The sequence below is a fragment of the Streptomyces sp. NPDC101165 genome, from assembly GCF_044768135.1.
In the GTDB taxonomy this organism is placed as follows: domain Bacteria; phylum Actinomycetota; class Actinomycetes; order Streptomycetales; family Streptomycetaceae; genus Streptomyces.
In genome coordinates this window covers 371,783-428,110 of record NZ_JBIWPG010000007.1, presented here as the reverse complement: position 1 = coordinate 428,110, position 56,328 = coordinate 371,783, and the positions used below count along the sequence as shown (strand labels likewise).

The 56,328-nt window shown below is 70.5% G+C and carries 49 protein-coding genes and 1 pseudogene (2 of these 50 only partly in view); 31 read left to right on the top strand and 19 right to left on the bottom strand.

What is annotated here, in order from left to right:
- On the top strand, positions 1–2,089 hold the 3' portion of the coding sequence (locus tag ACIRVH_RS17930; RefSeq protein ID WP_403953871.1) for a glycoside hydrolase family 65 protein. Its footprint begins 308 nt before the window's first position; only the last 2,089 of its 2,397 coding nucleotides appear in the window; the start codon falls outside the window, past its left edge; the stop codon is at positions 2,087–2,089.
- A 232-nt stretch (positions 2,090–2,321) separates the two neighbouring features.
- Here ACIRVH_RS17930 and ACIRVH_RS17925 read toward each other — a convergent pair whose 3' ends face one another.
- Complete coding sequence (locus ACIRVH_RS17925; RefSeq protein ID WP_403953868.1) at positions 2,322–3,452, bottom strand: saccharopine dehydrogenase NADP-binding domain-containing protein; 1,131 nt, start codon at positions 3,450–3,452, stop codon at positions 2,322–2,324.
- Positions 3,453–3,493: 41 nt separating this feature from the next.
- Between ACIRVH_RS17925 and ACIRVH_RS17920 the strand changes: the two genes are divergently transcribed.
- Together ACIRVH_RS17920 and ACIRVH_RS17915 are read left to right on the top strand one after the other, a co-directional pair.
- The gene (locus ACIRVH_RS17920) at positions 3,494–3,937 is read left to right on the top strand and encodes a hypothetical protein (RefSeq protein WP_403953865.1); all 444 of its coding nucleotides are present in this window, start codon (positions 3,494–3,496) and stop codon (positions 3,935–3,937) included.
- Between the two features lie 126 nt (positions 3,938–4,063).
- Complete coding sequence (locus tag ACIRVH_RS17915) at positions 4,064–4,564, top strand: hypothetical protein (protein WP_403953862.1); 501 nt, start codon at positions 4,064–4,066, stop codon at positions 4,562–4,564.
- A 41-nt stretch (positions 4,565–4,605) separates the two neighbouring features.
- Here the strand turns inward: ACIRVH_RS17915 and ACIRVH_RS17910 are convergent, their stop codons facing one another.
- The 5 genes from ACIRVH_RS17910 to ACIRVH_RS17890 all read right to left on the bottom strand — a co-directional run bounded on the left by ACIRVH_RS17910 (position 4,606) and on the right by ACIRVH_RS17890 (position 13,388).
- Positions 4,606–6,792 carry a bifunctional serine/threonine-protein kinase/ABC transporter substrate-binding protein gene (locus ACIRVH_RS17910; protein WP_403953861.1) on the bottom strand — a complete coding sequence of 729 codons (2,187 nt, stop codon included), beginning with the start codon at positions 6,790–6,792 and terminating at the stop codon, positions 4,606–4,608.
- A 10-nt stretch (positions 6,793–6,802) separates the two neighbouring features.
- Positions 6,803–9,046 (bottom strand): bifunctional serine/threonine-protein kinase/ABC transporter substrate-binding protein, encoded by a 2,244-nt coding sequence (locus ACIRVH_RS17905; RefSeq protein ID WP_403953859.1) that lies wholly within the window; start codon positions 9,044–9,046, stop codon positions 6,803–6,805.
- A complete protein-coding gene (locus ACIRVH_RS17900; protein ID WP_403953857.1) occupies positions 9,046–9,828 on the bottom strand; it encodes a hypothetical protein in 783 nt (260 codons plus the stop codon). The genes ACIRVH_RS17905 and ACIRVH_RS17900 overlap by 1 nt, the downstream gene beginning before the upstream one ends.
- A 436-nt stretch (positions 9,829–10,264) precedes the next feature.
- Positions 10,265–10,501, bottom strand: coding sequence for a hypothetical protein (locus ACIRVH_RS17895; RefSeq protein WP_403953855.1), 237 nt, complete (start codon positions 10,499–10,501; stop codon positions 10,265–10,267).
- Positions 10,502–10,511: 10 nt separating this feature from the next.
- Complete coding sequence (locus ACIRVH_RS17890) at positions 10,512–13,388, bottom strand: helix-turn-helix transcriptional regulator (RefSeq protein WP_403953852.1); 2,877 nt, start codon at positions 13,386–13,388, stop codon at positions 10,512–10,514.
- Positions 13,389–13,627: 239 nt separating this feature from the next.
- Here ACIRVH_RS17890 and ACIRVH_RS17885 point away from each other — a divergent pair, with 239 nt between their 5' ends.
- Positions 13,628–14,287, top strand: coding sequence for a TetR/AcrR family transcriptional regulator (locus ACIRVH_RS17885; protein ID WP_403953850.1), 660 nt, complete (start codon positions 13,628–13,630; stop codon positions 14,285–14,287).
- Positions 14,288–14,494: 207 nt separating this feature from the next.
- Here ACIRVH_RS17885 and ACIRVH_RS17880 read toward each other — a convergent pair whose 3' ends face one another.
- The 4 genes from ACIRVH_RS17880 to ACIRVH_RS17865 all read right to left on the bottom strand — a co-directional run bounded on the left by ACIRVH_RS17880 (position 14,495) and on the right by ACIRVH_RS17865 (position 19,824).
- The gene (locus ACIRVH_RS17880; protein WP_403953847.1) at positions 14,495–16,240 is read right to left on the bottom strand and encodes a carboxylesterase/lipase family protein; all 1,746 of its coding nucleotides are present in this window, start codon (positions 16,238–16,240) and stop codon (positions 14,495–14,497) included.
- Between the two features lie 32 nt (positions 16,241–16,272).
- Positions 16,273–17,535 carry a choice-of-anchor Q domain-containing protein gene (locus ACIRVH_RS17875; RefSeq protein ID WP_403953845.1) on the bottom strand — a complete coding sequence of 421 codons (1,263 nt, stop codon included), beginning with the start codon at positions 17,533–17,535 and terminating at the stop codon, positions 16,273–16,275.
- Positions 17,536–18,126: 591 nt separating this feature from the next.
- Positions 18,127–18,948 carry a hypothetical protein gene (locus ACIRVH_RS17870; protein WP_403953843.1) on the bottom strand — a complete coding sequence of 274 codons (822 nt, stop codon included), beginning with the start codon at positions 18,946–18,948 and terminating at the stop codon, positions 18,127–18,129.
- Positions 18,949–18,999: 51 nt separating this feature from the next.
- A complete protein-coding gene (locus tag ACIRVH_RS17865; protein WP_403953967.1) occupies positions 19,000–19,824 on the bottom strand; it encodes an alpha/beta fold hydrolase in 825 nt (274 codons plus the stop codon).
- A gap of 339 nt (positions 19,825–20,163) precedes the next feature.
- Between ACIRVH_RS17865 and ACIRVH_RS17860 the strand changes: the two genes are divergently transcribed.
- The 8 genes from ACIRVH_RS17860 to ACIRVH_RS17825 all read left to right on the top strand — a co-directional run bounded on the left by ACIRVH_RS17860 (position 20,164) and on the right by ACIRVH_RS17825 (position 28,234).
- On the top strand, positions 20,164–21,363 hold the full coding sequence (locus ACIRVH_RS17860) for an acetyl-CoA C-acyltransferase (protein WP_403953841.1): 1,200 nt from the start codon (positions 20,164–20,166) through the stop codon (positions 21,361–21,363).
- 63 nt (positions 21,364–21,426) lie between these two features.
- Positions 21,427–22,053 carry an HAD family hydrolase gene (locus tag ACIRVH_RS17855; RefSeq protein ID WP_403953839.1) on the top strand — a complete coding sequence of 209 codons (627 nt, stop codon included), beginning with the start codon at positions 21,427–21,429 and terminating at the stop codon, positions 22,051–22,053.
- Between the two features lie 77 nt (positions 22,054–22,130).
- Positions 22,131–23,684, top strand: coding sequence for an AMP-binding protein (locus ACIRVH_RS17850; RefSeq protein WP_403953836.1), 1,554 nt, complete (start codon positions 22,131–22,133; stop codon positions 23,682–23,684).
- A gap of 32 nt (positions 23,685–23,716) precedes the next feature.
- Entirely contained in the window at positions 23,717–24,409 is a 693-nt protein-coding gene (locus tag ACIRVH_RS17845) for a TetR/AcrR family transcriptional regulator (RefSeq protein WP_403953833.1), read from the top strand.
- A gap of 197 nt (positions 24,410–24,606) precedes the next feature.
- Positions 24,607–25,425, top strand: a complete 819-nt coding sequence (locus ACIRVH_RS17840; protein ID WP_403953831.1) for an SDR family oxidoreductase — start codon at positions 24,607–24,609, stop codon at positions 25,423–25,425.
- On the top strand, positions 25,422–26,243 hold the full coding sequence (locus ACIRVH_RS17835) for an enoyl-CoA hydratase-related protein (RefSeq protein WP_403953828.1): 822 nt from the start codon (positions 25,422–25,424) through the stop codon (positions 26,241–26,243). Before ACIRVH_RS17840 ends, ACIRVH_RS17835 begins: the two co-directional genes overlap by 4 nt.
- Complete coding sequence (locus tag ACIRVH_RS17830) at positions 26,230–27,453, top strand: acyl-CoA dehydrogenase family protein (protein WP_403953825.1); 1,224 nt, start codon at positions 26,230–26,232, stop codon at positions 27,451–27,453. Before ACIRVH_RS17835 ends, ACIRVH_RS17830 begins: the two co-directional genes overlap by 14 nt.
- A 1-nt stretch (position 27,454) precedes the next feature.
- Positions 27,455–28,234, top strand: coding sequence for an SDR family oxidoreductase (locus tag ACIRVH_RS17825; RefSeq protein WP_403953823.1), 780 nt, complete (start codon positions 27,455–27,457; stop codon positions 28,232–28,234).
- A gap of 212 nt (positions 28,235–28,446) precedes the next feature.
- Here the strand turns inward: ACIRVH_RS17825 and ACIRVH_RS17820 are convergent, their stop codons facing one another.
- Complete coding sequence (locus ACIRVH_RS17820) at positions 28,447–29,112, bottom strand: TetR/AcrR family transcriptional regulator (protein WP_403953821.1); 666 nt, start codon at positions 29,110–29,112, stop codon at positions 28,447–28,449.
- Entirely contained in the window at positions 29,109–30,404 is a 1,296-nt protein-coding gene (locus tag ACIRVH_RS17815) for a PucR family transcriptional regulator (protein WP_403953819.1), read from the bottom strand. The genes ACIRVH_RS17820 and ACIRVH_RS17815 overlap by 4 nt, the downstream gene beginning before the upstream one ends.
- 188 nt (positions 30,405–30,592) lie before the next feature.
- On the opposite strand from ACIRVH_RS17815, the gene ACIRVH_RS17810 reads away from it, so the two are divergent.
- Genes ACIRVH_RS17810 through ACIRVH_RS17790 form a run of 5 tightly spaced genes read left to right on the top strand, consistent with a single transcriptional unit; the run spans position 30,593 to position 35,475 of the window.
- Positions 30,593–31,351 carry an ABC transporter ATP-binding protein gene (locus ACIRVH_RS17810; protein ID WP_403953817.1) on the top strand — a complete coding sequence of 253 codons (759 nt, stop codon included), beginning with the start codon at positions 30,593–30,595 and terminating at the stop codon, positions 31,349–31,351.
- A complete protein-coding gene (locus ACIRVH_RS17805; RefSeq protein WP_403953814.1) occupies positions 31,348–32,154 on the top strand; it encodes an ABC transporter ATP-binding protein in 807 nt (268 codons plus the stop codon). The genes ACIRVH_RS17810 and ACIRVH_RS17805 overlap by 4 nt, the downstream gene beginning before the upstream one ends.
- 5 nt (positions 32,155–32,159) lie before the next feature.
- Positions 32,160–33,041: a branched-chain amino acid ABC transporter permease gene (locus tag ACIRVH_RS17800; RefSeq protein WP_403953811.1), complete on the top strand. Its 882-nt coding sequence runs from the start codon at positions 32,160–32,162 to the stop codon at positions 33,039–33,041.
- A complete protein-coding gene (locus tag ACIRVH_RS17795; RefSeq protein ID WP_403953809.1) occupies positions 33,038–34,192 on the top strand; it encodes a branched-chain amino acid ABC transporter permease in 1,155 nt (384 codons plus the stop codon). The genes ACIRVH_RS17800 and ACIRVH_RS17795 overlap by 4 nt, the downstream gene beginning before the upstream one ends.
- Positions 34,193–34,197: 5 nt before the next feature.
- Complete coding sequence (locus tag ACIRVH_RS17790) at positions 34,198–35,475, top strand: ABC transporter substrate-binding protein (RefSeq protein ID WP_403953808.1); 1,278 nt, start codon at positions 34,198–34,200, stop codon at positions 35,473–35,475.
- 85 nt (positions 35,476–35,560) lie between these two features.
- Here ACIRVH_RS17790 and ACIRVH_RS17785 read toward each other — a convergent pair whose 3' ends face one another.
- Positions 35,561–36,370: an SDR family NAD(P)-dependent oxidoreductase gene (locus ACIRVH_RS17785; protein ID WP_403953806.1), complete on the bottom strand. Its 810-nt coding sequence runs from the start codon at positions 36,368–36,370 to the stop codon at positions 35,561–35,563.
- Positions 36,363–37,022, bottom strand: coding sequence for a carboxymuconolactone decarboxylase family protein (locus ACIRVH_RS17780; RefSeq protein ID WP_403953804.1), 660 nt, complete (start codon positions 37,020–37,022; stop codon positions 36,363–36,365). Before ACIRVH_RS17780 ends, ACIRVH_RS17785 begins: the two co-directional genes overlap by 8 nt.
- 225 nt (positions 37,023–37,247) lie before the next feature.
- Here ACIRVH_RS17780 and ACIRVH_RS17775 point away from each other — a divergent pair, with 225 nt between their 5' ends.
- Positions 37,248–38,471 carry a PucR family transcriptional regulator gene (locus ACIRVH_RS17775; protein ID WP_403953802.1) on the top strand — a complete coding sequence of 408 codons (1,224 nt, stop codon included), beginning with the start codon at positions 37,248–37,250 and terminating at the stop codon, positions 38,469–38,471.
- Positions 38,472–38,540: 69 nt separating this feature from the next.
- Positions 38,541–40,961 carry a SpoIIE family protein phosphatase gene (locus tag ACIRVH_RS17770; RefSeq protein ID WP_403953799.1) on the top strand — a complete coding sequence of 807 codons (2,421 nt, stop codon included), beginning with the start codon at positions 38,541–38,543 and terminating at the stop codon, positions 40,959–40,961.
- A gap of 58 nt (positions 40,962–41,019) precedes the next feature.
- Here the strand turns inward: ACIRVH_RS17770 and ACIRVH_RS17765 are convergent, their stop codons facing one another.
- Both ACIRVH_RS17765 and ACIRVH_RS17760 read right to left on the bottom strand, forming a co-directional pair.
- Positions 41,020–42,636 (bottom strand): cation acetate symporter, encoded by a 1,617-nt coding sequence (locus ACIRVH_RS17765; protein WP_403953796.1) that lies wholly within the window; start codon positions 42,634–42,636, stop codon positions 41,020–41,022.
- A complete protein-coding gene (locus tag ACIRVH_RS17760) occupies positions 42,633–43,139 on the bottom strand; it encodes a DUF485 domain-containing protein (RefSeq protein ID WP_403953793.1) in 507 nt (168 codons plus the stop codon). Before ACIRVH_RS17760 ends, ACIRVH_RS17765 begins: the two co-directional genes overlap by 4 nt.
- A 242-nt stretch (positions 43,140–43,381) precedes the next feature.
- Here ACIRVH_RS17760 and ACIRVH_RS17755 point away from each other — a divergent pair, with 242 nt between their 5' ends.
- Positions 43,382–44,389 (top strand): NADP-dependent oxidoreductase, encoded by a 1,008-nt coding sequence (locus ACIRVH_RS17755; RefSeq protein WP_403953790.1) that lies wholly within the window; start codon positions 43,382–43,384, stop codon positions 44,387–44,389.
- Positions 44,386–45,189, top strand: a complete 804-nt coding sequence (locus tag ACIRVH_RS17750; RefSeq protein WP_403953788.1) for an SDR family NAD(P)-dependent oxidoreductase — start codon at positions 44,386–44,388, stop codon at positions 45,187–45,189. The genes ACIRVH_RS17755 and ACIRVH_RS17750 overlap by 4 nt, the downstream gene beginning before the upstream one ends.
- 102 nt (positions 45,190–45,291) lie before the next feature.
- On the opposite strand, the gene ACIRVH_RS17745 is transcribed toward ACIRVH_RS17750, so the two are convergent.
- Entirely contained in the window at positions 45,292–45,729 is a 438-nt protein-coding gene (locus ACIRVH_RS17745) for a MarR family winged helix-turn-helix transcriptional regulator (protein WP_403953785.1), read from the bottom strand.
- Positions 45,730–45,860: 131 nt separating this feature from the next.
- Here ACIRVH_RS17745 and ACIRVH_RS17740 point away from each other — a divergent pair, with 131 nt between their 5' ends.
- The 4 genes from ACIRVH_RS17740 to ACIRVH_RS17725 all read left to right on the top strand — a co-directional run bounded on the left by ACIRVH_RS17740 (position 45,861) and on the right by ACIRVH_RS17725 (position 49,655).
- A complete protein-coding gene (locus ACIRVH_RS17740) occupies positions 45,861–47,369 on the top strand; it encodes an MFS transporter (protein WP_403953783.1) in 1,509 nt (502 codons plus the stop codon).
- A 141-nt stretch (positions 47,370–47,510) separates the two neighbouring features.
- Positions 47,511–48,308: a maleylpyruvate isomerase family mycothiol-dependent enzyme gene (locus tag ACIRVH_RS17735; RefSeq protein ID WP_403953781.1), complete on the top strand. Its 798-nt coding sequence runs from the start codon at positions 47,511–47,513 to the stop codon at positions 48,306–48,308.
- A gap of 246 nt (positions 48,309–48,554) precedes the next feature.
- Entirely contained in the window at positions 48,555–49,103 is a 549-nt protein-coding gene (locus ACIRVH_RS17730; RefSeq protein ID WP_403953778.1) for a CGNR zinc finger domain-containing protein, read from the top strand.
- Positions 49,104–49,175: 72 nt separating this feature from the next.
- Positions 49,176–49,655: a hypothetical protein gene (locus tag ACIRVH_RS17725; RefSeq protein WP_403953776.1), complete on the top strand. Its 480-nt coding sequence runs from the start codon at positions 49,176–49,178 to the stop codon at positions 49,653–49,655.
- A 31-nt stretch (positions 49,656–49,686) separates the two neighbouring features.
- Here the strand turns inward: ACIRVH_RS17725 and ACIRVH_RS17720 are convergent, their stop codons facing one another.
- On the bottom strand, positions 49,687–50,727 hold the full coding sequence (locus ACIRVH_RS17720; RefSeq protein ID WP_403953775.1) for an alpha/beta fold hydrolase: 1,041 nt from the start codon (positions 50,725–50,727) through the stop codon (positions 49,687–49,689).
- A 126-nt stretch (positions 50,728–50,853) separates the two neighbouring features.
- Here ACIRVH_RS17720 and ACIRVH_RS17715 point away from each other — a divergent pair, with 126 nt between their 5' ends.
- A complete protein-coding gene (locus ACIRVH_RS17715) occupies positions 50,854–51,147 on the top strand; it encodes a hypothetical protein (RefSeq protein WP_403953773.1) in 294 nt (97 codons plus the stop codon).
- On the opposite strand, the pseudogene ACIRVH_RS17710 reads toward ACIRVH_RS17715, so the two are convergent.
- Positions 51,114–51,683: pseudogene (locus ACIRVH_RS17710) on the bottom strand (ATP-binding cassette domain-containing protein); the annotation flags it as partial. The gene ACIRVH_RS17715 and the pseudogene ACIRVH_RS17710 overlap by 34 nt on opposite strands.
- A gap of 272 nt (positions 51,684–51,955) precedes the next feature.
- On the opposite strand from ACIRVH_RS17710, the gene ACIRVH_RS17705 reads away from it, so the two are divergent.
- The 5 genes from ACIRVH_RS17705 to ACIRVH_RS17685 form a co-directional block, all read left to right on the top strand.
- The gene (locus ACIRVH_RS17705; protein WP_403953770.1) at positions 51,956–53,533 is read left to right on the top strand and encodes a tannase/feruloyl esterase family alpha/beta hydrolase; all 1,578 of its coding nucleotides are present in this window, start codon (positions 51,956–51,958) and stop codon (positions 53,531–53,533) included.
- A gap of 77 nt (positions 53,534–53,610) precedes the next feature.
- On the top strand, positions 53,611–54,057 hold the full coding sequence (locus ACIRVH_RS17700) for an organic hydroperoxide resistance protein (protein ID WP_403953768.1): 447 nt from the start codon (positions 53,611–53,613) through the stop codon (positions 54,055–54,057).
- A gap of 65 nt (positions 54,058–54,122) precedes the next feature.
- Positions 54,123–54,968, top strand: a complete 846-nt coding sequence (locus ACIRVH_RS17695; protein ID WP_403953765.1) for an alpha/beta fold hydrolase — start codon at positions 54,123–54,125, stop codon at positions 54,966–54,968.
- Between the two features lie 212 nt (positions 54,969–55,180).
- On the top strand, positions 55,181–56,266 hold the full coding sequence (locus ACIRVH_RS17690; RefSeq protein ID WP_403953762.1) for an S-(hydroxymethyl)mycothiol dehydrogenase: 1,086 nt from the start codon (positions 55,181–55,183) through the stop codon (positions 56,264–56,266).
- Positions 56,263–56,328, top strand: the 5' end (the start) of a protein-coding gene (locus tag ACIRVH_RS17685; RefSeq protein WP_403953761.1) for an MBL fold metallo-hydrolase. 570 nt of this gene lie beyond the right edge of the window; the window shows 66 of its 636 coding nt (coding positions 1–66); its start codon is at positions 56,263–56,265; the stop codon falls past the right edge of the window. The genes ACIRVH_RS17690 and ACIRVH_RS17685 overlap by 4 nt, the downstream gene beginning before the upstream one ends.

Here is a 56,328-nt window from a genome sequence, read left to right as displayed (position 1 = left end):
CTACGGCCGGCTGGTGGCGCACGAACGGGTTCTGGACTTCCGGTCCGGCGTGCTCAGCCGCACGGCCCGGTGGACATCGCCCGGCGGCCGCACGGTCCGGATCACGTCACAGCGGCTCGTGTCCTTCACCCAACGCGCGGTGGCCGCCATCGTGTACGAGGTCGAGCCGATCGACGGACCGACCACGGTGGCCGTGCAGTCCGAGCTGGTCGCCAACGAACAACTGCCCGGCCTGAAGGGCGACCCGCGCGTGGCCGCGGCGATCGAGTCCCCGCTGAACGCCGAGGAGCACTTCGCGCAGGACACCCGCCTGCGGCTCGTGCACTGCACCAGCCGCAGCGTACTGCGGGTGGCAGCAGCGGCCGACCATCTCATCGAGGGGCCCGAGAGCACTCGTTGGACGGCGCAGAGCGAGCCTGATGTCAGCCGGCTGACGGTGACCGCGGACCTGGTGCCCGGGCAGCCGCTGCGGCTGGTCAAGTTCGTGGCCTACGGCTGGTCGGGGGAGCGTTCGCTGCCGGCCGTGCACGACCAGGTGGACGGAGCCGTGGCGGCCGCGGTCAGCACGGGGTGGGACGGGCTGGTCGCCGCGCAACGGGCGTACCTGGACCGCTTCTGGGCCGGCGCGGACGTCGAGGTCGAGGGCGACGCGCAGATCCAGCAGGCGGTGCGGTTCGCTCTCTTCCACGTGCTCCAGGCGGCGGCCCGCGGTGAGAACCGGGCCATTCCCGCGAAAGGCCTGACCGGAACCGGGTACGACGGGCACTCCTTCTGGGACACCGAGTCCTACGTGCTGCCGGTCCTGACGTTCACCGCGCCGGAGACCGTCGCGTCGGCACTGAGATGGCGGCACCAGATGCTGCCGGCGGCCCGGGAACGCGCGAGCCAGCTGGGCCTTACGGGAGCGGCGTTTCCCTGGCGGACGATCGACGGCGGCGAAAGCTCCGCCTACTGGCCGGCCGGTACGGCTGCCTTCCACATCAACGCCGACATCGCCCTGGCCGCCGTCCGGTACGTCATGGTGACGGGGGACGAGGACTTCGAGCGCGGTGAGGGGTTCGACCTCCTCGTGGACACCGCTCGACTGTGGCGCTCCCTCGGACACCACGACCCGGAAGGCGTGTTCCACATCGACGGGGTCACCGGACCCGACGAGTACAGCGCCATCGCCCGCGACAACCTGTACACCAACCTGCTGGCCCGGCAGAACCTGCTGGCCGCCGCAGAAGCGGCCGCGCGTCATCCCGACCGGGCCGCGGAACTCGGTGTCGACGACGAGGAGACCGCCGTGTGGCGGGACGCCGCGGCGCGTATGGCCATGCCGTACAACGAGTCCCTCGGCGTGCACGAACAGTCCGCCGGGTTCACGAGTTTCCAGCGCTGGGACTTCGAGGCGACCCCGCCCGAGAACTACCCGCTGCTGCTGCACTACCCCTACTTCGACCTGTATCGCAAGCAGGTCGTGAAGCAGGCCGATGTGGTGCTGGCGATGCTGGAGTGCCCCCACCTCTTCTCCGCCGAGCAGAAGGCGCGCAACTTCGCCTACTACGACGCGCTCACCGTCCGCGACTCGTCCCTGTCGGCGTGCTGCCAGGCGGTGCTGGCCGCCGAGACCGGGCACCTGCGGCTGGCCTACGCCTACCTCGCCGAGGCCGCGCTGATGGACCTGGACGATCTGGAGCACAACACCCGTGACGGGCTGCACATCGCGTCCCTCGCCGGGACGTGGATCGCCCTGGTCGTCGGTTTCGGCGGCTTGCGCCGGTACATCGGCGAGGAAGGCAAGCCGGACCAGCTGGCGTTCGCGCCGCGCTTGCCGGAAGCGCTGTCCAGGGTGGCGTTCACGGTGCTGGTACGCGGACGCAGGCTGAAGGTGGACATCGGCCCGGCCCATGCGCGATACCGGCTGGTGGAGGGTGATCCGCTGCTTCTGCTGCATCACGGGGAACCGCTGACCGTGACCACCGACGCCCCGGTGGACCGGCCGATGCCCTCGGCACCTGTGCGCCCCGAGCCGCAGCAGCCGGCCGGCCGCCATCCGGTGGGCCTGCTCGCAGCGGAGGAGCACCAAGCGGACCCACCGGACTGAGGTTCTGTCTGCACGCCACGCCGACCGATCCGCTGCCGACCGCGTCGCGGTCGGAGGTCACCTGGCACCACGCGGCGATTCGCCTGCCCGGAGCTGAGCGTGCGGTCCAAGGAACTGGCGCCCGCCCATGGGGAAAACTCCTGGTCCTGGCATTGCTGGCGACGATTGCCGATCGAGTGGACAGCCCAAGCACCACGCATAGGGAGACAGGAAGTGGCAGCCTGACGGCTTGTCACTCCTCCCAGGGGCGCCAGCCGTCCTCGTCGTCACTCCTCCACAGGTCGATCCCGCGGTCGCGCAGCGCGGCACGCAGCTCCTGCGGTGCCAGCCAGGAATGGAGCGGGACGAGGCCGGCGGTGCGGAGTCGGTCTGCCAGCAGGTGGTCGACGGCGATGCCGGCGAGCAGTGAGGGAATGCGACCGCCGTCCTGCCGGGCCGTCATCCCCAACCGGCGGGTGACCGGCCGCCCATCGCGCTCCCCGCTCACGGTGACCGTGAAGCCGCCTGCCTCGTCGCCGACCCGTCCGACGAGCCACGACGCCGCGCGCACCAGCGGCGTCCAGTGCCGGGTGGCGCGGGGCCGCCCGGTGCGGGCCCGCAGAGTGGCGAAGAGCCCCAAGGCCCGGTTGACCGCGGTGAATTCGGTACCGGCCTTGAAAGCGATCGTGCGGGCACCGCACAGTTCGGCCAGGACATCCAGGTCGGCCATCTCGTACACCTGGTGGACCAGCCGTCTGCCGACCGGCGGCGGGAACACTGTCCACTCGGGCTCGGACCAGCCGTGCACCACGGTGGGTACGCCCTCGCGAGGAGCGGTGAACGGGAGCCCGGCGCCATGCATCATCGCCTCGAACATCGCCGGGCCGCGGTGCCGCCGGGTGTCGGGAGCGGCACAGCACAGGACGCCGTCGACACGGTCCATCCCGTGTGCGAGGTCGTGGACGATCAGCGCCTGGAGGCCCGGCACGACGGACGCCCCGGTGAGGACGGGAGCCGTCGCCGAGCGGGCCACCGCCGCTGCCGCGTGTAGAAAGGCGCGGTCCTCGCAGATGTCGACGTACGGAACCCCGGCGGTCACCGCCGCCCGCAGCGGTCCGAGCGGGTGGGTGCCGGCGCCGTCGAGGGCCTGGAACGGGCCCGCGCAGTGCACGAGCGCGACCGCGTCACCCAGGAGGTCGCCCAGCCGCTTCGGATCGTCGCGGTCGCCGGCGACCCAGGAGACCCGTTCGGACGCGAAGGGGGGATGCGGCGGTCTGCGGGAGACGACGGTGACGCGAACGTCGGGCCGGCGCAGCAGATCGGCGACGACGTACCGGCCGTAGAAGCCGCTGCCCCCGACCACGACGATGTTCGATTCCCCCATGCGGTGGCATGCTACCGGCACGTGGACACGACAATAGGGCCGTGTTCACCTCACGTGAGACTTCGCCCGTTACCCGTGAGCGGCTGCACCGACGGGTCTTCGCGGCGGCCGGCGTCTACAACATCGTCTGGGGCTGCTACGCGGCCGTCGACCCGCAATGGCTGTTCCGCGTAGCCGACATGCCCCCGCAGAACCACCCCCAGATCTTCATGTCGCTGGGCATGGTGCTCGGCCTGTACGGGCTGCTCTATCTGGACGTGGCCCTCCGCCCCGCCGAGGGCTTCGCCGTCGCGGCGGTCGGCCTGGCCGGCAAGGTCCTCGGCCCGCTCGGCTGGCTGTGGCTGGCCCTCACCGGCGAGTGGCCCCTGGCCTCCGGCGTCATTCTCGTCACCAACGATCTGATCTGGTGGGTCCCCTTCGCGCTGTACCTCCACGACTGCCTGCCGCAGTGGCGGGCCCGGTACCTGGTCGCAGGGCGGCGGTAGCCCTTCGTCAGCAGAACTTCCCAGTGGCGTCACAGGGTTGTTCCGGGCGGTGCGATCGCGGCGGTACGCCGCCGCGTCGGCCGGAGAATCGAAGGAGAACCGGACCAGGGGGAAGGGGCGGGAGCCGTGGCCGCAGAGGTGTCGGGGACCTTCGAGTACAGGATCACGCACATCGTCAGCCAGGAGGTCGGTCACCATCACACGCGGACGATCGGCCTCACCAACGACGAGGCGGGTCGGCTGGAGCGCTTCGAGCAGAACAGGAACGAGACCCACGCGACCTGCGACCACTGCGGCGCTCGACTCCTGGTGGCTCTCCCCTCGTTCGCCGAAGTGCGCAGTGAGCGCCGCAGGCACCGGTGGTGGTTGAAGGTGTGCGCTCTGGCGACGGTCCTCAGCGGCTACGGCTTCGTCCACGTGGTCCGCACCGCCACGAGCACGGGATACGGGCCTTACATCGCCTTCGTCGTGACCGTGGCCGCGACGCTCTTCTTCGCGTACCGCACGCTGATCAGCGGATTGCTCTCGCGCACCAACGGAGGGCCTGACGTCACTCGCGTCGACTCCCGCGATCGCAGAAACGTTCGGCACGGCTGGACCTACGTGACAGCGGCCGAGGATGCGTGACGCGGCCGGGCGGTCCGGTCGGCTCGCGTCCCCGCACCTGCTCAGGCCGTGACGTCCTCGTACTGGCCGAGAAAGCGGAAGCGGCCGCCGGACGCCTGGAAGAGGTACAGCGCCTTCACGGTGTAGCCGGCGCTCGACGACGTGTAGTGCAGCCTCTTGGTGATCCCGCGGTAGTCCGTGTCGCGCAGCCGTCGCACGATCGTGCCGCGTGCCGCGCGGGACGCGCCCGGCGTCGTCATCGCGCGCCCCAGGAACAGCGCCGCGTCGTAGGCCTCGGCGGAGTACCAGGGCGGAGCGGTGCCGAATCGTTCGCGGTAGGCGGTGACGAAGGGCTTCGCGGCCGTCACCCGCGTCGGATCGAGGAAGGGGGCGGCGAAGACCCATCCCTCGGCCGCGTCACCGGCCGCGGTGAGGAAGCGGGGGTCCAGAGCGCGCTCGGTGGCCAGTCGCGCACCCGCGTAGCCGGCGCCGCGCAGCGCGACCGCCAGTTTCGCGGCACGCGCAGGCCCGCCGGCGAACACCACCGCGTCCGCTTTCGCGTCGGTCACCGACTCGGCGAGGGCACGGAAGTCGTGGGCGGTGTCGTCCTCGGCGGCGAGGGTACGCCGGGTCGTCGCGTGCCGCACGGAGCGCATGGCATCACCGACCGACGCGCAGATGTTCCAGCTGAAGTCTCCCTCGACCGCGTCGTCGATCAACAGCGTCCTGCGGGCCCGGGCGGTGCGGACGAGGTACGCGACCAGGGGCGCCGCCAGGTCGCGGTCGGGAGGCCGGGTGGCCGCGTACGTCCGGTACTTGAAGGACGACACCCCTTCGAGCCCGACCGATACGGAGACCAGGGGCAGCAGAGCCTTCTGGTATTCGGCGAGGACGGCCTCGGCACAGGCGTCGGTGGTCGGCCCGATCACCGCGCGGACCCGGCCGTCGGCCGCGAGCTGCCGCGCGAGCCGTCGCGCCCGGGTCGGGCTGCCGGCGTCGTCGTGCACCTGGAGCGCGAGGTCGAAGCCGCGGCCGGTACGGGAGTTGAGACGGTCGACGGCGAGCCGGACACCGTCCTCCTGGGCGAGCCCTGCCGTCTTCTGTCCGCCCGTCAGATCGGCGTGCAGCGCGACCACCATCTGCGGAAGCCGGGAGCCGCCACTCCGCGCCGATGCGCGACCGGGGCGGTCCGCCGTCCACCAGGCCGCCGTCGCGCCCGCCGCCAGGACCCCGGCCGCCGAGCCCAGCACCAGGAAGCGGCGTCGGGTGACGCTCTTCGAAGGCTCCTCCGAGCCGGGCACGGTGTCGATGCCGGGCGGAGCACCGGACACCTCGGTCGCCTCGACGGCGGGCAGGGCGAGAGCGGCGGTCGAACGGCGCGCGATCAGCCGGGTGGACGATTCGGGCAACCAGCCCCCGCCCTCCCGGTCCGGGCCGTGCGGCTCCGTCCCGTCCAGGGCTCGCCGGATGTCGGCCACGGGGGGCCGGGATCCCGGCTCCTTGGCCAGGCAGTTCCGCAGCAGCGGCAGCAGCGGCGCCGGTACGCCGTCCAGGTCAGGTTCGTCGTGGACCGTACGCACCAGCGCCTCGGCCGCGGAGCCCCGGCCGAAGGGGCGTTCGCCCGTCGCGGCGAATGCCAGCAAGCAGCCGAGCGAAAAGACGTCGCTGGCCGGACCGATCTCCCTGCCCCGGCCCTGGGCCTGTTCGGGGGAGAGGAACCCGGGGGAGCCGACCACCATCCCACTGGCGGTGAGCGCGGTGTCCTCCGGCGTCCGGGCGATTCCGAAGTCGATCACCCGCGGTCCGTCGACCGCGAGCAGCACATTGCCCGGCTTGACGTCCCGGTGCACCAGACCCGCCCCGTGCACGGCCTCCAGCGCCTCGGCGAGGCGGGCCCCCAGGAACCGCACCGAGCGGTACGGCAGCGGCCCGCACTCCTCGACCGCCTCCGCCAGCGAGGGGCCCGGCACGAACGCCGTGGCGAGCCACGGCGACTCCGCGTCCGGGTCCGCGTCGAGCAGCGGCACGACCCAGGGGCTGGCGACCCGGCCCGCCGTCTCCACCTCACGGCGGAAACGGGCCCGGAAGCCCGGATCGTCCGCATGCGCGGCGCGGATGACCTTCAACGCGGCCAGTGAGCCCGATCCGGAGCGCGCCAGGTACACCACGCCCATGCCGCCCGCGCCCAGCCGGCGCAGCAGCCGGTAGCCCGCGATCCCGGCCGGGTCGGCGCCGCGCAACGGCTCCATCAGCGTCCCATCAGGTGGACACCTGGAACGGTGCCGCGCCCTGGTACCGGAACCGGCCGCCGTCGACCTTCCACAGGTAGACGCCGCGGCCGTCGATGACCAGTGCCCCGGTCTTCTTGTCGAAGGCGAGGTTCTTCGTGATCCCCTTGTACGAGGCCGCGCGCAGCGCCGTCGTCAGGTTCTGCCGGGTCACGCGCCCGGCGGAGAGCGATCGCAGAGCCTGCACGATCATCCGGGCCACGTCGTACGCCTCGACGGCATACCGTTCCGGCTCGGCGTCGAAACGCCTGCGGTACGCGGCCGCGAACGTCTTGGCCTCGGGTGCCACGGATGCGTCCATGACGGGGGCGACGATCACCCAGCCGTCGGCCGCGTCCCCGGCGGCGGACAGGAACCGGGTGTCGAGCACTCCCTGGGCGGCGGCTCGCGCGCCCGCGAAGTGACGATGCGTCAGTTCGTGGGCCAGCAGCGCGGCGCGGTCGTGGTATCCGGCGAAGACCACGGAGTCCGCGCCGCCGTCGAGCAGGGCGTCGAGCGTCGGTCCGAAGTCCCTGCGCAACGCGCTGACCACCTTGGGGACGACCGGCTGCCGGTCCTGGTGAAGCATGCGGCACAGCGAGCTGCTGATCTCCCATGCGTACGCGTCCGCCGCCCGGTCGTCGACGATTCCGATCGTGCGCGACTTCGCGCTGCCGTGCAGATAGGCGCGGAGATAGAACGGCAGGATCGTGTCCGTCACGCGGGCGTGGAGGAACGACCGGCTGCCCGTCACGCCGAGCACGGTGGCGCCGGGTGACACCGCGATGAGGGGCAACGACCCGGCGTCGTACGTCGTCAGCGAGGCCAGGGCGGTCTCGTCCGTGGTGGGACCGATCACGGCCAGCACGGAACGGTCGGCGACCAGTCGCTTGGCCACCACCGGGGCCCTGGCCGGAACCCCGCCGTCGTCCACCGTCCGCACGGCGAGCGTGAACGGCCTGTCGTCACGGGAGTTGAACTCGTCGACCGCGAGCCGCAGTCCCCGCTCCTGAGCCCGGCCCACCGCCTTGTGGTCACCGCTCAGATCGGCGTGCAGTCCGATCGTGTGCACGGGCCCGTTCGCCGTCGGGGCGGCGGTGGAGCCGCTCCCCTTGCCGCCGCCGGAGAGCGCGGCCCAGGCGGCCAGACCGCCTCCGGCCGCGACGGTCACCGCGCCCCCGGTGAGGACGAGGAGACGGCGTCTGCCGACGGCACGTCCTGATGGCCGTTCGTCCGCGTCGTCCGCCGCGGTGGTGTCGGCGGACTCGGAGGCGACCTCGGTGTCATCGACGGCGGGCAGCCCGAGCCCTGCGGCCGACCGTTCGGCGATCAGCCGGATCAACGGCTCGGGCAACCAGTCCTCGTCACCGGGTTCCCGGTCCCGCTGCGCCGAAGGCCGTACCGCTCGGAGGACCTCCCGCGGGTCGACGGGCTCGGCGGCCGCAAGAGCCAGCGACAACGCCTCGGCGGTGGGCCGCTGCCGCGGGTCCTTCTCCAGACAGCCGCGCACCACTTCGGCGAGCTCCTGCGGAACACCCTCCAGATCGGGGGCGTCGTGCACCGTTCGGTACAGCAGCGCGTCGAGGGAGCCGGTACCGAAGGGAGGTCGGCCGGTGGCCGCGTGGGTCAGCACGCAGCCCAGCGAGAAGATGTCGCCGGCCGGGCCCACTTCCTGCCCGCCCTGGGCTTGTTCCGGTGCCAGGAAGCCGGGGGTGCCGACCACGACACCGGTCGACGTGAGCGCGGTGTCCTGCGGATCGCGGGCCACACCGAAGTCGATCAGCCGGGGGCCGTCGAGCGCCAGCAGCACATTGCCCGGCTTGACGTCCCGGTGCACGAGACCGACCGTGTGGAGCTCCCGCAGCGCTTCGGCGAGCCGGGAACCCAGCACCCGCAGGCTCCGCACGGGCAGTGGCCCCTGTACGGCGACGGCCTCTCCCAGCGAGGGCCCCGGCACGAAGACGGTGGCCAGCCAGGGCTCCGCCGCCTCGGGGTCCGCGTCAACCAGGGACGCCACCCAAGGGCTGGTCATCCTGCCGGCCGTCTCCGCCTCCCGCCGGAACCGCTCCCGGAATCCGGCGTCCTCGGCGTACTCGGCCTGGATCACCTTCAGCGCGACCAGCGAACCGCCGGCCGAGCGGGCCAGGTACACCACACCCATGCCCCCCGCGCCGAGCCGCCCGAGCAGCCGATGGCCCGCCAGTCTGGACGGGTCCGAGGTACGCAGCGGCTCCATCACTTTCCCTTCAACCGCTGCTGGACGCGCCCCAGCATCTGACCCAGGGCCGTGCTGCCCAGTTTCTGGAGTTCTTCCGGGGTGTGGCCCTGCCCGCCCGTCACGGAGACGGCCGCGACGACCGTGCCCAGCCGGGCGACCATCCACAGATACGGCTGGGCTTTGCCGCCCTTCCCGAGGTACTGACCGCTCTCCAGCACCGAGTCGTCGGCGTAGTCCTGCTCTCGGGAGCCGAAGGGGGTGCCGAGGGAGTTCAGACCCGTGATCCGCTCGTCGGCCCGTGGCCGTTGCTCCGGGCAGCGCAGGACTTCCTCCAGGGTGGTGCTCAGCTGTTCGTCGGCGCCGAGAGCGAAGGAGTGCGCGGTGGCCGCGGCCGTCACCCTGACGGCACCTTTGCCTGCGCCGGCGGGCAGCCGGCTGTAGCGGGACAGGCTGGCCAGAACACCTCGGGGGAGCTTCTCTCGCTCCCAGCGGCAGTTGTCGTCCAGCACGGCCCAGGTGCCCGGGGTGCTCGCGGCCGGGTTCTGTGCGACGAAGCCCCGGCCCCAGTCGCCCGGAGTGAACACCACCGAGTCCACCAGGTCCTGTCCGTCCTTCGAGGTCCTGGGGACGAGGTCGGCGTCGGGTGTGAAGGCGGGGGTGGCGGAAGAGCCGCCCGACGGGGGCGCCGCAGCTTCCGGCGAGGCAGTGTGCGCCGGTGACCCGGTCCGCCGGGAGGAACCGCCGTCCGCCCCCTGTGTCGAACACCCGGCCAGCAGACTCCCCGCCACCACGAGCGTCACCCAACTTCCCCATATGTTTTGGGTGTTGCCTTTCACGCCATCCCCTCTGCACCGCTCGAGCCGTCCGACTGCCGACCGTAGACGGCCGTGGGGGAAGCGGCCTCAGTAGAAACACGTAACCGCCTACGTGTTTCACCGCGTCCCAGGTGTCGAGCCGGCTGTGCGGTGATGCGTGGTTTCACGGATGTGCCCGAGCACGCGGCCCCGGCACGCTGACGCGGATGCGACCGGGCGGCGAGCAGGAACGCGCCCGCCGGGCCGCCCGAACAGGGGATGGCCGGTGCTCCCGTGGATCTGCGGGGCGGTACGCATCGGCGTCATGGTCACGAACGCGGCGCGCCGGCAGCGATCTGACGGACGTACGCCGGAAGCCGGAGAGCGGCCGTGGCGCAGGCGTAGCGAGCAGCCGGCCAGCCAGATCCGCCAGACGGTCCTGCTACTCGGGCACGGTGACGCCGTCGGGAGGCGGCGGGATCTTTCGCATGCCGGGCATCTTGGCGGCGCGCGAGTTCCAGCCTGTTCGGAACATGGCATCCCGCAGCAGTGCGACCTCGTTCGCCAGCGCTTCCATCTCCTGGACGGACACGGCGGAGGTGCGATACCCTACGTTCTTCTTCGCGGGGTTCATTGCCTCGAAGCTTGCGCCGGGCTCGTCCTGGGCGCGAGTGATCACCGGGCATCGCTCAGGATCCGGCTCCCAGCCCGACTCGGGTCATGAGTCCGGCCAGGGCCGCGCGGGACGGCACCGACGCCTTCCGGTAGATCGAGGACAGATGGGTTTCGACGGTACGTCGGCTGAGATGGAGCCGAGCGGCGATGCCCTGGTTGCTCAGCCCCTGCGCCACCAGCTCCGCCACCTCCAGCTCACGGGCCGTCAGCTCCGCGAGCTGCGCCGGCACCGTCGGCGTCTCCGCCACTACCTGGGGCCGGATCAGTTCGGCGAGGTCCACCAGCAGGCGTGCGCCGCCGTCGACGGCGATCCGGTGGGCTCGGCGCCACATTGCGGCGGCGCGCGCTCCTTGTCCCGTGCGCTGTACCAAGGGTGCCGCCCGCAGGAGGGAGTAGGCCTCCCACAGGGATTGGCCGCAGCGGACGTATTCCTGTGCCGCCGCGTCGAGGAGCCGTACGGCCCTGTCGGTCTCGCCGTGGTGCTCGGCCAGCGTGGCCTGGGCGCGCAGGGCGGCCGCGCGCTGGCCGTCGAGGCCGAGCCGGTCGGCCTCGCGGGTCGCCTGGGCGACCCAGCCGCCGGCCGCGTCGACGTCGCCGGCGGCGAGGGCCACGGCCGCGAGGGTGTCGAGCTGCCCCGGGCGGATCGAGGGTTGCAGCAGGGGCAGTCCAGGACCTCCGCCTGCCGTCGTGATGGCCTCCTGCGCTCGGTGGGGGTCGCCGCTCACGTACGTCGCGTGCCCGAGCATGCACCAGGCCAGGGACGACCACCAGCCCCTGCTCCGGCCTGCCGCGGCGACGGCCTCCTCACCGGTGGACAGGGCGCTGCCGTCCCCCAGCGGACGCACCAGCAACAGCACCAGTGTCTTGATGGCCAGGGTGAAGCCCAGAAGGTCGTCGCTGCCCGCGGCCCGGGCGATGGACTCCCCCTCCTCGGCGGCCTCCAGCGCGGACGGCAGTCGGCAGGTGGTGAGGTGGACGAAGGCCCGGCTCGTCAACAGGTGGGGCAGGACGTGGAGTTGTCCGGTGCGCCGGGCGATGCGGAGCCCTCGGGTGATGTGCCGCTCGGCGTCGCCGTAGCGCTCCAGCAGGGTTTCCGCCCAGGCCAGCCAGACCAGCGCCTCGCACAGATCCGCCAGACCGGGATCGGTCAGCGCATCCGCGAGTGAACCGGCGGCATCGGCGAAACGCCCCGCCGCCTCCGTCTCTCCCTCGTACGCCTCGCCCAGGGCGGCCAGGGCCAGCGCCGCCGCCTCACCGGCGGGGTGGTCGTCGGAACGTGCGACGGCGACAGCCCGCGCGACGTCCTCGCGAGCCTCCGGATAGGACGCGGTCAGCAGGGCGGACATCCCGAGGGCCAGTTGCAGGGAGACCGCCTGCGTGGGGGACGGGCCCGGATCGCGGGACAGCTCACGGCGCAGCAGAGCGGTGGCCTCGGGGGAGTGACCGAGGTGCCGTTCCATCACGGCGCACTGGGCGACGGCCTGCGTACGCAGATCGGGATGGTCCTTGCCGGACGTCTCGATCAGGGTGTGCAGCAGGTCCCGGCTCTCCTGGAGGTTCCCGCTGACGCCCAGTGCGCGGGCGCGGGCCAGAACCAGTTCGCCGCGTTGCCGGAAACGGTCGGGACCGTCCGGCATCCGAGTGAGGACGACATCCAGCAGATGGGCGGCTGTGCCCGGCGCGGTCGACGCGAACCGTGCGGCGGCCTCGATGAGTACCTCCGTGGCCTGGGGGTCCCAGCCGGTCAGCGACCGTTCGACGTGGCGGGCCCGCTCGGTGGCGGGAGCGCCGCCACGGGCCAGTTCGCGCGCGGCACGGCGGTGGACCTCGGCACGCCACCCCGGCGCGGTTCCCTCGTAGACCAGGGCCCGGAGCAGGGGATGGCGCAGCGCCCACCGGCCGCCCGGCGCGGCGCGCAGCAGATCCCGCACCACCAGGGCACCGGTCTCGTTCTCGACGTCCTGGGGGGACAGCCCGGTCGCCACGGTCAGCAAGGTGGGCGTCGCGTGGTCGCCGAGCGCCGCCACCGCCTCGACGAGCCGGCGCTGCGGCCCGGTGAGCGTGGCCAACTCGTCGTGCAGCAGCGCTGCGAGCCCACTGGGCAGGCCGGCCGGGTCCATGGCGTCGCCGTGTGCGTCGGGCGTGAGCCCGTGTGGTGACACCCCTGTGCGGTACGCGTGCACCAGGGCGAACAGATACAAGGGGTTGCCCTCGCTGGCGGCGTGCAGCTGCTTGGCCCGGTCTTCGGGAACGTCGGGAGCCAGCGCCAGGACGGACTCCTGCTCCGAGAGCGGCTCCAGGGCGAGCTGGAGCACGGCTCCGCTGGCCGCGCCGCGCGTGAGCGCCGCGGTCAGGGATGCCGGCGTCTGCCGGACCCGCCGGGCCACCACCAGCAGGACGCGTCCGCGCGCAGGGTGCCGGATCAGGTGGTCGACGAGCTCGCGGGAGGCGGGATCCGCCCAGTGCAGGTCGTCCAGGGCAAGCACCAGACCCTGCTCGCTCAGGTGTGTCAGGGAAGCGGCGATCGCACGGTGCAGCCCGAATCGGGCGGCGGAGCCTTCGGGGGAGCCGTCGCCCGGGCCCTGCCGGATGCCGTGCAGCACCGAGCACGCTTCGGCGAGGGCGGGGCCGGCGTCCGGCGGGCCGGGATCGGCAAACGCGTCGGTGAACAGCTGGTAGGGGACGTGCTGTTCGTACTCCGTGGCCCGGCCGCGCAGTACGGTGAAGCCGACCCTGCGGGCCCGCGCGCACAGTTCGTCGAGCAACCTGCTCTTTCCGATGCCGGGTTCACCGACGATGTCGACGACCTCCGGCAGGTCGGACCGGCCCAGGCCTGCAAGCAGGGCGTCCAGCCGGGCGAGTTCCGACGACCTGCCCACCAGTTCTGCCACGCTCTCGTCCCCCCTGCCCAGCAGGTGACCAGCTCACCCGCGGCGATCTTCGTTCCCCACAGCTCACCCTAAGGGGCCGCACAGTCGGCACCGGGAGCTTGGGGACGGGTACGTCGCAGGGGGGAACAAGAAGGGTGAGCCGGGAAGGCGCGCACGCTGCGCGGCGATGGAGTCAGTCGCTGCCCGGTCCCACAAGGCCGCGGTGCAGTGCGAGCAGCTTCTCGCCTAGAGTCCGCTGTATGACGGAGGCACCGGCCCAGGACCGCGGCGCACGGTCCCGTGACGCAATTCTCGACACCGCCGGCGAACTGATGTCGCGGTACGGCTACGCCGCCACATCCATTTCCATGATTTCCTCCGAGTGCGGCCTGCCGGCCAGCTCCATCTACTGGCACTTCGGCAGCAAGGACGGGATCTATGTCGCGGTGCTGGAGCGCGCCAGGACCGGGCTGCTGGCAGCCCTGCCCCCGGCCGAGGTGCCCGGCGCCGATGTCGCTCAGCGCCTGGAGGCCTTCCTCAGGGAGGTCGAGGACGCCTTCCAGCGCCACCCGCACGGTCTGAAACTGCTGCTGGGGCTGGGCATGGTGCAGCAGGACGCCAGCGCGGCGGCCGTGGCCGAGGTGCACCACTACCGCGACGCGCTGGTGACCTGGGCTCAGGATGCGCTGAGCGCCGTCTTCGGGCTGAACGACCGCCCGGACGTTGCGGACGAACTGGCGCGCTTCACACTCAGAATGGCGAGCGGCACCGCCGTCGCCCGCTGGTTCGAACCGGGCGCCGTCCTGGAGACCGGGCCGTTGCACGTCGCGTTGCTGGCGCTCGCGGCTCACCACAACGTTCTGGTGCGCGGGACCTTGGGGGAGGTCGCCGTGTCACGCGACGTCACGGACAGGGAATGACGAACGGGCACGCGCCGCACCGGGATCGGGCGGTTCACGGGCGCGTTCGACACTCAGGGGTCACCGCATTCGGTGTCAACAGGGTGACCAGCCCGGTCGGCGTCGTTCCACACACGGCCTGATCGGCTGCGGCGGCGGGCCGGAACCTCGGTGTCACCGTGGTGGGCGACGTCTGGACGATCCCGGACAGGTCGATGTCGGGGATGCTCATCGCAGGGCCCGTTCGCGCAGACAGCCGTATCCCAGGGCGAGGACTTGTTGCGGCCGCGGCCGCGGCTGCGTCGACGTCATCGCACGGCCCCCGGGGGCAGTGGGGGACGGGAGCCAGAACGCGCAATGGTGGTCGGTCGCGAAGCCGCCGGTGGATGCGACCCGGTCCGGCACCAGCACCTGGATGCGGTCCCCTTCGGCCGTGTAGTGGGGCCAGGCGGGGGCACGGGAGCCGTTGGGGTTGCCGGTGGCCACGAACCGTGCCCAGTAGGCGGTCATCGTGTCGGACAGCCGCCGCTGGGCGGGCGTCAGGCGCACGGAGTCCATGGGAAAGAGATAGGACAGTTCGGAGCCGTGGAACGCGCCCTGCGGGGTGTGCGGTGCCGGGATGAACGGTGGAGCCTCGGGATCGTGGAACTCGTAGGCGTAGACGGGCGCTCGGGTGCCGTACAGCCGGCTGTCGGCCCATGCCGGGCAGGCGAACCGCTGGTCCGTGTTGACGGCGGAATAGGCCATGTTCGGGGATGGATACGCCGAGGCCGGATAGGTGTGCAGGACGGCCGCTGCGCGGCTGCCGTGCTGAAGCCCGATCAGGGCGGCGTACGAGGCGGCGGTCAGGGGGCCGCCGCCGAGCAGATCCACGTACAGCGCGGTGAAGTACCTGTACTCGTCATGGGTGTTGCCGTTCAGTGTCGGGACGGCGTTCACTCGTCCCTCGGCCCATGCCCTGTACGGAGCACGCGGGAGGACCAGTGGCCCGGTGTTCGGGCCCCACAAGGAAGCGATCCCGGTCCCGCTGCCGCGAAGGAGCTCGGTGGTGGTCAGGGCGCGCAGACAGGTCGCCGCGGTCGTCGGGTCCGCGCAGCCGACCGAGGCCGCGAAGTCGCTGCCTCTCTGCTCGGCCGCGTCGAGCGTGAGCGGTGCCAGACCGCCGTCCGAGGTGCAGCTCCCGCTCTGCTGAATCGCTCGCTGGAACAGGCCTTCGGCGGTCGGGGAGGCGATGTGGGCGCAGGCGTCCACCGATCCGGCGGACTGGCCGCCGAGGGTCACTCGGTTGTGGTCGCCACCGAACGCGCCGATGTTGTGCCGAACCCAGCGCAGCGCGGCCTGCTGATCCATCAAGCCGTAGTCGCCGGAGGCGTGGTCCCCGCTCTCCGACGAAAGAGCGGGGTGGGCGAGGAACCCCAGTGCTCCCAGGCGGTAGTTGACGGTCACCACGATCACGCCGCGCGCGGTCAGCGCCGAGCCGTCGTAGTCGCTGCCGGCGCCGTAGGCGTTGCCGCCGCCGTGCAGCCACACCAGCACGGGGAGAGGCCGGCCGCCGGTGCGGGCGGGTGTCCACACATTGAGGTACAGACAGTCCTCCGTCGTGCTGCCGGTGCGGTTGGACTCGCCGGGCAGAACGGGGCCGCCGTCGGGGAGGAGCGTCAGCGGCAGTTGGGGGCAGGGTCGGCCCGGTGCGGTGGCGTCCCGCACGCCGGGCCATCGTTCGGCCGGCCGTCGGGGACGCCAGCGCAGCTCGCCCGTCGGCGGGGCGGCGAAGGGGATGCGCTGGAAGACCCGGACGCCATCGCGGCGAGCCGCGCCGCGCACCCAGCCGCGGTCGGTGCGCACGACCAGGGAGCCGTGAGCGGCATCGGCCCGGGCTGCGGGCGGGGGAACGGCGAGGGAAGACAGCAGCAGGGCCAAAACCGCGATCATGGTGCGGGCCAGGGTGGTGTTGCGCAGGCTCGGCGATCTCATCGCATCTCCTGATGCCGGTGCGAGCGGTGTGGTCATGCCGTGTGCTCGTAGGCGCCGATGTCGCAGGCGGAGCCCTGGGGGCGGGCGACACCGCGCTGATCGGTGACCGGGCAGTCGGCCGCCGCGTCCAGGGCGGGGCTTCCCGGCAGCAGCGCTTCGGTGTCCGTGGGGCCGCCGTTGTCGGCCAGCGGGCCGATCAGCGGCGCACGGCTGGGCAGGTCGCCCGCAGCGGTGAGCCAGCAACTGCCGTCGCCGTCGATGTTGTGGCCCTCCGACGCGATGGTGGCGAAGGCCTTCTTGCAGTCGGCGGCCTTGCCGTCGACGGTGTTGCCGGCGACGGTGTTGCCGGCGACGACGGAGTTGCGCAACGTCAGTCGCCCGAGGGGCAGATCGACGACGTCGGGGATCGGATGGGGCAGGCTGTCGAGGTAGGCGGGGGCGATGTTGATCCCACCTCCCCCGTCGCTCGAACTGTTACCGGAAATGGTCGAGTTGAGGATCTCCACGGGGCCCCGGCCGCGGATGTCGATCCCGCCGCCGTAGCCGGCGAGGCTGCCGGGGCGGTCGCCGGGGTTCGTCACGCGGTTGTCGGCGACCGTCGAGTTGGTCATGGTGCCGCTGTCGTCGAACCTGATGCCCCCGGCCTCTCCCGCGGCGTTCCCGCTGACGGTGCTGTCGATCAGATCCAGGTGCGAGCCAGGGATGTTGAAGATGCCACCGCCGTAGCCCGCGGAGTTCCCGGTCACGGCGACCCGTCGTAGCGTCATGCGGTGTCCGTTGGCGATTCCGCCGCCACCGGTGTCGGTGACGGGCAGTTCGCGCTCCTGAGCCGTTCCCCCAGTGATCGTCAGGTCGGACAGCCGGGTGTCCGCCTGCATGCGGAAGGCGCGGTCCAGATGGTTGGCGTCGATGACGGTGGTCCGTGCGCCGGAGCCGTGGATCGTGGTGGGCGCGTCGACGTTCAGGTCACCCGTGGTCGGGTCGGGGTGGTCTCCGATGATCTTGCGGGGATCGGGCGGGATCGTCAACTGGTAGCGGCCCGGAGGCAGTGTGATGGTGCTGCCCTGGCGGGCATTGGCGGCCATCACGGCGGCGCGCAGGCTGCAAGCGCCCGACGTGGTGCGGCACAGGCCGTCCGACGGATCGGCATCGACCGCGTCGGACGTGGTGTCCACAGTGAACTCCGTCGGTCCGGCGGCTGCGGGCGTTGCGACAGCCTTGGCTGTGGGTGCGGCGAGTGCTACGGCCGTGGCGAGGACGACGGCCAGTGCCGCCGGGCTGGTGCGGACGTTCATCAGTGCACTCCTCTCGGCGAGGAAGGGGAGGACTCGGCTGATGCGACGACTTCCTGCTGGTGCAGATGCGGCTCGTGTGAGAAACACGGCCGGGCGCCTTCCGGCGTGGCGCTCGAGCGGCGAGGCGGGCCGGAGCAGGGCCCGGCGGGCTGCGAACGGCATGTGAATCGTTCATGCTCTGTAAGGAGCGTTCCATCCACTGAGTTCACGTGTCTACTGGTCGGCAGGGGAATGACCGGATAGAGACGGCATCGTGGAAGCCGCTCGAGCGCCCAGAGGGGCGGGCGCACCGCCTCTGCAGCGACTATGCGAAAAAGCTCGACGCGTACCTCTTGATCGCCCGTACCTACTGGCCGGTACCCGTTGTCCTGCGACATGGTGATCAACCCGGACAGTTCCGACTCCCTGTCCGGGGCTGCGAACGCCAGGACCGCCTTGCACGACGCAACCCAAGAGACCGGTCGGTGGTGGAAGAGACGGTGTGGGTTGCGTCGTTCGTGCCGGCGTGGCTCAGTGGCCCTCCGGAGACGGGCGAGCCGGTTCCGTCGATCGGTGCGAGCCGTCGCTCGTCTTCACGGCACGGGTCGGCGGTCAGCCGAGTTTGAGAAGGCCGGCTTCGACCACTGCGCGGCCGAAGGGGCTCGCAAGTTCGGCGAGACGCTCACAATCGGAGTCACCCAGAGCGGCGTAGGCGGGAAGGGCGAGGCGGTCGGTGCGGTCCTCGATGTGCCGACGCAGGATCAAGCCTTCCGAACTGAGGGAGTCACCGTCTAGGAGACCTCGCTCGCGTAGGCGCTCCTGGGTGCCGCCCCACTCCTCCTCGGGCCATGCGCGGCTCGCCTTGAGGAAGTCGACGGGAACCTCACCGGTGGCGGCGTGCAGAATCAGGGCTTCCAAGCCCCCGACGCCCTCGCTCAGCAGGCATGCGACATGGCCGTCTCCACGGAACTCCCGGAGCAACGTCTGGGCGTGCCACAGCTGCAGCACCGGCTCCTCCGGCCACGGCAGTGCGGCATGCGCGGCGAAGAGCGGGCGGCCCTGGGCTTGTTCGCAGGCCGCCTCGGCCGCCCGGCGGGTCAGCGCCACGACCTCGGCCAACTCGGGCAGCTCGTGGATTCCCGCCCGCCGCAGGGCCTCGCCCGCCCCGGCGTAGCGAGCGTCCAGCACCTGCTGCGGCGTCGTCGCCTCCCAGGCCCCGTCGACCGCCTGCCGCACGAAAGCGGGGTTGAAGTTGTAGAAGGTCGAGATGACCAGCTCGGCGGATGCTCGGCCGAACGCGGCGCTTCGGGAGGTGAAGTAGCCGGCGCGTCCGCTCAGTCCGAGGTCCTTGTACCGCCGCCTTGCCTCGGGCACGAAGTAGATCATGCCGTGTACGGGCTCGAGTCCGCGCCAGGCCGCGCGCGCTGTCTTCATGGGCCACCTCTTCGGATCGTCGGCGAATGGGATGTGCGCTGCGGTTCCGTACTAGCCGTGCGCTCGCAGGTGTTCGAGCAGCAGGCGGCTCAGCGTTTCCGGCGCTTCCTCGGGAACCCAGTGGCTGACACCCTGGAGGGTCTCGAAGCGGTACGGCCCTGTGACCCACCGCCCGGTCTCCTGTGCCGCGACCGGGCCGAACGCGCTGTCCTGCGTGCTCCAGACGTACAGCGTGGGCACGTCGACGATGCCGATCGCGCCGTCGGGGCGGCCTGCCCGGTACCAGTTCAGCGCGGCGGTGAGAGCGCCCGGCTGGGACAGGTGCCGCACATAGGCCTCGGCACTGTCCTGTGGGACCTTTTCGGCGTAGATGGCGCGGAGCATCTGGGCATCGTGGGCCAGCATGCGCTCCTCGGTCGCGGGCGTCTCGCGCCAGTCGATCATGTAGTGCGAGCGTTCGCGCTGGTCCTCGTCGGTGCGCAGGGCGGTGGCCAGAGCGCCGGGATGAGGCGTCGAGACAACCGTCAGGGTGCGTACGCGGCCGGGGTGGGCGTCAGCGGTCCACCAGGCCACCGCCCCTCCCCAGTCGTGGCCGACCAGGTCGAACGTCTCCCAGCCCAGTTCCTCCGTGATCGCGACGACGTCGTCGACGAGAAGGCCGATGCGGTAGTCCTCGGGCCGCTGGGGCCGGGCGCCGGGGGAGTACCCACGTTGGTCGGGCGCCACCACCCGGTAGCCGTGCGCGGCCAGCGCCGCGATCTGCCGTTGCCACACCAGTCCCGTCTGCGGGAAGCCGTGCAGCAGCAGCGCCGGGCGGCCCCCGGGCGGACCCGCCGCGATCGCGTCGAACACGCCCGCGCCGGTGGAGATGCTCAGCTCGGTCACGATCCACCTCTTCATACCGACTGGTCGGTAGCCTCCAGGTGGGAGGGGTGGGCTGTCAAGGTCGTGAGCATGAGCGCTTCCTGGCGGCGGTGAGCCACCTGGTTGAACATGACGCCGGATTCAACTATAACCGGATCCGGAGGACGACTCCCGTCCCCCCTGCGGCCATGGCTCATGCCATCGGTCACCGTGGGAGGCGGTCAATGAGCCTTCCCCGCACCGCAGTTGGCGTTCGGCACCGACTACCGGCATCGAGCCCGGCTCGCGGAGCCCGAAATTCCGCTCGCGCGGCTCTGGGGCGAACCGGACCACAAGAAACAGTGAGGCGACATGAGGGAAGCAGTCATCGTTTCGACCGCACGGACGCCGATCGGAAAGGCTTACCGCGGCGCGTTCAACGACACCCAGGCGCAGGAACTTGCCGCCCATGCCCTGTCCCACGCCGTACGGCGCGCCGGGCTCGCGGGGGGCGAGGTCGAGGACGTGATCTTCGGCTGTGCCGTGCAGCAGGGATCAGCCGGTTTCAATGTCGCGCGTCAGGCCGCCCTCCGTGCAGGGCTTCCGGACACGGTGTCGGGGATGTCGATCGACCGGCAGTGCTCGTCGGGCCTGATGGCCATTGCGACGGCCGCCAAGCAGATTGTCGTGGACGGCATGCAGATCGCTGTCGGCGGCGGTGTCGAGTCGATCTCCCTCGTGCAGAACGAGCACATGAACACCCGCCGCATGGCGGATCCCTGGCTGGTCGAGCACAAGCCCGGCATCTACATGCCGATGTTGCAGACGGCGGAGATCGTCGCCGAACGGTACGGCGTGAGCCGGGAACGCCAGGACGAGTTCGCGCTGCTGTCACAACAACGCACCGCGGCGGCGCAGGAGGCCGGCCGGTTCGACCAGGAGATCGTCGCGCTCGACAGCGTCAAGAACGTGCTCGACAAGCAGTCCGGGGAGGTGCGGCACGAGGAGGTCACCCTGACCCGGGACGAGGGCAACCGTGCGTCGACGACGCTCGAAGGCCTGGCCGGGCTGGCGCCGGTGCTGCCCGACGGCCAGGTGAGTGCGCATGCCAGCGTGACGGCGGGCAACTCCTCGCAGTTGTCGGACGGGGCCTCGGCGTCGGTGTTGATGGAGTCGACGGAGGCCGAGCGCCGCGGACTGGAACCGCTGGGCATCTACCGGGGCATGACGGTCGCCGGTTGCGGCCCGGACGAGATGGGCATCGGGCCGGTGTTCGCCATTCCGAAGCTGCTGAAGCAGCACAACCTCACCATCGACGACATCGGCCTGTGGGAGCTCAACGAGGCCTTCGCCTCCCAGGCGTTGTACTGCCGCGACGAACTGCACATCGACCCCGAGCGGTTCAACGTCGATGGCGGCGCGATCTCGGTCGGTCATCCGTACGGAATGACCGGTGCCCGGCTCGTGGGGCATGCCCTCATCGAGGGCAAGCGCCGCGGCGTCCGGTATGTGGTGATCTCGATGTGTGTCGGCGGCGGCATGGGCGCAGCCGGACTGTTCGAGGTCGCCTGAGCCCGGCATCCCTGCCGGATGCGAACCAACTACGAGAGAGGCGCAGATACCATGGTGAACGCGGTGGAAAAGACCCGAACCGCGGTCCTGGCGGACTTCGGCGGGGTGATCACCTCCAGTGTGCTGCGGGCTTTCACCGACTTCGGCGCCTCCCTCGGCGGCGACCCGCGCCTGCCGTTGGACCTGCTCAGCCGGGACCAGCCGTCACGCACCCTCCTGGCCGACCACGAGTGCGGCCGGATCGACGCCGAGGCCTTCGAGCGAGGATTCGCTGAACGTCTCCGAGTCCACGGCGCCGACGTCGAGGCCGAGGGGCTCACGGCCCGGATGCAAACGGGTATGTCGATCGACCAGGACATGCTCGCCCTGCTCGGTGATCTTCGAGCCGCCGGCCATCCCGTCGCGCTCGTGTCCAACTCGTTCGGTACCGGTACCTACGACGGCGTCGACCTCGCCGGCCTCGCCGATGTGGTCGTCATCTCCGCCGTGGTCGGGATCCGCAAGCCCTCCAGACGGATCTACGCGATCGCATGTGAACGACTCGGCGTCGACCCCGAGGAGGCAGTCATGATCGACGATCTGCAACAGAACCTCGACGGGGCGGCGCGGATCGGAATCGCCGGCGTACTGCACACCAGCGCCACCGACACCCGTCGCCAACTCGCCGAACGTTTCGGGATCAGCGCCTGACCGATCGACCGAGTCGACTGATCGGCAAGGGGGAAGAGCCGCACCGTCACCTGCCCACATCCAGGAAGGCACCGTCCATGGCCAGCGTTATCGATCCTGTGTGCCGCCACGCGGCCGCCACTCCCGACAACATCGCGCTGCGCGGCGCCAGGGATCAGTGGACCTATCTTCAGTTGCGCGAGGCGAGCGTGCGGTACGCGGGCGCCCTGTCCGCCGCGGGCCTGTCTCCCGGGGACCGAGTGCTTCTCGCGGCGCCGTCGGTGCCCGAGTTCGTGGTGGCCTACCTCGGGATTCAGGCCGCGGGCTGCGTCGTGGTGCCGGTCAACACGATGTCCACCCGGGCCGAGGTCGAGTACGTTCTCGGCGACTCCGGCTGCTCATTGGCGATCGCCTGGCATGCCCTCGGCCCCGCCGTCGCGGAGGCGGCCGCGGCGCTCGAGGTGTCCTTCTGGACGCTGTCCCCGGGCGCGTCGGTCACCGGTGCGGCTCCTGCCCGTGTGGTCGACCGGGACCGCGACGAGACCGCGGCCATCCTGTACACCTCGGGCACCACGGGGCGGCCGAAGGGGGCCCGACTCACTGTCGGGAACCTGTTGTCCGCCGGGGAGATCGGCGCCGAGTGCAGCCGCGCCTCGAGCGCCGACCGTACCGGCACCGGACTCCCGCTGTTCCACGTGTTCGGCCAGGCATCGGTCATGATGGCGACCTTGACCGTGGGCGGCTCGATGTCGTTGCTGGCCCGATTCGACCCGGCGTCGATGCTCGAGATGCTGCGCCGCGACCGGCTCACCATCATGGCCGGCGTACCGACCATGTGGAACGCGCTGCTGCACGCGGCGGGCGATGCGAACCCGGCGGACTTCGCCGAACTCCGTGTCGCCGTCTCCGGCGGCGCCTCGCTGCCCGGGGAGATCGCCCGGGCCTTCGAGGCCCGCTTCGGCTGCACCATCCTCGAAGGGTACGGGCTCACCGAAACCACCGCCTTCGGCACCTTCAACGACCTTGTACGCGGCGCCAAGACCGGTTACACCGGCAGGGCAGTCCCACGGCTGCAGGTTCAGGTGCGTGACGACGACGGCAACGAGTGTCCGCCGGGTACCGTCGGCGAGGTCCACATCAAGGGACCCACGGTGATGCGCGGCTACTGGAACCGCCCCGCGGACACCGCCGCGGCCCTCTCGTCCGACGGCTGGTTCCGGACCGGTGACCTCGGTGAAACCGACTCGGACGGCGACCTGCGCATCGTCGACCGCATCAAGGACCTGATCATCCGCGGCGGTTACAACGTCTACCCCGGTGAGGTCGAGGAAGTGCTCTACGAGCATCCGGACATCGTCGAGGCAGCCGTGATCGGCGTGCCCGACGAGCACTACGGCGAGGAGGTCGCCGCGCTCGTCGCCACCCGGCCCGGTTCCGAACTCGGAGCCGCCGAGGTGTCGGGGTGGGCGCGAGAGCGGCTGTCCGCCTACAAGATCCCACGGATCGTCCGGTTCGTGGACGCGCTGCCCAAGGGCCCGACCGGGAAGATCCTCAAGCGGTCCATCGACCGTACCGGTCTGACCCGGGACACCGCGCCCGGCCACGTTGCCGCCCCCACGGAACACCTCTCCTCCGGCGGACGCAGTTTGTGACCATGGCGTCGGATTCAAGTACAGTTTCCGCGATGGACACCACCGCGCCCGAGGAGATCGACGGCGAGAAGGCACCCCCCATGGCGCCCCTCTCGCACCTTCGCGAGCCTCCCACCACGCAGCGCGGAGCGCGGACACGAGCCGCTCTGGTGAAGGCCGCGCGGAAGGTGTTCGAACGGGACGGCTACCTCGACACCCGCCTGACCGACATCACCAAAGAGGCGCAGTGCGCGGCGGGATCGTTCTACACCTACTTCGCCAACAAGGAAGAGGTGCTTGCCGCCGTCCTCCTGGAGGCACAGGAGGACATGCTCCATCCCGGCATGGCCCGGGTGGAGGGTACCGACGATCCCTATGCGGTACTCGAGGCGAGCAATCGCGCGTATCTCGAGGCATACAAGCGCAATGCGAAGCTGATGGCACTGCTTGAGCAGGTCGCGCAAGTGGAGCCGGAGTTCCGCAGGTTCCGCAGCCGGCGTGCTGACGCGTTCATCCGCCGCAATGCCCGCGGCATCGCCGACCTGCAGGCGCGGGGCGTCGCAGACCGTGAGGTCGATCCGATGCTGGCCTCCCGTGCGTTGTCGGGCATGGTCAGCGTCATGGCCTACAACGCCTTCGTGCTCGGCGAACGGCAGGGAGAAGGCACGCCGGTGGACTTCGAGGAGCTCGTGTCCACGGTCACCCGGCTCTGGGCGAACGCCCTGCGGTTCCCCGACCACCGCTGACCCGGCAGCCCGAGCCGGGTCGAAGCCCGCCGCTCACGGCCGTTCGCCGGTTGTTTCTCTCTTTCTCCGTCCCCCGGATCAGTGGGTCATGCGGCGACCCTGGGTGGGGTGACGTGCGCCCATCTGTTGAACTTGACGTCGGATTCAACTATACAGTTCGGACCGAGCACGGTCCCCCATCCCGGAGAGGGTTCGCTGTGAACGTTGCACAAAGAGTCGCCGTCGTCACCGGTGGTGCCGGCGGCATCGGCAGCGCGCTGGTCGCGCGGCTCGCTCGCGAAGGTGCCCGGGTCGTCGTCGCGGACCTCGACGCGGACAGCGCGCAGGCGGTGTCGGAGAGGGCCAACGCCGACCATCCGGGAAGCACCGTCAGCACTGGCTCGGACGCGTCGGACACCGCGCAGATCCAGCAGCTGATCGACCTGGCGGAGAGCACGTTCGGTCCGGTCGACCTCTACTTCGCCAACGCGGGTATCGCCGGGGCACCCGGCCTCGACGCGAGCGAACAGGACTGGGACCTCTCGATCGACGTCAACCTGCGCGCCCACATCCGCGCGGCAACACTGCTGCTGCCGCAGTGGCTCGAACGCGGTGAGGGCTACTTCGTCAGCACCGCCTCGGCCGCTGGGCTGCTCACGCAGATCGGCTCCGCCACGTACGCCGTCACCAAGCACGCCGCAGTCGGCTTCGCCGAATGGCTGAGTGTCACGTACGGCGATCGCGGGGTCCGGGTCAGCTGTCTGTGCCCGATGGGGGTGAACACCCGGATGCTGTCCGCCGGGAAGGACTCCGGGGACGCGCTGGGGCGAGCGGCGGCGCAGGCCGTCACGTCCGCGGGTGAGGTCCTGGAGCCAGCCGAGGTCGCCGAGGCCGTCCTCGCCGCGATCGAGGACGAGCGCTTCCTGATCCTGCCGCACGAAGAGGTGCTGGACATGTACCGGCAGAAGGGCGCGGACTACGACCGGTGGCTGCGCGGGATGCGCCGCTACCAGAGCTCCCTGCTGGGACAGGCATGACCGGCGCGCCGGGCGAGCTCGTCCTCGCCGAGCACCGCGGGCCCGTCCTGGTGCTCACGTTCAACCGGCCCGCCAAGCTGAATGCCTGGACCGACGAACTCGAAGACCGCTACTTCGCGCTCCTCGCCGCCGCCGAAGACGATCCGGACGTACGCGCCGTCGTGGTCACCGGCGCGGGCCGAGGATTCTGCGCCGGTGCCGACCTCCAGCGGCTGCAGGCGGTCGCTGAGAGGGGCGAGGTCACCGCGGCGGACAGGGCGCGGCGCCGGCCGCGCGACGTGCCGCTGACCCTGCGCAAACCGCTGATCGGCGCGGTCAACGGGGTGGCCGCGGGCCTGGGCATGGTGGAGGCGCTCTACTGCGACATCCGCTTCGGTTCGCCCTCGGCCCGATTCACCACGGCATTCGCGCGGCGTGGTCTGATCGCCGAGTACGGGATCTCCTGGCTGCTGCCCCGGCTGGTGGGACACAGCCGGGCCACGGACCTGCTGCTGTCGAGCCGCATGGTGGACGCCGAGGAGGCACTGCGTATCGGACTCCTCGACCACCTGGTCCCCAGCGGCGTGGTCGATGCGGCTGTCGCGTACGCCGACGACCTGGCGACGCGCTGTTCGCCGGGGTCCATGGCCACCATCAAGGGCCAACTGCACAACGACGCGGGCGGCACCTACGCCGACTCCGTGACCCGGGCCGAAAGCCTCATGCTCCAGTCGTTCCGCGGGGCCGATCTCGTCGAAGGTGTGGCCGGCCACCTCGAAAAGCGCCCATCGAATTTTCCTTCCCTACCCCCTGTCAGGAGTGCAGATGTCCCTGTTTGAGACGTCGGACCGAGCCAGGAAGTACCAGGCGGATCTGCTGGAGTTCATGGACTCGCATGTCTACCCCGCCGAGTCGGTGTACCACGAGCAGATGCGGGCCTCGGGTGACCCGCACTTCCATCCGCCGATCCTCGAGGACCTCAAGACGGAGGCGCGGCGGCGCGGACTGTGGAACCTCTTCCACCCGCACCCCGAGTGGGGGCCGGGGCTGACGAACCTCGAGTACGCGCCGCTGGCGGAGATCATGGGGCGCAGTCACATCGCCTCCGAAGCGTGCAACTGCAACGCTCCCGACACCGGCAACATGGAGGTGCTCACGCTGTTCGGCAGCGACGAGCACAAGGAGAAGTACCTCAAGCCTCTGCTCGACGGCACGATGGCCTCCGCCTTCGCGATGACCGAGCCGCGTGTCGCCAGTTCCGACGCCACCAACATCGAGTTGCGGATGGAGCGCGACGGCGACGAGTACGTGCTCAACGGCCGCAAGTGGTTCGCGTCCAACGCCCTGCACCGCAACTGCAAGGTGCTCATCGTCATGGGGAAGACGGATCCCACCGCTGCTCCGCACCGGCAGCAGTCGATGATGGTCGTCCCGATCGACGCCCCCGGGATCACAGTGCTGCGCGGCCTGCCGGTGTTCGGCTACCAGGACCGTGAGGGGCACGCCGAAATCGACTTCACCGACGTACGGGTGCCGGCCAAGGACCTCCTCAAGGGCGAGGGAGAGGGATTCGCGATCAGCCAGGCCCGGCTCGGGCCCGGTCGTATCCACCACTGCATGCGGGCCATCGGCGCGGCCGAGCGGGCGCTGGAGCTGATGTGCCGGCGTGCGCAGTCACGGGTGACCTTCGGCAGTCCGGTTGCCGAACGGTCCAACATCCAGGACTGGATCGCGGAAGCGCGTATCGACATCGAGATGATCCGCCTGCTCACGCTCAAGGCCGCGTACCTGATGGACACGGTCGGGAACAAGGAAGCACGCACCGAGATCGCGGCCATCAAGGTGGCCGCCCCGAACATCGCGTTGAAGATCATCGACCGTGCGATCCAGGTGCACGGAGCAGCAGGAGTGACCGAGGACTTCCCGTTGGCGATGATGTACGCCCAGCTGCGGACGCTGCGGCTGGCGGACGGCCCCGACGAGGTCCACAAGCGGGCCATCGCCGGTCACGAACTGCGGCGGTACCGCGACGCGGCAGTGGTGAGCTGAGATGGCAGGAATGGATCTCACCGGTCGCACCGCCGTCGTCACGGGCGCCTCACGCGGTATCGGGCTCGCGATCGCCCAGGCCATCGCCGCCGCCGGCGCGAACGTCGTCCTCACTTCCCGGTCCCAGGAGGCGGCGGACACCGCCGCGGCCCAGGTCGGGGGCACCGCGGTCGGCGTCGGCGCCCACGCGGTCGACGAAGAAGCGGCCCGGCGCTGTGTCGACCTGACGCTCGAGCGCTTCGGGAGCCTGGACATCCTCGTCAACAACGCGGGGACCAACCCGGCCTTCGGGCCCCTCATCGACCAGGACCACGGCAGGTTCGCCAAGACCTTCGACGTGAACCTGTGGGCTCCCCTCTTGTGGACGGGTCTGGCCACGCGGGCCTGGATGGGTGAGCACGGCGGCGCGGTCGTCAACACCGCGTCGGTCGGGGGCATGGCCTTCGAGGCGAACATCGGCCTGTACAACGCGTCCAAGGCCGCACTGATCCACCTCACGAAGCAACTGGCCCTGGAACTCTCGCCGAAGGTACGCGTCAACGCGGTGGCACCGGGTGTGGTGCGCACGAAGCTGGCCGAGGCTCTGTGGAAGGACCACGAGCAGGCCGTATCCGCCTCGACGGCACTGGGGCGCATCGGGGAGCCCGCCGACATCGCCTCGGCGGTCGCCTTTCTCGTCTCGGACGCCGCGAGTTGGATCACCGGCGAGACGATGGTGATCGACGGCGGCCAGCTCCTCGGTGACGCGGTCCCGTTCAGGCAATTCGGCAGCGGTGTCTAGCTCGGACGTCGTCGGAGTCGACGCCGGGGCGTGAGCCGCTGATTCGGAAACCCTCGGCGTCGACTCCGCCGGACCGCCTGTCCCTGACCGGATCGGGCTCGGCCGGTCGAATCCGACCCACCCTGATACCGGACGGGGAGAGCCGCGGCAGCACCGTCCCAGCCTCGTCGGGCCGTGGCCGCTCCTGTTGCCCCGGCCATGCGCCGGGCGCTTCAGCCGGGCGGTGCCGACAGATGGATCAGGATGCCGCACACCTCGTCCACGATCTCCCGGGCCTCCGTCTCGTCCCCGCAGTCGCCCAGCTCGCGCGCCGCCCCTCCGATGACGGTGGTCAGCACACTCACCCGGACCCGGCCGGCGCGTTGCCGCTCGTCCACCTCCAGCAGCCGGGCGTTGCGCCGTACCCATGCGCGGTCCCACTGGCGGCGCAGCGCGTCGAAGCCCGCGGGGCTGTCGTCCTCCACAAGGAGTCTGCCGAGCCGCCGATTGTCCCAGGCGCCCTCCAGGTACGCCCTGGCTCCCGCCACGAAGAGGGCGATGGGGTCGTCCACCCCACGGCTGCGCTCGGAGGCGAGCGTGGCCGCCGTCCGGCGCTCCTGCTCCTCCCGGAACTCCTCCCAGAGCGCGAGGTAGAGCCCGCGCTTTCCCCCGTAGTGCTGGAACAGGCTGCCCACCGGGATGCCGGAGCGCCCCGCGATCTCGGTGAGAACGGCGTCGGTGTAACCGCGCTCGGTGAACACCTCCAGTGCGGCGTCCAGCAGCGCACGCCGGACCGTTCGGTCCTGCCCGGCGTGCCCCTCCGGCAGGCCCATGCCCGCCGGCCCGTCCGGCAGCCGACATGCCGGCTCGGTCCCGGAAGACTCCACGATGCCGCTCACTGCTCATCCCCACCTTCCCCGGCCCCGTCGCGGATGGCGAGGGCGACCAGTAGTTCCAGGAGGTCGGAGATCCGGCGCGGATTGCGGCCGGTCCGTTCCTCGATCCGGCGCAACCGGTAGTGCGCCGTGTTGTGATGCACCCGCAGCCGGTCGGCGGCCAGCCGCAGATTGAGGTCCGCCTCCACGAAGGCCCGTATGGTGGCGGCCAGCGTGTCGCCACGTCTGCGGTCCTCCTCCAGCAGCACCCGCACCCGGGGATCGACCAGCTGGCGGGCGAGGTCGTCGGCGCGCAGCGCCAGGTAGTCGAACGGGGACAGCCGCGGCAGCGCCGCCACCCCGCCCCCGCTCGGCACCAGGTCGAGGGCGGCCCGCGCCTCCGCGTAGGCGCGCGGCAGTTCACATGCGCCCTGTGCGACCGTGCTGATCCCCATGGAGAGCATGGTCCCGTCCCGCGCGAGCCGTCGCTGCACGGCCTCGAAGTGGGCGCAGATGTCCTCCGCGTTCATGCCGGCCCGGACCACGGGCACGGCCACCACCTCACCGTGGCGCACCACGACCAAGGTGCGGCCGGCCCAGGGCCCGGCGACGCTGATCGACGCGCTGGTGGCATACCCGTTCTCGGCCGAGGTGTGGTTCCCCGTGCGCGTGTCGCCGACGCACACCGCCACGACCGCCATCATCGGCGAGCGCGGTCCGATGCCGTACGCCTGCGCCGCTGCGAACAGCGGCCCGCGCGCCGGTGCCACGCCCGCCAGGAGCTGGTCCAGGAGATCCCGGCGCTCCCGGTCCGCATCCGCCACCACGTGCTGCTGGTACTCGACGTAGGCCTGCGCGGCATGGGTGCTGGCGTAGTCGACGTACCGCATCAGCGGGGTGACGAGGGACAGCGCGGCCTGCTGGGCCTCCGCGGACGTGCCCGCGCACTCCAGCATCGCGTCCCACATCACCTGCCGACCGACCCGGAAGGCACTGATCCAGTCCTCGAGGGCGAACCCCGCGCGGGCTCTGCGCATGGCTGCCGCCCGGCTGAAGACCAGGTCTTCGGCAGCGATGTCGCGGTCGCCGGCCAGCGCCGCCAGCTGCATCCGGTAGTGCTCGAGCACCTGCTCCCGTACCTCGTCGAAGAACCGTTCGTCCTGCAGCGCGTACGACGGGATCTCCGCGCGCATCACCTCGACGGCGGTCTCCGCCACCTCCTCCACGCGGTCGTGGACGGCGTGCAGGATCCGCCGCCGCTCCCGGCGGAGCGGTTCGGAGAATTGGGGGGCGCCCAGGGCAGGACCGCGAGGCATGGCGCAGATCGTCGCTGTCCCACTCGTGCTTCGTCAACAGGCTCGGCGTGAGACATCTCCCGCCACCTGTGCGCGGCGCACAGTTCGACGACCGGCAAGTTGGGTGCTCGCACCCAATGTGCGCCTGGAACGCCCCCACCTACTGTGACGCTCGCCCACCCCCCAGCACGTCGGAAGGGGCGTCACTCATGCTCGCGGTCGACGGTATCACCGTGCGCTTCGGCGGGATCACGGCACTGGACGGTGTCGCATTCACCGTCGAGCCGGGCACCGCCGTAGGGCTCATCGGACCCAACGGAGCCGGCAAGACCACTTTGTTCAACTGCCTGACCAGGCGCTGCGCTCCCGATGAGGGAGACGTGCGGTTCGAGGGCGAGGACCTGCTGGCCCTCCCGCCGCACGCCGTGGCAGAGCGCGGCATCGCCCGCACCTTCCAGAACCTGGGCCTGTTCCCGCAGCTCACGGTCCGGGAGAACGTCATGGTCGGCGCCCACAGCCGGGGGCGCACCGGACACCTCGCCGCGGCGCTCCGGCTGCCCCGCGTCCGGCGGGAGGAGAGGGAACTACGTGACCAGGCGGACGACCTGCTACGACGGCTCGGCCTGGCGGACGTCGCCGACCATCCCGCCGCCGGGCTGCCGTTCGGCACCCTCAAACGCGTCGAACTCGCCCGGGCGCTCGCGGTACGGCCCCGGCTGCTGTTGCTCGACGAACCCGTCAACGGGCTCAGCCACGGCGAGGTCGGCCAATTCGCGGATCTGGTCAGGTCGGTGTGCCAGGACTTCGACCTCACTCTCGTGGTGGTCGAACACCACATGGGGTTCGTGATGGGCCTGTGCGACAAGGTGGTCTGCCTCGACTTCGGCCGCAAGATCGCCGAGGGCTCGCCGGAGGAGATCCAGCGCGACCCTGCGGTCGTCGAGGCGTACCTGGGGGTGGCCGCATGAGCGAGCCCACCACCGACCGCACCGAGGCCCGGGCGAGTGCGGAGCCGGACTTCCTGAAGGTATCCGGCCTGCACGCCGGATACGGCCAGGCCCGCGTGCTCCAGGGCCTCGACTTCTCCGTCGCCCGCGGTGAGGTGTGCGCGATGCTCGGACCCAACGGCGCGGGCAAGACCACGACGCTGCGGGCGCTGAGCGGCATGGTCCGCGGCCGCGGCTCGGTCACCCTGAACGGCACCGAACTGCTGGGCCGCTCGCCCGAGCAGGCCGCCAGGCTCGGCGTGGCGCACGTCCCCGAGGGCCGGGGCACCTTCAACGACCTGACCGTCGAGGAGAACCTGCGCATCGGCGCCCATCTGCGCACAGGCCCCCGGCGGCGGGGCCGCACCGAGCGGGCGGCCGTGACGGCTGACCTGGACCGGATCTACGGCCACTTCCCCAAACTGCGCCAGCGGTCGCGTCAGGCCGCCGGCAGCCTCAGCGGCGGGGAGCAGCAGATGCTCGCCATCGGCAGGGCGCTGATGCTGCGGCCCTCGCTGCTGCTCCTGGACGAGCCGTCCCTGGGGCTCGCGCCGCTGGTCACCCGTGAGCTGTTCGAGATCGTCCGTGCCGTCAACGAGGAGGAACGCACCACCGTGATCGTCGTCGAGCAGAACGCCCAGCTCGCGCTGGACATCGCGCACAGGGCGCACGTACTGGAGGCCGGCCGCCTGGTGCTGTCCGGACAGGCTCAACGGATCCGCGAGGACGGGCAGGTCGCCGAGGTGTATCTCGGTGTCTCCGTCCTCTCCCGGAAGGCCGGGTGAGCGCTGTGACCGATCTTCTGCAGCAAGTGGTGGAAGGACTGGGCTCCGGCGCGGTGTACGCCAGCCTGGCGCTGGCCCTGGTGCTGATCCACCGGTTCACGGGGATCGTCAACTTCGCGCAGGGCGAGCTGGCCATGCTCTCGACGTACGTCGCCTGGCAGCTGGTGGCCTCCGGGATGCCGTTCTGGCTGGCGCTGCCGGTCACCCTCGCGGTGTCCTTCGCCGGCGGCATGCTGGTCGAACGGATCGTGATCCGCCCCGTGCAGGGCGCGCCCGAGCTGACGGTGGTCATCGTCACGGTCGGCCTGTTCATCTTCGTCAACGCGTTGGCCGGCCTGATCTGGTCGTTCACCGTGAAGGACTTCCCCCAGCCGTTCCCCGACGGCGGGCTCGACCTGGCCGGGGTGCGCCTGGACTGGTCGACGCTCGGGATCCTCGGCGTGGTGGCCGTCGTGATGGGCCTGCTGTACCTGCTGTTCCAGCACACCTCCGTCGGCCTGGTGATGCGGGCGGTCGCCTGCAACCCCTCCTCCGCACGGCTGTCGGGCATCCGGGTGGGCCGGGTGCTGATGCTCGGCTGGGGGCTGGCGGCGACCGTCGGCGCGGTGTCGGGCGTGCTCGTCGCCCCGGTGCTGTTCCTGGAGCCCAACATGATGGGCGGGGTGCTGATCTACGCGTTCGCCGCGGCCACCCTCGGAGGCTTCGACAGCCCGGTGGGCGCGGTCGTCGGCGGCCTGTTCGTGGGCGTCGCCGAGACGCTGACCGGGGCGTACGTGGACGTGATCGGTGCCGATCTGAAGGTGGGCGTTCCCCTGGTGATCATTCTGGCGGTACTGCTGCTGCGGCCCCAGGGTCTGTTCGGACGGGCGGCGGTGGAGCGCGCATGAACACCATCACAGCGGCACTCGACACCGACCGGGCCCGGCGGCTGCGCGCCGCGCTCACCGTGCTGCTCGCGGCGGCGGTCGCCGTCGGCGCACCGTTCTACTTCGCCCCCTTCCAGGTCTTCCAGCTGACCATGGTGCTCCTGTACGCAGTGGCGCTGGCCGGCCTGAACCTGCTGGTCGGCTTCGGCGGCCAGATCTCGCTCGGGCACGGCGCGTTCTTCGCGGCGGGGGCCTACACGGCGGCGGTCATGCTCGACCGGTACGACACCGGCCACCTGGCCACGCTGCCGGTCGCGGCCGCCGGATGCTTCCTGCTGGGTCTCGGGTTCGGAGTGCCCGCCCTGCGGCTGCGCGGGCTGTACCTGGCGCTGGTCACCCTCTCGTTCGCGGTGTTCCTGCCGCCCTTGCTCAAGCGGCTCGAACCGGTGACGGGCGGCTCGATGGGCCTGACCGTGGACAAGCTGCAGCCACCCGCCTGGAGCGGGCTGGCCGAGGACCAGTGGATGTACTTCGTGGTCCTCGCCGTCACCGCGGTGGCCCTGCTGCTCGCCCGCAACCTGCTGCGGTCCCGGGTCGGCCGAGCACTGCTCGCCGTGCGGGACAACGAGAGCGCCGCCGAGGTCATGGGCGTGCGGCTGTCGCTGCACAAGACCCTCGCCTTCGCGTGGAGCGCGATGTTCGCGGGTGTCGCCGGATGCCTGTACACCTGGGTGATCGGCTTCGTCTCGCCCGACTCCTTCAGCTTCGTTCTGTCCATCACCCTGCTGGCCGGCCTGGTGGTCGGGGGACTCGGCTCGCTGTACGGGCCCCTGCTGGGGGCGGCGTTCGTGATGTACGTGCCGAGCGTGTCCCAGGACGTCAGCGAGGCGGCACCGGGAGTGGTGTTCGGCCTGCTGATCATCACGGTGATGTTCGTGGCCCCGACGGGACTGGCCGGTCTGCCGGGCCGTGTCATGGGCGCTGTCGTGCGTCGTCTGCCCCGTACCGCTGCCGCCCTCGACCGGATGCCGGAGGCCGCATCCGCATCCGCGCCCGAAGCGGAGCCGGAGTCCCGGACCGAATCCGAACCCTCCGTCACCCACGACCCTGCGGACCCCGCAGTTGTCGACGCCGAACCCGTGGGCGCACCGCCCCGCACGGAAAAGGAATGAGTCACATGCGCAAGACGACCGCACTGCGGGCGGCCGCGGCCGCGACCGCCGCCCTGCTCACCGCAACCGCCTGCAGCAGCCAGCGAGGACAGGACGACCAGTCCACCACCGCCGGTGGCGCGTGCAAGGGCCAGCAGACCACCGGCATCACCGACAAGACCATCAAGCTGGGCGGGATCTACCCGCTGTCGGGACCTGCCTCCGCGTACGGCACGATCAGCAAGGGCGTGGCCGCCTACTTCAAGTACGTCAACGACAAGGGCGGCATAGACGGCCGCAAGGTGCAGCTCATCGTCCGCGACGACGGCTACCAGCCGCCCAAGGCGGTCGAGGAGGCCCGCAGACTCGTCGAGCAGGAGAAGGTCTTCGCCGTGTTCCAGACTCTGGGCACCCCGTCCACGGCGGCCGTGTGGGACTACCTCGACAAGCAGAAGGTGCCGCAGCCCTTCGTCGCCACGGGCGCCTCCGTCTGGGGCACGGACACCAAGCATCCCTGGACCATCGGGTGGCAGCCCAACTACGTGGCCGAGGCCAGGGTGTACGCCAAGTACCTCAAGGACAGGAAGCCGAAGGCCAAGGTCGCGGTCCTCTACCAGAACGACGACTTCGGCAAGGACCTGCTCGGCGGGTTCAAGAAGGCCGTCGCCGGCAGCGGCATCAAGGTGGTCGCCGCGGAGAGCTACGAAGTCACCGACCCGTCCGTGTCGGCTCAGATGGCGAGCCTCGCCCGCTCCAAGGCGGACGTGCTGCTGGACGTCACCACCCCCAAGTTCGGCAGCCAGGCCCTCGCCGCCGATGCCAAGAACACCAAGTGGAACCCGCTGCACATCGTCAACAATGTGTCTTCGTCGGCAGCCGTGCTCCAGCCCGTCGGGTTCAAGAACGTCCAGGGCGTGGTCTCGGCGACCTACTTCAAGGACCCCGCCGACCCGCAGTGGGCGAACGACCCCGAGATGAAGACCTACATGAGCGCCATGCACAAGTACGCTCCCGACGCCGACCCGGCCAACCAGTTCAACGCCTATGGCTGGGCCGTCGCCTCCAGCCTGCACAAGGCCCTGGACGCGATGAAGTGCCCGACCAGGGAAGGGCTGCGGGACGCCGTGCGCAGCCTGAAGGCCGTGAAGGTGGGCCTGCTGCTGCCCGGTGTCACGATGTCCACGGGGCCCGGCGACGCCTTCCCGCTCGAGACGATGCAGCTGATGCGGTTCAAGGGCGAGCGGTGGCAGCTGTTCGGCAAGCCGGTGGACACCCGCAAGGAGTTCGGCCCGCTGACGAAGTGAGCCGGCGGGGGCGGTCCCGGTCGATGCCCTGACCCTCGGGACCGTCCCCGCCCCCTCGGCACCGTGCGGACAGGCGCCCAGGTGCTCAGACGGCGTTCAGCCCTCCGTCCACCACCAGGCTCTGCCCGGTGATGTAGGAGGCGCGGTCCGAGAGCAGGAAGGTGACGGCTTCGGCCACCTCCCAGGCCGTGCCCTGGCGGCCGAGCGGTATGCGGGTGAACGAGGTGGAACGTGACGCCCGCCGGGCCGAGGCCTCGCGGCCCATCGGGGTGTCGATCAGGCCGGGGACGACCAGGTTGGCGCGGATCCCGCGCGGCGCGCCCTCCTTGGCGACATGGCGGGTGAGACCGAACAGGCCCGCCTTGGAACTGTCGTAGGCGGGCGAGTTGGTGGCCGCGCGCAGTCCGGCCACGGAACCGACGAAGACGATCGATCCTCCGTCGGCGATCGCGGGCAGTCCGTACTTGGCGGCGAAGAAGGGGGCGCTCAGGTTGAGCGAGAGCACGCGTTCCCACTGCTGCGGCGAGGTCTCCGCCAGACCCGCGCCGAGGCCGATGCCGACGTTGACCACGATCGCATCGAGGGCGCCGAGTTCACGCAGGGCCTGGGCGACCATGGCCGAGGACTGGCCGGGGTCCGTGGCGTCACCGACCACGTGGAGGCCGCGGCCGCCCTCCTCACCGACGAGGGCGGCGGTGGTCGCCGCGGCGGAGGGGGAAACGTCGGCGCAGGCCACGGACGCTCCCTCGCGGGCGGCGAGCACGGCAACCGCCCGCCCGTTGCCCACCGGAGCCGCCGGATCGTCGCTGGGTCGGGTACCCGCGCCGATGACCAGTACGTTACGGCCGGTCAGGAGGCCGACCGGGTGGGTGGCGTGGTGCCGGGGCTCAGGCATCGGTGTGTGTCCCTTCCTCCGCGTCCGCGTCCGCGTCCCCGTCCGCGCCGGCCCCGGGCAGGGTCTCCGTCTCGTAGCCGGGCTCGAGCCGGGTCCCCGCGGAGTTCAGGAAGAACGCGACCATGTGGTACTGACCGACGAGCATGGTGACTTCGATCAGCTGTGCCTCGTCGTGATCGGCGGCGAGTGCGGACCAGGTGGCCGCGGACAGACGTGCGTCCCGGTGCAGTTCGTCGGCGGCGCGCAGCAGACGGGCGTCGGCCGCCGTCCAGCCCTGGGCGTCCGGGCCCGCGCCGACCCGCCGGATCTCCTCGTCGGTGACCCCGGCGGCCCTGGCCAGCGGTACGTGTCGCCCCCATTCGTAACTCGCCCCGGTGTTGTAAGCGGTGCGCAGGATCAGCAGTTCCCGGGTCCGGTCCGGAAGGCGGCCGTCGCGCAGCAGATGGCTGCCGAACGGCAGGAAGTGCCGGAAGAGGCCGGGGTGGCGCACCAAGGTGGTGAAGACGTTGGCGAGGTGGCCGTCGGCGTCCCGGGGAATGCCGGCCAGCAGCTCCCGGGTGGCCGGGTCCCAACCGTCCTCGGGCAGCGGCGCGAGGCGTGGGCCGGTGTCCGGGGCGGCGCGGTGGGGGCGGTGACGGTGTTCGTCGGTCATGGTGGTCTCCGCACTCTTCGTCGGGGTGGGGCGGTGGCACGAGGGCGGCTCCGAGCACGGTCGATCGACGTCTCGTCGCGGGCGCGTCGATACGGGCACCCTTTGCCGCCTTGCCACTGTGCTTTCGGGGGCGGCGGACTGTCGACGGCTCCCCGGCCAAGGCCGGAGGGCCGCATATTGTTCCGTTGCACAACGGACGGTGTTCGAGGGGCGGAGATGAGGGCCATGGGCGGGCAGTCGGGCGCGGCGGCGCCGCTCGAACGGGTCATCGCCGCGATGGTCGCGCAGCAGGGGCACCTGGGCGGGCGATTGCACGCGGATCTGACGGACCACATCCCGTCCTACCGCGCGGTCCCGCGGGAGTTCCTGGACCAGATCTGGCATCGGCACTTTCAGCGGGCTCTCGCGGTGGTGCGAGAGGGGACGGTGCCCGCGCCGGAGGACTTCGACGAAGCCGATGTGGCCCGGGACCGGGCCGCCCGGGGCGTGCCGCTCAGCGACGGGCTCCGCGCCTTCCGCCGGGGGCTGAGCGCGATACGGGATCTGTTCATCGCCGAGGCGACCGAATGCGGCCTTGACCCCGGCCTCGTCGTCGACCGCACCAAGTGCCTGTGGGAGCTCGCGGACGTCGCGAGTCTGCAGATCGCCGCCGTCCACCGGCAGGCGGATGTCGCCTCCGCCCTGTCCGACGCCCGCCGCCGTGCCGGCTTCCTGCGTGGACTGCTCTACGGGACGCTGAGCGCGGCGGAGATCCACAGCGGTGCGGCGATCTACGGACTGGACCCGTCGCGGGCGTACCGGGCCGTCACGGCTGTACCGAACGGCACCATGGATCCGGATGCGCTGGAACGCTCCCTGGAGTCCCACGGCCGCAGGAACGGGCGAAGCACGCTGCTCACCGTGCTGGACGAGGCTGTCGCCGGGGTCGTGGAGGCAAAGCCGGAGACCGGTGACCTGGAGGTGACGGCGGGACTGGGCCCGCCGACGGACCTGGCCGCGGTGCACCGCTCCTACCGCGCCGCCGGCCGGCTGCTGCAGGCCGCCCGTGCGTACGGTCTGCGCGGCGTGTACGACCTGGGCGACCTCTCGTGGCGGGTGGCGGTCGTCGCCGAACCGGAACTCGCCGAGTTGCTGCTCAACCGCTATCTGCGCCCGCTGGAGGCGGAGGGGGAGTTCGGTGCGCTCATCGAGGAGTCGGTGCGGGGATACCTGGAGAGCGGACGGCACATCCGCGACGTCGCTCGCAGCGCACACGTCCATGTCAACACCGTCCGCTACCGGCTGCGCCGTTTCGAGGAGCTCACCGGCACCAGCCTGGACGCTCCGGACACCGCGGTGGAACTCAGCTGGGCCTTGGCGGCACGCGAGCTGGGGACACCGCCGCGAGGCCCGGCAGGACCTGCTCATGGCGCGGCGGGCGAGACCGCGGCTTCCACCGGGTTTCAATAGGCCTGCACGGCATCAGCAGGTCAGCGTGCATGGCGGAACTTCGAGCGGTGTCCAGCGGTGGAGAAGCGGATGACGGAGCTCAGCGAAGGCCACGACGATCCGTTCGCCCATCACCTCGCCGCCTTGGCGGTGCTCGACGACCGGGGCACCGTCGTCGGATGGAACCAGCGGGCGCAGGAACTGCTCGGCCATCCGGACGCGGCCGTGATCGGTCGTCCGGCATTCGAGGTCCTTGTCGATCCTCGCGATCTGCCGGCTGTCCGGGAGGCCGCGGCGAAGTGCAGAAGAGCCGGCGGCTGGTTCGGGGTGCTGAAGGTGCGGCACCGCGACGGGCGGCTCGTGGAGATGGGAATCAGGGCCCATGCGCTCTCACGTGACGACCGGGTCCGTGAATGGATTCTTGCCGGGGCACTCGCGGTTGATGTCCTGGAGGGGCAAAGGGACCGTGCTCTTCTCGACGGGTTGTACCGCCGGTGCCCGATCGGCCTGGTCATTCACGGACCCGACCTGAGGCTTCTCCGGGTCAACCGGGCCATCGAACGCTTCAGTGGCGTCCCGGCAGCAGACTTTCGGGGGCTGCACACCGGGGAGATGCTCCTCCCCGAGGACGAACGCAAGGCCGTTGACCGTGTGCGCCAGGTTTTGGAGACCGGAAGACCGTTGGTCTACTCCGAGCAGTTCGCCCGCCTGGTGCAGGATCCGGCACGAGAGCACGTCGCATTGGTCTCGTCCTTCCGGCTGGAGGACCCCTCCGGCCGCATCCTGGGTGTGGCCGAGATGATCGAGGACATCACCGAACGCCATCGGGCCCAGCGTCGGCTCGCTCTCCTCGACCAGGCCGGCAGCCGTATCGGAACCACCCTGGACGTGGCAGAGACCGCCCGGGAACTCGCCGAAGTGATGGTGCCTCACCTCGCCGACCACGCGTCGGTGGACCTGCTTCAGCCGGTGACGCGCGGTGAGGAACCGACGAGCGCCCTGTCAGGGCCTGTGGTCCGGCTGGGAGCCTGCAGCGTCGGTGCCCAGCAACCCGGCCCGCCCCACCCCCAGGGCGAACCCGTCGAGTTCGGGCCCGACACACCACAGGCCGCATGCCTGGCCGAAGGGCGGCACGTCCTGGAACCGGTTCTCCCGCCCGACTGGTTCTCCCCGGAGGGCCACCAGGGAACCCACGCTCCGGACCTGGGCGTCCACTCGCTGATCGTGGTACCTCTTGCCGCACGTGGCATGGTGCTGGGCGTGATGACCCTGTGGCGTTCGCGCCGCCCCGATCCCTTCGAGGCGGACGATCTCACCCTCGCCCAGGAACTCGCCTCGCGCGCGGCGGTCGCCATCGACAACGCTCGTCGCTTCACCCAGCAGCAGCAGACCGCGTTCACCCTGCAGAGCAGCCTTCTGCCCCGGGCGGTTGCGGACCAGTCGGCCGTGGAGGTGGCCCTGCGGTATCTGCCTGCCAGCGCGGGCCCGGGCCTTGGCGGCGACTGGTTCGACGTCATCCCCCTGTCCGGGGCCCGGGCCGCCCTCGTCGTCGGCGACGTGGTGGGGCGCGGCATCCATGCCGCCGCCACCATGGGCCGGCTGCGCACTGCCGTACATACGCTCGCCAGCCTCGACCTGGAACCGGACGAGGTCCTCTCCCGCCTGGACGACCTGGTCAACCTGCTGGCGGCCGAACAGGAAGCAGCCGGCGAACGGCCCGTGGGCGAGCAGGTCGTCGGCGCCACCTGCCTGTACGCCGTGTACGACCCCGTCTCCGGGCGCTGTTCCGTGGCCCGCGCCGGTCACCCGCCGCCGGTCGTGACCGCACCGGACGGACAGGTGACCACCCTCGACCTGCCCGCGGGCCCACCGCTCGGCCTGGGCGGCCTGCCGTTCGAGGCCCGGGAGATCGAACTGGCCGAGGGAAGCCTGCTGTGCCTGTACACCAACGGACTCATCGGCGAACGCCGCATTGATGCCGACACCGCCCTGAACAAGCTGTGCGCAGCGCTCACCCGCCCCGCGGACGCCCTGGAACGGACATGCCAGGCGGTGGTCGACTCGCTCGTGCCCTCGCGCCCCAGTGACGACGTCGCTCTGCTGATCGCCCGCACCCGCATGCTGCCACCGGACGATGTCGCTTCCTGGCGTCTGCCGCTGGAGCCTGCCAGCGCGGCCCGGGCCAGGGAACTGACCACGGCCAAGCTGACCGAATGGGGTCTGGAGCACTTGGCGTTCACCACCGAGCTGATCGCCAGCGAACTGGTCACCAACGTCTACCGGTACGCCAGTGGCCCTGCGACCCTGCGGCTGATCCGTGAGCGGAGCCTGGTGTGCGAGGTCAGCGACACCAGCCACACCTCACCACACCTGCGCCGCGCCCGTATCACCGACGAGGGCGGGCGCGGGCTGTTCCTGGTGGCTCAGATGACCGAACGCTGGGGTACCCGCTACACCCGCGAGGGCAAGACCGTGTGGACCGAACAGCCACTGACCGGCACGCTGCCCTGACCGTCTCGGGCCATGCCGGCGAGCCGGGAGCCAGCCCGGCCCGCCTTCGCCGACGTGGTCATTCGGCTGCGGCGAGCAGCCGGGCCTCGCTCTCCTCGTACAGCTGCTGGTTCTCCCGGCTGACGGCGGGGCGGCGTCGGTGGTCCCATTGGCTGCCCAGCCACCCCGCCAGGTAGCCGAACGGGATGGAGACCAGTCCGGTGGACTGCATGGGGAACAGGTCGAAGTCGGCGTTCGGGAAGACGGCGGCCGGCGTGCCCGAAACGGCCTTGGAGAGTGCCATGAGGAGCACCGCGCAGGCCGCGCCGCCGTAGAGGGTGGCGAGCAGGCCGGTGCGCGTGAAGCCTCGCCAGAACAGGGAGTAGGTGAGGGCGGGTGCCACCGCCGATGCCCCTATGCAGATGGCCAGGGTGGTCAGCACGCCGACGTTCCAGTTCTGGACCATGGTGGCGAGCCCGATGGCAACGCTCCCCACGGCCACGCTCGTCCACGCCGCCAGTGTCATCTCCGTACGCGGCTCGGCCTGTCCCCGGCGCGCCGCGTGGGCGAACAGGTCGTGGGCGAGCGACGAGGCCGCGGCCAGGGTCATCCCCGCGACCGAGGACAGCAGGGTGATGAACACCATGCCCGCCACGGCCGAGTAGAGAATCGTCGAGCCTGCGGAGTCGGGGGCTCCGCCGAGCACCTGCGACAGCATCAGCACCGAGGTCCTGCCCTGCGGGTCGGCCGCGGTGATGTACCGCGATCCCACCAGCGCGGCCGCGCCCGTACCCATGATGATCACGAGCAGGCAGAACGTGGTGACCGTGCCGACCGCCCACGACATGGAGCGACGCACGGCCGGCACGTCCTGCGCGGAGTACAGACGCATCGTGATGTGGGGCAGGCAGGCCACGCCGAGTACCACGGTGATCTGGAGGCCGACGAAGTCCAGCCGGTCCAGGGCCGAGGTACCCAGCTGAAGGCCCTGCTGGAGGAAGGCGGGGCCTGCGCCGCTGCCGTGCTGGGCCGCCCTGAGGACGTCTCCGGGGCTCCAGTCGAAGCGGTGCAGCACCAGAGCGGCGACGGCGAGGCTGGTGCCGAGCAGGAGCACGATCTTGATCATCTGAATGAGCGCGGTGCCTCGCATACCGCCGAGCGCCGCGTAAAGGATCATCAGGCTGCCGACGATGACGATGCACACCGTCCTGGCGCCCGCCACGTGCGGGATGTTCAGGATGAAGGTGAGCAGCGACCCGGCCCCGGAGAGCTGGACGACCAGGAACGGCAGGGTCGCCGAAAGCGTCACCATGCAGGCGGCGATACGCACGGCCCGCCCGGGCATGTTGCGGGCCAGGACGTCGCCCATGGTGAACCTGCCGGCGTTGCGCAGGGGCTCGGCCAGCAGGAACATCAGCAGCACGAGGGACAGGGCCGTGCTGACCGCTAGGACGTAACCGTCGTACCCGGCGAGCGCGATGATGCCCGTGGTGCTCAGCACCGTGGCCGCGGAGATGTAGTCGCCCGCGATCGCCAGGCCGTTCTTGAACGGGGTGAGCGAGAGGTAACCGGTGTAGAAGTTCGTCAGGTCGTCGCGGTCGGGTCCCGCCATCACGCACATCAGCAGCGTGACGGTGACCAGCGTGGTGAACAGAATCAGGACCGTGGCCTGCGTCCCGGTGCTGAAGTCGTTCATCTCGCCATCCCCGTGTTCCGGCCGGCGGGGACCGCGCGCTCTCTGACGGCGTGGGCCAACGGATCCACCGAGCGTCGTGCGCTGCGTCCGTACCAGGAGACCGCCGCGAAGGTGACGACGAGCTGGAGAACCCCCAGGGCCATTCCCAGACTCAGCTCTCCGGCGATCTTGGCCCCCATCAGGCCGGGCGCATAACAGGACAGCACGACATACACCACGAAGGAGCCGAGCGCCGTGAGCGTGGAGATCCGGCGGAGCAGGCGGTAGGCCGAGCGCAGGGCGGCGAGGTCGGCACTGCGCCGATGAGCCTCGTACGGGTTCGGCTCGCCCCAAGAGGCCTGCCCGTACGGCGCGTCCCAAGAGGCCTGCCCGTACGGCGAGCCCCACGGGGCTTGCCCATACGACTCGTACCGAGGGGCATGGGGCGCGTACCCCTGGGGCTCGATGCGGGGCGGCCACCCCGTTTCTGATGGCGGGTACCGGTTGTCGTCGGCGAATGTCATCGCATGGCCTTCCGCTGCGGCTCGGATCCGTGGAGGTGAAACGGGGGATGGCTTGGCGGCGCACGATACCGACTGGTTGGGATGCCCATAAGGCCACTTGGGTCACGTTTCGGGGTCGGGTGTACGACAGCCCGTTCGGCCCGCCTTCCCGCCTCGCGGCCCGTCGCGTGTCGAACATCACACCCTCGGACATACCTACTGGTCGGTACCCTGCGGCGAAGCCGTGAACGACAGGAGGCGCGATGTCTGCGACCAACCGCCAGATCCGTCTGGCCGCCCGCCCCGTGGGCGAGGTCAAACCCGATGACTGGGAGCACTGTTCAGGACTCGTCGACGAGCCCGGTCCGGGCCGGTTCGCGGGCCGGACGCGCGTCATCTCCCTGGACCCGGCGATGCGGGGCTGGCTGGACGACCGTCCCTCCTACCTGCCGCCGGTGGGCATCGGCGAGGTGATGCGCGCCGGATCGGTCATCGAGGTCACCGCGTCCAACCACCCCGACTTCCGGCCGGGCGATCACGTGGTCGGCACGTTCGGCGTCCAGGAGTACGTGGTCTCCGACGGCCGGGGCGCCATGAAGATCGACACCTCGCTCGCCCCGCCCTCGACGTATCTCGGCGCGCTGGGCATGCCCGGCATGACCGCCTACTTCGGCCTGCTGGACGTCGGGGCGCTGAAGGACGGCGAGACCGTCGTGGTGTCGGGTGCGGCCGGTGCGGTCGGCACCATCGCCGGTCAGATCGCGAAGGCCAAGGGCTGCCGGGTCGTGGGCATCGCCGGCGGGCCGGAGAAGTGCGCCATGCTCACCGACGAACTGGGATTCGACGCGGCGATCGACTACCGCGCCGAGGACGTCAGGAAGGCGCTGCGCCGGGAGGCCCCCGACGGCATCGACGTCTACTTCGACAATGTCGGAGGCGACATCCTCGACGCCGCCCTGACACGACTGGCGATGCACGCGCGTGTCGTGGTCTGCGGTGCGATCAGCCAGTACAACAACGCCACACCGGTCAAGGGCCCCTCCAACTACCTCTCGCTGCTGGTGCGCCGCGCCCGCATGGAGGGCTTCGTCGTCTTCGACTACGCCAAGCGCTACGCGCAGGCCGCTGAGGACATCTCCGCCTGGATCGGAGCCGGCCGCATCAAGGTCAAGGAACACGTGGTGAGGGGAAGCGTGGACGACTTCCCCGAGACGCTGGGGATGCTCTTCCGCGGGGAGAACGTCGGCAAGCTCGTCCTGGAGCTGTCATGACCGCCGTCGAGAGCAACGCCGCCGCACAGCCGGGACGGACGGACGGTACTGCGCTTCAGGGCAAGGTGGCCGTCGTCACCGGCGGTGCCAGCGGACTGGGCCGGGCCACGGCACTGGCGCTGGCGAAGGCGGGGGCGCGCGTGGTCGTCGCGGACCTCGACGCGGAGGGTGGCCGCGAGGTGGCCGAGATGGCCGGCGGCCATTTCCACGCCTGTGACGTCTCCGACCCCGACGCCAACCGCGCGCTGGTCGACTTCGCCCAGGAGCAGTGCGGCGGAATCGACATAGCGCTGCTCAACGCAGGCGTGGCCACCGGATGCGGCCTCGGCGACGACTTCGACCTGGGACGCTACCGTCGCGCGATGGGAGCCAACCTCGACGGCGTGGTCTTCGGCACCCATGCGGTGCTGCCGGCGCTGCGGGCCCGCGGTGGAGGGACGATCGTGGCCACGGCGTCCCTGGCAGGCCTGGCGGCCGTACCGCTCGATCCCCTGTACGCGGCCAACAAGCATGCGGTCGTAGGACTTGCCCGCTCGCTGGGGCCGGCTCTTGCGCCGGAGAACGTGCGCTTCAACGCCGTCTGCCCCGGCTTCGCCGAGTCGCGGATCATCGATCCGCTGCGCGACATGCTCTCCGAGCAGGGACTGCCGGTCATCCCGGCTCAGGTCGTGGCGGACACGGTGCTGCGGATCGTCACCGGAGACGGCACCGGGGAGTGCTGGTTCATCCAGCCCGGCCGCGACCCGGAGCCGTTCCGTTTCCGTAAGGTCCCCGGTCCGGGCAAGCCTGCCGGCACCTGAGGACGGGAGGGAGCCGTACGTCCGGACGCGCGGTGCGGATCGGGGCGTACGGCAGGCCCGCCGAGGGACTCGGCGGCTCGCCGTCTTTGGTGAGCCGCCGGGTCAGGCAGCCGCGGCCTGCGCGGTGAAGGCGCGCTCCAGCAGCGCGTACAGGGTGTCCTGCTCCTGCTCGCTGAGTCTGTTCAGGCCGGCCAGCGTGTTGTTCATCTTCCCGCGGATCACGTCGATGACCTGCTCGCCCTCCGCGGTGAGGAGGACGTTCTTGACGCGCCGATCGGAGGGGCTGGGCTCGCGGCGTACCAAGCCGCGCTTCTCCAACCGGTCGATGATCCCGGTCATGTTGGAGGCGTCGCAGGTCAGCGTGGTGGCGAGCACGCTCATGGAGGCGGGCCCCCGGCGCAGCACATTGAGCGTCTTGCCCTGGCTGGCCGTGAGGTTCTCGCTCGCGGCGGCGACCGTGAAGTCGCCGTAGTAGGCAGCCAGCGACACGGAGAGCAGCTCCATGAGCTGGGCGGGGGTGACGCGGGGGAGTGCCGTCATGCCGGGCACCTTACCCCCGGAAACTTGACGATCTCAAATATTGACGGCTACGGTCTCGCCCATTACTTGAAGTTCTCAAGCTTCGATGTTCTGAAGTAGTTCGTCGAAGTCTCAATCAGGGAAGAGATTCCGTGTCTCACGAACAGCACACGGCGGCCGGACGCCGCTCGGCGGACACTGCGGTCGTCCTGGTGCTCGGGCTTTCCGCGATGGTCGTCTCGATGATGCAGACCCTGGTCGTCCCGATCCTGGGCATCATTCAGGGCGACCTGCACGCCACCACGTCGAACGTCAGCTGGGTGACCACCGCCACGCTTCTTTCGGCCGCAGTCTTCACCCCGCTGCTCGGCCGCTTGGGCGACCAGCACGGCAAGAAGCCCACCCTTGTAGGCGTTCTGCTCGTGATGATCGCGGGCTCGGTGCTCGCCGCCACCACCACCTCGCTGACATGGCTGATCGTCGGCCGGGTGATGCAGGGAGCGGCGACGGCGATCTTCCCGCTCGCGCTCTCCATCCTGCGCGAGGAGATCAAGCCGGAGAAGCTGCACGGTGCCATGGCCCTGGTCAGTGGCACGCTCGCGTTCGGCAGCGGGCTCGCGCTGGTCGGTGCGGGGCTCCTCACCCGCGGCTCCGACCCCGACTACCACCGGGTCTTCTGGCTCGCGGTGGTGCTCGCGGTGGTGGCGCTGGCGGGAGTGCTGTTCACGGTGCCCGCTTCCCGGACGACTACGGGAGGCCGGACGGACTGGCTGGGCGCGCTCACCCTGGCGATGCTGCTGGTGCTGCTGCTTCTGCCCATCTCGCAGGGGCACGAGTGGGGTTGGACGTCCGGCCGTACGCTCGGATCCTTCGCCGGGGCGGTGGTCACGGCGGTGGTGTGGGTCATCACCGAGAGCCGCGTCGGGGAACCGATGGTGGACATGAAGATGTTCGCCCACCGGCCCGTTCTCTTCACCAACCTGGCCGGGTTGTTGCTGGGATTCGCGATGTTCGCCCAGTTCATCGGTGTCTCCTACCTCGTCCAGGTGCCGGAGAAGATCGCGGGCTACGGCTTCGGCGCTTCCGTGCTCGAAGCGTCCGTGGTGTATCTGCTTCCGACCACGCTCATTTCGCTCGCGGGCGCCCAGTTCGGCGGCGTTCTGGTGCGCCGGCTCGGCGCGCGCTTCACCCTGGCCGCCGGGGCCTGCTTCGGAGTGCTCGGCTTCACGTGGCTGAGCGTCGCGCACGATGCGACCGCCTCCGTGATCGGCGCGGGCATGGTCATCGGCCTGGCGATCAGCTTCGGTTACGCCGCCATGCCAGCGCTCATCGTGGCCAGCGTCCCCGCCCACCAGTCCGGCATCGCCAACGGCATCAACTCCATCTCCCGCTCGGTCGGCAGTGCCGTCGCCAGCGCCGTGATCACCTCGCTGCTGGCGTCGAAGACCATCCCGCTTCCGGCCGGAGCGCCCGCACTGCCCCAGGAGAGCCAGTTCACGACGAGCTTCGTGATCGCCGGCGTGGCCTTCGGTCTGGTTGTCGCCGTGTCCCTCCTCGGAATCAAGTCGACGCATGCGCCTCGTACGCCCGTGTCGAAGAAGGTCGCGGACTCCGGAACGGCGGAGATCGCAGAAGCGGAAGCCGGCGCCGAACTCGTGTGACCGTGTTTCACTCGCTGCCGGCGGCCCTGCGTACGGGCGGACGGCACAGCACCTGCGTCCAGTGACGGGTTCAGCCACGACAAGGCCGTCATCGGCCGACCGTCCGGCTGAACCCGCGGTTTCTCCGAAAGGCAAGTCACGATGAAGACGTCTGACCACGCCGGGCACGCGTCCGGTTTCACCTCGGTCGATCACCGCACGGCGGTCGCGGCGGAGACCGCCCGGTTCGTCGCGGCGGTCAAGGAGGCCGACCTGGCCACAGCGGTGCCGAGCTGCCCCGGCTGGACGCTGGCCGACCTGGTCAAGCACACCGGCAGCGTCCAGCGCTGGTTCTCGGTCCTCCTGCGGGCGCGTATCCAGGAACCCCCGCGCTCGCGTGAAGTGGACCTTCGGCTCCCGGACCAGGAGGACGGATACCCCGACTGGCTGGCCGAGAGCGCGACCGTGGCCGCGGACGCCTTCGCAGCCACCGACCCGAACCAGCCGATGTGGGCATGGGGCGCCGACCAGTACGCCCGGTTCTGGGCACGCCGGATGCTCTTCGAGACCCTGCTGCATCGAGTCGACGCCGAGCTCGCACTCGGACTCCGGCCCGCGATCGACCGCCCGGTCGCGGTCGACGGGATCGACGAGTTCCTCGTCAATCTTCCCTTCGCCGGCTTCTTCGCCCCCAAGGTGGCCGACCTGCGCGGCCCCGACAGGACCATCCGCTTCCGCACGACCGACGGGGACGACGCCTGGGTCGTCCGCCTGCGGCCCGACGGCTTCGGTCTCGACACGGCCCACCCGGCCGCGGCCGCCGCCGACGCGACCGTCCAGGGGACCGCGGCCGACCTGCTCCTGCTCGTCTACGGCCGGCTGCCCTACGAGGCAGAGGCCCTTGCCCACGAGGGCGACGAGCAGCTCCTGGCCCACTGGTTCGCCAACTCCGCCTTCTGAGAAGGCACATCTGCCGAACTGCCGCTGCTCGAACGGCAACGCCGATTCGGCGGGTGCGCGCGGGAAGCCAGGAGGGCGGGCCGGGCCAGGTCCGGAATCGCCGCCCTCCTGTTCGCACCCGGAGCCTGCGGCCGACTTCACCGGTCGGGACCGCGACGCGTCGTAACTGGTCAAGCAGGTGCCTTGCGGACGGGTTGTCACGGGCAGGATGTTGCTTATCCGTGAGTCACCCGTCAGTATGGTTACGTGAATCACGCTTTCCCCTGCGGGACGCTTCCTCTGGACTTCGTCGGCACGCTGCGCGCGCGACGCAACGCCGAGCCGATGGAGAAGCTCGCTTCCCCGGAGCTGCTCGACGACTGGTTCCTGGAATCCGGGATGCTCGATCTGGCGTCCCGGGCGAGCGAGGCCGACCTCGCCATCGCTCTGGAGCTGCGTGAGGCGATCTACTGCCTGGTCGCGGCCCGGATCGAGGGGCGGCCGATGCCGGCCGAGGCGGTCGCCGAGGTGAACCTGCAGGCGGCCGGTCTCCCCGTGACCGTGCGGCTAGGTCCTGACGGTGCGACCCGAACCGGCACTGCTGTCCAGGGACTTGCCGCCCTCGCCCGTGAGGCCGTCGAGATCATCGGGGGTGACGAGGCGGCGCTGTTGCGCGAGTGCGCCCGTCCCGAGTGCACCCAGGTCTACCTCGATCGCTCACGAGGCCACCGACGGGACTGGTGTGCCATGCGGACGTGCGGCAACAGGGTCAAGGCCGCAGCCTACCGGGCCCGCCAGCACAGCACGAAGAGCTGACGTCGCGTAGGGCTGACGTCGCGTAGGTACGATGCGCGGCGTCATGTGGCACTCACTGGGGAGTGAACGGTTGTGACCAACCGATCAGCCGCCTCGCTCCGAGCGCGGTACGTCGAACAGGCCGTGTCGGATCTGGCGGAGAACCGCCGCCGACAGCGTGAACTGGCCGAGAAGATCAAGATGTTGGAGCAGGAGGAAGCCCTCCTGACGGACATCCTGACGCTCGCCGAACGGTATGAAGAGGCCAATCCTGCGCCCCTTCCCGAGCAGCCACAGCAGCGACCCGTCACCGCCCGGGCGAAGGCCGCCGAGACGGGGAAGTCGCGGCAGCCCCTGCTCGGAGATGCCCTGATCGATCTGCTCGCGGCCCACGACGAGCCGCGGTCGGCCAAGGACCTGCGTGACGAGCTGATGGAGCGGAACCCGGACCGTTCGCCCACCCCGCAGGTCGTGCGCAACGCCCTCGAATCACTCGTCGCCAAGGGGCGGATCCGGCGCCACAAGCGCGAGCGCTCGGTGTCGTACACCCTCGTGGGGCGCACGACGAGCTGACTTCTGCTGTGGCGGAGTCGAGTTCACTCCCTCACAGGCGGTCCGCGTCGACCACGGCCTGCGCGAACGCCGTCGGCGCCTCCTGCGGCAGGTTGTGGCCGATGCCGGTCAGCGTCCGGTGCTCGTACCTGCCGGTGAACTTGTCCCGGTACATGGAACCGTCACCGGGCGGGGTGAAGGGATCCTTCTCGGGGTCCAGGGTGATCGTCGGCACCGCGATGGACGGTGCCGTGGCCAGCTTCTCCTCGTAGCGGTCGTAACGGCGTTCGCCGTCGGCCACGCCGAGCCGCCAGCGGTAGTTGTGGATGACGATCGTGGCGTAGTCCGGGTTGTCGAAGGCGGCCGCGGTGCGCGCGAAGGTGGCGTCGTCGAAGTCCCAGGTCGGGGAGACGAGGTCCCAGACGAGCCGGGTCAGCTGGAGGCGGTGGTCGTGGTCCTCCATGGCCTTCTTGCCGCGCTCCGTGGCGAAGTAGAACTGGTACCACCAGGTGTGCTCCGCGGCCGCCGGGAGCGGTTCGAGCTGGGCCTTGCGGTCCGTGATGAGGTAACCGCTCACCGAGACCAGGGCCTTGACGCGCTCGGGCCACAGCGCCGCGAGGATGTCGCCGGTCCGCGAGCCCCAGTCGAAGCCGGCGATCACCGCCTTGTGGATCTTGAGAGCGTCCATCAGCGCGATGATGTCCAGGGCGATCGCCGACTGCTGCCCGTTGCGGAAGGTGCGGGAGGACAGGAAGCGCGTGGTGCCGTGACCGCGGAGATACGGGACGATCACGCGGTAGCCCTCGGCCGCCAGCAGGGGAGCGACATCGACGTAGCTGTGGATGTCGTAGGGCCAGCCGTGCAGGCAGATGACCACCGGGCCATGAGCGGGGCCCAGCTCGGCGTAGCCGACGTTCAGCAGACCGGCCCTGACCTGTTTCAGCGAGGGGAAGGCGGTGTGGGCGCCAGGGGTGCCCGCAGGGCCCGAAGGAGTCGGGGTGGCGCTCGAAACACCCTGCAGACCGGCCAGTGAGACGGCGGTCGCTCCCGCGCCCAGGCCCATCGCCTTGGTGAAGGTGCGCCTGTTGATCATGTGAAGCCTCCCGTGGTGTCGGACCAAGTGCTGCACGGATGCCGCGAGTTTGCGTGCAGGGCGACACTGGCACAGAGCACGTCACTAGTCAAAGCGGTTATGCATCGAATTTGATAACCCATTTGAATGGTGATGAATCTTGCGACCACGCTCGTCACCTGTCAGAGTGGTTACTCGATGCAGGGCGTGACCCTGGACGGCATGAAGAAGTGGAGTTCGGTCATGGACAAGGCAAGGGAACCGATGACTGACCCCGCCGCCGCGGCGCGGCGCGCGCGGTTCGGCAAGCTTCCCCGGCGCATCCGCTTCGAGGACATGACCGAAGAGGCGGAAGCCGGCCGGAGCGGCGGGGTGGCCTCGTGCAACCCCGAGGCCTCGTGGACCTCCTACTCGTGTCTGGCTCTGGACCTGGGGCTGTAGGAGTCGAGCCGGATCTCACGGCCCTGCCGGCGCCTGCGCAGCCAGCGGTCGTGGCCGGCCGGCACGATCGCACCGGGGCCCGTGCCCAGGGCCGCCTCCAGTTCGTCGCACAGACGCGGGGACAGATGGTTGGTGGGTTCGTCGAGCAGCAGCAACTGAGGCGGTCGCGCCACCAGCAGTGCCAGTGCGAGCCGTCGGCGCTGCCCGACCGAGAGCCGGCCGACCTCCTTGTCCAGGTCCGCCTCGTACAGCAGACCCAGTGAGCCCAGCGGCACCGCCTCGGCCCGTTCGGCGCCCAATGCCGACGCGTACGTTTCCCGTACGGTCCGGTCCGGGAGTGCGAAGACGGTGTCCTGGTCGAGCAGCCCCACCGTCAGACCCTGCCGTCGCCGCACCTCGCCCTCGGGTGACAGTCGTCCGGCGGGCACGGCCAACAGGGTGGACTTCCCGGCCCCGTTCCCTCCGGTGACCAGCAGTCGGTCCGTCGCCGACACCTGCTCGGTGACGGACGCGAGCCGGCCCGGCACTCGTACGCCAAGCGGGCGAGCCGGGCCGGGGGCCCGACGGGATCACACCATCGGACCGGCTTCCGTGTGACACCTCTCCGGGACGCGCACACGTGTGTCGAAGTCCCAGCATTGCAGCAGGCCAACTGCGGTACTCCCACATCTTCTTGACGGGTCGCTCTCGCCCGTGCAAGCATCGTCACCAGTTAAAGAGGTTATGCACTCGGTTCATTCGAAGCCGATCCCTCACACGTGTCGCGCTGCAGCGAGCAGACGCACCCCCCTTCATGACAGGAACGTCAATGAGACGACTTCTGACCTTTCTCGCGGCCGGTGTACCGCTGGCGGCGGCCATGTGCCTGCCGGTCAGCGCCTCCGCGGACAACCGAGGCTCCGCCTCCGCCCCGTTCACCTGCTCGACCGTCTCCGTGAAGGCCCCGGCCGGCACCGAGGTGGAGTCCGTGACGGTGACCCGCCAGGCGGGCGGCACGGTGAACGGGACCGGGATCCTGGGAGGTTCGGTCTCCGGCGTACCGGCCTACTGCGAGGTGACGGTCACCCTCACCCATCCCGGTGACGACGACCACGCCAAGGTGCGGACATGGCTGCCCGCGCAGGGATGGAACGGCCGTTTCCAGGCGCTCGGCGGCGCTGCCTACGCGGCCGGGGACAACGGTGTGGGCCTGGGTACGGCGGTCAAGAACGGCTATGCCGTCGCCACCACCGACGCGGGCGTGGGCGACGTCCTGGACACCCACTGGGCCCTGAACGGCGAGGGACAGGTCGACAGTGCGCTGCTGAAGAACTTCGCCGACCGCTCCCAGCACGAGATGGCGCTCGTCGGCAAGCAGGTCGTCGACGAGGTCTACGGCAAGGCCGCCTCCTACTCCTACTGGAACGGCTGCTCCACCGGCGGACGCCAGGGCTACATGGAGGCCCAGCGCCACCCGGACGACTTCGACGGCATCCTCGCCGACGCGCCCGCCGTCAACTGGGACGAGTTCGAGGTCGCGACCCTGTGGCCGCAGGTGGTGATGAACGAGGCCAAGAACCGCCCGAGCGCCTGCGAGTTCAACGCCTTCGACCAGGCCGCCCTCAAGGCCTGCGACCAGCTCGACGGTGTCGGGGACGGCCTGGTCTCCGACCCCGAGCGGTGCACCTTCGACCCCCGCAGGCTGATCGGCACCAAGGTCGTCTGCGCCGGCGAGGAGGAGACGATCACCGCTGCCGACGCGGCCGTGGTGCGCCGGATCTGGGACGGCCCACGGACCACGTCGGGCAAGAGGCTGTGGTACGGCCTGCCGGTCGGCGCCGACTTCACGAGTCTCGCCGGTGACGCACCGTTCCCCGTCCCGGCCGCCTGGGTCGCGTCGTGGGTGAAGAAGCAGCCCTCCTTCGACACCTCGAAGCTGACGTACGACCGGTTCACGCAGCTTTTCAGGCAGTCCCAGGCCGAGTACGACAAGGTCATCGGCACCGACGACCCGGATCTGTCGGCATTCCGCAAGTCGGGCGGCAAGCTTCTCACCTACCACGGTCAGGCAGACCAGCTGATCCCCACTCGGGGCACCGTGGACTACCGCGAGCGCATCGAGCGGAAGCTGGGCGGCTCACACCGGGTCGACGACTTCTACCGCCTCTTCCTCGCCCCGGGCACGGCCCACTGCGCGCTGAAGGACAAGGTGGACGACCTGGCGGCGCTGACCAAGTGGGTCGAGCAGGGCAAGGCGCCCGAGACGCTCAGCGCCTCGCTCACCGACGCCTACGGCCGGACGCTCACCCGTGACCTGTGCCGCTACCCCCTGGTGTCCCACTACAAGGGCCAGGGCGACCCGGCCGACGCCGACAGCTTCCGCTGCGTCCCGTCGCGCCGGCACTGACCCACATCCCGGCATCAGACGTCTCGACCACATCCGACACATCCCTGTACCTCACGACCCAAGATGGGGGACCTGCCATGGCACTCAGCTACACGGCCGTCGTCAACGTCACCGGAGAGGGCCGCAACGGCGGCACCGTCCGCTCTCAGGACGGCCTCCTGGACCACACCCTGTCCATCCCCAAGGAGCTCGGCGGCGCGGGCAACGCCACCAACCCGGAACAGCTCTTCGCCGCCGGCTGGGCAGCCTGCTTCCTCGGTGCCCTGCGCCGCGCCGCCGCCACCCGCGGGATCAAGCTCACCAGCACCGCCATCACCTCCGAGATCACGCTCACGCACGGCGACGACGGCGAGTTCACCCTCTCCGCCACGCTCAACCCCACCCTCGGTGGCGTCGACGAGCACACCGCCCGTGAACTCGCCGAGGCCGCCCACCGGATCTGCCCCTACTCCAAGGCGACCCGCGGCAACATCCCCGTCACCATCAACGTGGCCACGACATCGTCGAAGGGCGACTCGAAGTGAACGTCGAGCAGCGCTTTCACACAGCACGGTCCGAACAGTCCGAGGTTTCCGGAGGGCGATTTCTCATGGTCGGTACGAAGGGTGTGCGCGGGCGGCGGTTCGCGATGGCTGCCGCCGCGACGGTCATGGCGGGTACCGCGGTCGGTACGCTCGCCGTCTCCGCGAACGGCGCGTCCCGGCCCGCCGTGGCGGATCGGCAGGCCAGGCCGACCATAGTCCTGGAACACGGAGCCTTCGCCGACGGCTCCAGCTGGAACGGCGTGATCGAAAGGCTGCACGCCGACGGCTACCCGGTCGTCGCGGCGGCCGACCCGCTGCGCGGTCCGCACAGCGACGCCGCCGCCCTGCGCAGCGTCCTCGACCACGTGAAGGGCCCCAAGATTCTCGTCGGCCACTCCTACGGCGGCTCGGTCATCAGCCAGGCCGCCGCGAACGACCCCCAGGTCAAGGCCCTGGTCTCCGTCGCGGCCTTCCTCCCGGCCCCCGGCGAGAGCGCCCTCGGGCTGACGAACAAGTACCCCGGCTCCACTCTCCCCGACGCCCTCGACCCCGTTCCCTACACCGACGCCGACGGCACCACCGGAACCGACCTCTACATCCGGCAGGACAAGTTCCGTCACCAGTTCGCCGCCGACGTCCCCGCGGACCAGGCCGCCCTCATGGCCGCCACCCAGCGGCCCATCGCCCAGGCCGCGCTGGCGGAGAAGGCCACCGCCGCCGCCTGGAAGAACAAGCCCACCTGGGACATCATCACCACCCAGGACCTCAACATCCCCGCCGCCGTGCAGCGCTTCATGGCCCGGCGCGCGCACGCCCACACCATCGAGGTCGCCGCCTCGCACTCCGTGGCCGTCTCACATCCCCGCCTCGTCGCGGATGTCATCGAGAGGGCGGCACGAGCCACGCGGTGAGGTCGTCTCCGCCGATGCAGGCCGGTTGCTCCACCCGATCCCTCGGCGGGCGGAGCAACCGGCTCGGCCCGTGAGCCCGTTGCCGCAGGTCTGCGGGTACCGCCCGACGGATCCTTGACCGCTGCTGCGGCCTCCGCGATGCTGTGTTGCGAAACACGAGATGCGTACCGTATTAGGCAACGTCTCGTCCCTCTGTCAGCCGAGGAGTGGCCATGTCTCAGCAGGTCCGAGCGGTCGTCGCGCGGAGCAAGGGCGCCCCTGTCAGTCTGGAAACGATCGTCGTGCCCGACCCCGGCCCGGGTGAGGCAGTGGTCAAGATCGAGGCCTGCGGCGTCTGCCACACCGATCTGCACTATCGCGAGGGCGGCATCAGCGACGAGTTCCCGTTCCTGCTGGGGCACGAGGCCGCGGGGGTGGTCGAGGCCGTCGGCGAAGGGGTCACCGACGTGGCACCGGGTGACTTCGTGATCCTGAACTGGCGTGCCGTGTGCGGGCAGTGCCGGGCCTGTCTGCGCGGGCGGCCCTGGTACTGCTTCAACACACACAACGCGAAGCAGAAGATGACCCTGACCGACGGCACGGAGCTGTCGCCCGCGCTGGGGATCGGAGCCTTCGCCGAGAAGACGCTCGTCGCGGCCGGGCAGTGCACCAAGGTGGACCGGGCCGCTTCGGCTGCCGCCGCCGGACTGCTGGGCTGCGGGGTGATGGCGGGCATCGGTGCGGCCATCAACACCGGCAACGTCGGGCGCGGTGACACCGTGGCGGTCATCGGTTGCGGCGGCGTGGGGGACGCGGCGATCGTCGGGGCCAGGCTCGCGGGCGCGGCGAAGGTCATCGCCGTCGACATCGACGATCGCAAGCTGGCCACGGCCGCGAAGCTGGGCGCGACCCACACGGTCAACTCCAAGGAGACCGACGCGGTCGACGCGGTGCGTGAGCTGACCGGGGGCTTCGGCGCCGACGTCGTCATCGAGGCGGTGGGCCGTCCGGAGACCTACCGGCAGGCCTTCTACGCCCGCGATCTCGCCGGGACCGTGGTGCTGGTCGGTGTGCCGACCCCGGAGATGAAGCTGGAGCTGCCGCTGCTGGACGTCTTCGGCCGGGGCGGGGCGCTGAAGTCGTCGTGGTACGGGGACTGCCTGCCCTCCCGCGACTTCCCGATGCTCATCGACCTCTATCTGCAGGGCCGCCTCGACCTGGACGCCTTCGTCACCGAGACCATCGCCCTGGACGAGGTCGAGAAGGCCTTCGAGCGCATGCACCACGGCGACGTCCTGCGCTCGGTGGTGATCCTGTGACGAGCGGCGCCCGCATCGAACACCTCGTCACCTCGGGGACGTTCTCGCTGGACGGCGGCACC

What these genes read in the sequence shown, in the direction of transcription:
- ACIRVH_RS17925 (WP_403953868.1), bottom strand. Translation starts at nt 3,452, where the DNA reads ATGGGGGAATCGAACATCGTCGTGGTCGGGGGCAGCGGCTTCTACGGC.
- ACIRVH_RS17910 (WP_403953861.1), bottom strand. Translation starts at nt 6,792, where the DNA reads ATGGAGCCGTTGCGCGGCGCCGACCCGGCCGGGATCGCGGGCTACCGG.
- ACIRVH_RS17905 (WP_403953859.1), bottom strand. Translation starts at nt 9,046, where the DNA reads ATGGAGCCGCTGCGTACCTCGGACCCGTCCAGACTGGCGGGCCATCGG.
- ACIRVH_RS17885 (WP_403953850.1), top strand. Translation starts at nt 13,628, where the DNA reads ATGACGGAGGCACCGGCCCAGGACCGCGGCGCACGGTCCCGTGACGCA.
- ACIRVH_RS17880 (WP_403953847.1), bottom strand. Translation starts at nt 16,240, where the DNA reads ATGAGATCGCCGAGCCTGCGCAACACCACCCTGGCCCGCACCATGATC.
- ACIRVH_RS17875 (WP_403953845.1), bottom strand. Translation starts at nt 17,535, where the DNA reads ATGAACGTCCGCACCAGCCCGGCGGCACTGGCCGTCGTCCTCGCCACG.
- ACIRVH_RS17870 (WP_403953843.1), bottom strand. Translation starts at nt 18,948, where the DNA reads ATGAAGACAGCGCGCGCGGCCTGGCGCGGACTCGAGCCCGTACACGGC.
- ACIRVH_RS17860 (WP_403953841.1), top strand. Translation starts at nt 20,164, where the DNA reads ATGAGGGAAGCAGTCATCGTTTCGACCGCACGGACGCCGATCGGAAAG.
- ACIRVH_RS17850 (WP_403953836.1), top strand. Translation starts at nt 22,131, where the DNA reads ATGGCCAGCGTTATCGATCCTGTGTGCCGCCACGCGGCCGCCACTCCC.
- ACIRVH_RS17845 (WP_403953833.1), top strand. Translation starts at nt 23,717, where the DNA reads ATGGACACCACCGCGCCCGAGGAGATCGACGGCGAGAAGGCACCCCCC.
- ACIRVH_RS17835 (WP_403953828.1), top strand. Translation starts at nt 25,422, where the DNA reads ATGACCGGCGCGCCGGGCGAGCTCGTCCTCGCCGAGCACCGCGGGCCC.
- ACIRVH_RS17830 (WP_403953825.1), top strand. Translation starts at nt 26,230, where the DNA reads ATGTCCCTGTTTGAGACGTCGGACCGAGCCAGGAAGTACCAGGCGGAT.
- ACIRVH_RS17825 (WP_403953823.1), top strand. Translation starts at nt 27,455, where the DNA reads ATGGCAGGAATGGATCTCACCGGTCGCACCGCCGTCGTCACGGGCGCC.
- ACIRVH_RS17815 (WP_403953819.1), bottom strand. Translation starts at nt 30,404, where the DNA reads ATGCCTCGCGGTCCTGCCCTGGGCGCCCCCCAATTCTCCGAACCGCTC.
- ACIRVH_RS17810 (WP_403953817.1), top strand. Translation starts at nt 30,593, where the DNA reads ATGCTCGCGGTCGACGGTATCACCGTGCGCTTCGGCGGGATCACGGCA.
- ACIRVH_RS17805 (WP_403953814.1), top strand. Translation starts at nt 31,348, where the DNA reads ATGAGCGAGCCCACCACCGACCGCACCGAGGCCCGGGCGAGTGCGGAG.
- ACIRVH_RS17795 (WP_403953809.1), top strand. Translation starts at nt 33,038, where the DNA reads ATGAACACCATCACAGCGGCACTCGACACCGACCGGGCCCGGCGGCTG.
- ACIRVH_RS17790 (WP_403953808.1), top strand. Translation starts at nt 34,198, where the DNA reads ATGCGCAAGACGACCGCACTGCGGGCGGCCGCGGCCGCGACCGCCGCC.
- ACIRVH_RS17785 (WP_403953806.1), bottom strand. Translation starts at nt 36,370, where the DNA reads ATGCCTGAGCCCCGGCACCACGCCACCCACCCGGTCGGCCTCCTGACC.
- ACIRVH_RS17780 (WP_403953804.1), bottom strand. Translation starts at nt 37,022, where the DNA reads ATGACCGACGAACACCGTCACCGCCCCCACCGCGCCGCCCCGGACACC.
- ACIRVH_RS17775 (WP_403953802.1), top strand. Translation starts at nt 37,248, where the DNA reads ATGGGCGGGCAGTCGGGCGCGGCGGCGCCGCTCGAACGGGTCATCGCC.
- ACIRVH_RS17770 (WP_403953799.1), top strand. Translation starts at nt 38,541, where the DNA reads ATGACGGAGCTCAGCGAAGGCCACGACGATCCGTTCGCCCATCACCTC.
- ACIRVH_RS17765 (WP_403953796.1), bottom strand. Translation starts at nt 42,636, where the DNA reads ATGAACGACTTCAGCACCGGGACGCAGGCCACGGTCCTGATTCTGTTC.
- ACIRVH_RS17760 (WP_403953793.1), bottom strand. Translation starts at nt 43,139, where the DNA reads ATGACATTCGCCGACGACAACCGGTACCCGCCATCAGAAACGGGGTGG.
- ACIRVH_RS17755 (WP_403953790.1), top strand. Translation starts at nt 43,382, where the DNA reads ATGTCTGCGACCAACCGCCAGATCCGTCTGGCCGCCCGCCCCGTGGGC.
- ACIRVH_RS17750 (WP_403953788.1), top strand. Translation starts at nt 44,386, where the DNA reads ATGACCGCCGTCGAGAGCAACGCCGCCGCACAGCCGGGACGGACGGAC.
- ACIRVH_RS17745 (WP_403953785.1), bottom strand. Translation starts at nt 45,729, where the DNA reads ATGACGGCACTCCCCCGCGTCACCCCCGCCCAGCTCATGGAGCTGCTC.
- ACIRVH_RS17735 (WP_403953781.1), top strand. Translation starts at nt 47,511, where the DNA reads ATGAAGACGTCTGACCACGCCGGGCACGCGTCCGGTTTCACCTCGGTC.
- ACIRVH_RS17720 (WP_403953775.1), bottom strand. Translation starts at nt 50,727, where the DNA reads ATGATCAACAGGCGCACCTTCACCAAGGCGATGGGCCTGGGCGCGGGA.
- ACIRVH_RS17715 (WP_403953773.1), top strand. Translation starts at nt 50,854, where the DNA reads ATGGTGATGAATCTTGCGACCACGCTCGTCACCTGTCAGAGTGGTTAC.
- ACIRVH_RS17705 (WP_403953770.1), top strand. Translation starts at nt 51,956, where the DNA reads ATGAGACGACTTCTGACCTTTCTCGCGGCCGGTGTACCGCTGGCGGCG.
- ACIRVH_RS17700 (WP_403953768.1), top strand. Translation starts at nt 53,611, where the DNA reads ATGGCACTCAGCTACACGGCCGTCGTCAACGTCACCGGAGAGGGCCGC.
- ACIRVH_RS17695 (WP_403953765.1), top strand. Translation starts at nt 54,123, where the DNA reads ATGGTCGGTACGAAGGGTGTGCGCGGGCGGCGGTTCGCGATGGCTGCC.
- ACIRVH_RS17690 (WP_403953762.1), top strand. Translation starts at nt 55,181, where the DNA reads ATGTCTCAGCAGGTCCGAGCGGTCGTCGCGCGGAGCAAGGGCGCCCCT.